At 73.5% G+C, this 56,008-nt stretch carries 53 protein-coding genes and 1 riboswitch (1 of these 54 only partly in view); of the genes, 22 read left to right on the top strand and 31 right to left on the bottom strand.

Going from position 1 to position 56,008, the window contains the following annotated elements; all coding sequences use genetic code 11:
- Positions 1-35: 35 nt before the first annotated feature.
- The 6 genes from ahcY to IF129_RS23650 all read right to left on the bottom strand — a co-directional run bounded on the left by ahcY (position 36) and on the right by IF129_RS23650 (position 6,371).
- Positions 36-1,493 (bottom strand): adenosylhomocysteinase, encoded by a 1,458-nt coding sequence (ahcY, locus tag IF129_RS23675; protein ID WP_191211838.1) that lies wholly within the window; start codon positions 1,491-1,493, stop codon positions 36-38.
- 291 nt (positions 1,494-1,784) lie between these two features.
- Positions 1,785-3,008 (bottom strand): mannose-6-phosphate isomerase, class I, encoded by a 1,224-nt coding sequence (gene manA / locus IF129_RS23670; RefSeq protein ID WP_191211837.1) that lies wholly within the window; start codon positions 3,006-3,008, stop codon positions 1,785-1,787.
- A 67-nt stretch (positions 3,009-3,075) separates the two neighbouring features.
- A complete protein-coding gene (locus IF129_RS23665; RefSeq protein ID WP_191211836.1) occupies positions 3,076-4,221 on the bottom strand; it encodes an SIS domain-containing protein in 1,146 nt (381 codons plus the stop codon).
- A 19-nt stretch (positions 4,222-4,240) separates the two neighbouring features.
- Complete coding sequence (locus IF129_RS23660) at positions 4,241-4,450, bottom strand: Trm112 family protein (protein WP_191211835.1); 210 nt, start codon at positions 4,448-4,450, stop codon at positions 4,241-4,243.
- Between the two features lie 83 nt (positions 4,451-4,533).
- Complete coding sequence (locus tag IF129_RS23655) at positions 4,534-5,892, bottom strand: phosphomannomutase/phosphoglucomutase (RefSeq protein WP_191211834.1); 1,359 nt, start codon at positions 5,890-5,892, stop codon at positions 4,534-4,536.
- Between the two features lie 92 nt (positions 5,893-5,984).
- Positions 5,985-6,371 (bottom strand): DUF3499 domain-containing protein, encoded by a 387-nt coding sequence (locus tag IF129_RS23650; RefSeq protein ID WP_318153913.1) that lies wholly within the window; start codon positions 6,369-6,371, stop codon positions 5,985-5,987.
- Between the two features lie 256 nt (positions 6,372-6,627).
- On the opposite strand from IF129_RS23650, the gene IF129_RS23645 reads away from it, so the two are divergent.
- Complete coding sequence (locus IF129_RS23645; protein ID WP_191211833.1) at positions 6,628-7,104, top strand: metallopeptidase family protein; 477 nt, start codon at positions 6,628-6,630, stop codon at positions 7,102-7,104.
- A gap of 108 nt (positions 7,105-7,212) precedes the next feature.
- Here IF129_RS23645 and IF129_RS23640 read toward each other — a convergent pair whose 3' ends face one another.
- The 3 genes from IF129_RS23640 to IF129_RS23630 form a co-directional block, all read right to left on the bottom strand.
- A complete protein-coding gene (locus IF129_RS23640) occupies positions 7,213-8,745 on the bottom strand; it encodes a DUF5719 family protein (RefSeq protein WP_191211832.1) in 1,533 nt (510 codons plus the stop codon).
- Positions 8,742-12,380: a glycosyltransferase family 2 protein gene (locus IF129_RS23635; protein ID WP_224755466.1), complete on the bottom strand. Its 3,639-nt coding sequence runs from the start codon at positions 12,378-12,380 to the stop codon at positions 8,742-8,744. The genes IF129_RS23640 and IF129_RS23635 overlap by 4 nt, the downstream gene beginning before the upstream one ends.
- 179 nt (positions 12,381-12,559) lie before the next feature.
- Complete coding sequence (locus IF129_RS23630; protein ID WP_191211831.1) at positions 12,560-12,823, bottom strand: WhiB family transcriptional regulator; 264 nt, start codon at positions 12,821-12,823, stop codon at positions 12,560-12,562.
- 731 nt (positions 12,824-13,554) lie between these two features.
- On the opposite strand from IF129_RS23630, the gene IF129_RS23625 reads away from it, so the two are divergent.
- From IF129_RS23625 to IF129_RS23615, 3 genes are read left to right on the top strand one after another with little or no spacing between them, the layout of a single operon-like run.
- Positions 13,555-14,049, top strand: a complete 495-nt coding sequence (locus IF129_RS23625; protein ID WP_191211830.1) for a cysteine dioxygenase — start codon at positions 13,555-13,557, stop codon at positions 14,047-14,049.
- Positions 14,050-14,062: 13 nt separating this feature from the next.
- Positions 14,063-15,019 (top strand): 2-phospho-L-lactate transferase, encoded by a 957-nt coding sequence (gene cofD / locus IF129_RS23620; RefSeq protein WP_191211829.1) that lies wholly within the window; start codon positions 14,063-14,065, stop codon positions 15,017-15,019.
- A complete protein-coding gene (locus IF129_RS23615; protein ID WP_318153912.1) occupies positions 15,016-16,380 on the top strand; it encodes a coenzyme F420-0:L-glutamate ligase in 1,365 nt (454 codons plus the stop codon). Before cofD ends, IF129_RS23615 begins: the two co-directional genes overlap by 4 nt.
- Before the next feature lie 21 nt (positions 16,381-16,401).
- Here the strand turns inward: IF129_RS23615 and IF129_RS23610 are convergent, their stop codons facing one another.
- The 3 genes from IF129_RS23610 to IF129_RS23600 form a co-directional block, all read right to left on the bottom strand.
- Positions 16,402-17,316, bottom strand: a complete 915-nt coding sequence (locus IF129_RS23610) for a DNA-3-methyladenine glycosylase family protein (RefSeq protein ID WP_191211828.1) — start codon at positions 17,314-17,316, stop codon at positions 16,402-16,404.
- 43 nt (positions 17,317-17,359) lie between these two features.
- The gene (locus IF129_RS23605) at positions 17,360-18,445 is read right to left on the bottom strand and encodes a mannose-1-phosphate guanylyltransferase (RefSeq protein ID WP_191211827.1); all 1,086 of its coding nucleotides are present in this window, start codon (positions 18,443-18,445) and stop codon (positions 17,360-17,362) included.
- A 208-nt stretch (positions 18,446-18,653) separates the two neighbouring features.
- The gene (locus IF129_RS23600; RefSeq protein WP_191211826.1) at positions 18,654-20,255 is read right to left on the bottom strand and encodes a peptidoglycan recognition protein family protein; all 1,602 of its coding nucleotides are present in this window, start codon (positions 20,253-20,255) and stop codon (positions 18,654-18,656) included.
- Between the two features lie 139 nt (positions 20,256-20,394).
- Here IF129_RS23600 and IF129_RS23595 point away from each other — a divergent pair, with 139 nt between their 5' ends.
- The 4 genes from IF129_RS23595 to IF129_RS23580 all read left to right on the top strand — a co-directional run bounded on the left by IF129_RS23595 (position 20,395) and on the right by IF129_RS23580 (position 26,261).
- The gene (locus IF129_RS23595) at positions 20,395-21,165 is read left to right on the top strand and encodes a TIGR03089 family protein (protein WP_191211825.1); all 771 of its coding nucleotides are present in this window, start codon (positions 20,395-20,397) and stop codon (positions 21,163-21,165) included.
- Between the two features lie 206 nt (positions 21,166-21,371).
- Positions 21,372-22,607, top strand: coding sequence for an LCP family protein (locus tag IF129_RS23590; protein WP_381480998.1), 1,236 nt, complete (start codon positions 21,372-21,374; stop codon positions 22,605-22,607).
- 188 nt (positions 22,608-22,795) lie between these two features.
- Positions 22,796-24,559 carry an LCP family protein gene (locus tag IF129_RS23585; RefSeq protein ID WP_191211823.1) on the top strand — a complete coding sequence of 588 codons (1,764 nt, stop codon included), beginning with the start codon at positions 22,796-22,798 and terminating at the stop codon, positions 24,557-24,559.
- A gap of 31 nt (positions 24,560-24,590) precedes the next feature.
- Entirely contained in the window at positions 24,591-26,261 is a 1,671-nt protein-coding gene (locus IF129_RS23580) for an LCP family protein (RefSeq protein ID WP_318153910.1), read from the top strand.
- Positions 26,262-26,339: 78 nt separating this feature from the next.
- On the opposite strand, the gene IF129_RS23575 is transcribed toward IF129_RS23580, so the two are convergent.
- Positions 26,340-27,086 carry an ABC transporter permease gene (locus IF129_RS23575; RefSeq protein ID WP_224755465.1) on the bottom strand — a complete coding sequence of 249 codons (747 nt, stop codon included), beginning with the start codon at positions 27,084-27,086 and terminating at the stop codon, positions 26,340-26,342.
- A gap of 242 nt (positions 27,087-27,328) precedes the next feature.
- Positions 27,329-27,459, top strand: a riboswitch (FMN riboswitch).
- A 295-nt stretch (positions 27,460-27,754) separates the two neighbouring features.
- Between IF129_RS23575 and IF129_RS23570 the strand changes: the two genes are divergently transcribed.
- Entirely contained in the window at positions 27,755-28,801 is a 1,047-nt protein-coding gene (locus IF129_RS23570; protein ID WP_191211822.1) for an ABC transporter substrate-binding protein, read from the top strand.
- Positions 28,802-28,935: 134 nt separating this feature from the next.
- On the opposite strand, the gene IF129_RS23565 is transcribed toward IF129_RS23570, so the two are convergent.
- Both IF129_RS23565 and IF129_RS23560 read right to left on the bottom strand, forming a co-directional pair.
- The gene (locus IF129_RS23565; protein WP_191211821.1) at positions 28,936-29,160 is read right to left on the bottom strand and encodes a DUF397 domain-containing protein; all 225 of its coding nucleotides are present in this window, start codon (positions 29,158-29,160) and stop codon (positions 28,936-28,938) included.
- The gene (locus IF129_RS23560; RefSeq protein WP_191211820.1) at positions 29,157-29,981 is read right to left on the bottom strand and encodes a helix-turn-helix domain-containing protein; all 825 of its coding nucleotides are present in this window, start codon (positions 29,979-29,981) and stop codon (positions 29,157-29,159) included. The genes IF129_RS23565 and IF129_RS23560 overlap by 4 nt, the downstream gene beginning before the upstream one ends.
- Positions 29,982-30,425: 444 nt before the next feature.
- Between IF129_RS23560 and IF129_RS23555 the strand changes: the two genes are divergently transcribed.
- The 5 genes from IF129_RS23555 (at position 30,426) to IF129_RS23535 (ending at position 33,750) form a co-directional block, all read left to right on the top strand.
- A complete protein-coding gene (locus IF129_RS23555) occupies positions 30,426-30,698 on the top strand; it encodes a DUF7848 domain-containing protein (protein WP_191211819.1) in 273 nt (90 codons plus the stop codon).
- The gene (locus tag IF129_RS23550) at positions 30,695-31,138 is read left to right on the top strand and encodes a hypothetical protein (protein ID WP_191211856.1); all 444 of its coding nucleotides are present in this window, start codon (positions 30,695-30,697) and stop codon (positions 31,136-31,138) included. The genes IF129_RS23555 and IF129_RS23550 overlap by 4 nt, the downstream gene beginning before the upstream one ends.
- Before the next feature lie 130 nt (positions 31,139-31,268).
- Positions 31,269-31,607, top strand: a complete 339-nt coding sequence (locus IF129_RS23545) for a hypothetical protein (protein ID WP_318153909.1) — start codon at positions 31,269-31,271, stop codon at positions 31,605-31,607.
- On the top strand, positions 31,607-32,575 hold the full coding sequence (gene tgmB, locus IF129_RS23540; protein WP_191211818.1) for an ATP-grasp ribosomal peptide maturase: 969 nt from the start codon (positions 31,607-31,609) through the stop codon (positions 32,573-32,575). Before IF129_RS23545 ends, tgmB begins: the two co-directional genes overlap by 1 nt.
- Positions 32,572-33,750: a methyltransferase domain-containing protein gene (locus IF129_RS23535; RefSeq protein WP_318153908.1), complete on the top strand. Its 1,179-nt coding sequence runs from the start codon at positions 32,572-32,574 to the stop codon at positions 33,748-33,750. Before tgmB ends, IF129_RS23535 begins: the two co-directional genes overlap by 4 nt.
- Positions 33,751-33,850: 100 nt before the next feature.
- Here the strand turns inward: IF129_RS23535 and IF129_RS23530 are convergent, their stop codons facing one another.
- Positions 33,851-35,032, bottom strand: a complete 1,182-nt coding sequence (locus IF129_RS23530) for an acyl-CoA dehydrogenase family protein (RefSeq protein WP_191211817.1) — start codon at positions 35,030-35,032, stop codon at positions 33,851-33,853.
- Between the two features lie 157 nt (positions 35,033-35,189).
- Here IF129_RS23530 and IF129_RS23525 point away from each other — a divergent pair, with 157 nt between their 5' ends.
- Both IF129_RS23525 and IF129_RS23520 read left to right on the top strand, forming a co-directional pair.
- Positions 35,190-36,530, top strand: a complete 1,341-nt coding sequence (locus IF129_RS23525; RefSeq protein ID WP_191211816.1) for a UDP-glucose dehydrogenase family protein — start codon at positions 35,190-35,192, stop codon at positions 36,528-36,530.
- A gap of 32 nt (positions 36,531-36,562) precedes the next feature.
- Positions 36,563-36,940, top strand: a complete 378-nt coding sequence (locus tag IF129_RS23520; RefSeq protein ID WP_191211815.1) for a VOC family protein — start codon at positions 36,563-36,565, stop codon at positions 36,938-36,940.
- 67 nt (positions 36,941-37,007) lie between these two features.
- Here the strand turns inward: IF129_RS23520 and IF129_RS23515 are convergent, their stop codons facing one another.
- Complete coding sequence (locus IF129_RS23515) at positions 37,008-38,261, bottom strand: LCP family protein (RefSeq protein ID WP_191211814.1); 1,254 nt, start codon at positions 38,259-38,261, stop codon at positions 37,008-37,010.
- Between the two features lie 169 nt (positions 38,262-38,430).
- Between IF129_RS23515 and IF129_RS23510 the strand changes: the two genes are divergently transcribed.
- Positions 38,431-38,985: an acyl-CoA thioesterase gene (locus IF129_RS23510; RefSeq protein WP_191211813.1), complete on the top strand. Its 555-nt coding sequence runs from the start codon at positions 38,431-38,433 to the stop codon at positions 38,983-38,985.
- A gap of 15 nt (positions 38,986-39,000) precedes the next feature.
- On the opposite strand, the gene IF129_RS23505 is transcribed toward IF129_RS23510, so the two are convergent.
- Positions 39,001-40,473: an LCP family protein gene (locus IF129_RS23505; protein ID WP_318153907.1), complete on the bottom strand. Its 1,473-nt coding sequence runs from the start codon at positions 40,471-40,473 to the stop codon at positions 39,001-39,003.
- Positions 40,474-40,599: 126 nt separating this feature from the next.
- Between IF129_RS23505 and IF129_RS23500 the strand changes: the two genes are divergently transcribed.
- A complete protein-coding gene (locus tag IF129_RS23500) occupies positions 40,600-41,640 on the top strand; it encodes a glycosyltransferase family 2 protein (RefSeq protein WP_318153906.1) in 1,041 nt (346 codons plus the stop codon).
- 27 nt (positions 41,641-41,667) lie between these two features.
- On the opposite strand, the gene IF129_RS23495 is transcribed toward IF129_RS23500, so the two are convergent.
- The 4 genes from IF129_RS23495 to IF129_RS23480 form a co-directional block, all read right to left on the bottom strand.
- Positions 41,668-42,270: a hypothetical protein gene (locus tag IF129_RS23495; RefSeq protein ID WP_191211812.1), complete on the bottom strand. Its 603-nt coding sequence runs from the start codon at positions 42,268-42,270 to the stop codon at positions 41,668-41,670.
- A gap of 102 nt (positions 42,271-42,372) precedes the next feature.
- Positions 42,373-43,569: a dipeptidase gene (locus tag IF129_RS23490; protein ID WP_191211811.1), complete on the bottom strand. Its 1,197-nt coding sequence runs from the start codon at positions 43,567-43,569 to the stop codon at positions 42,373-42,375.
- A gap of 11 nt (positions 43,570-43,580) precedes the next feature.
- The gene (gene purE / locus IF129_RS23485; RefSeq protein WP_191211810.1) at positions 43,581-44,117 is read right to left on the bottom strand and encodes a 5-(carboxyamino)imidazole ribonucleotide mutase; all 537 of its coding nucleotides are present in this window, start codon (positions 44,115-44,117) and stop codon (positions 43,581-43,583) included.
- Positions 44,114-45,253, bottom strand: a complete 1,140-nt coding sequence (locus IF129_RS23480; RefSeq protein WP_191211809.1) for a 5-(carboxyamino)imidazole ribonucleotide synthase — start codon at positions 45,251-45,253, stop codon at positions 44,114-44,116. The genes purE and IF129_RS23480 overlap by 4 nt, the downstream gene beginning before the upstream one ends.
- A 145-nt stretch (positions 45,254-45,398) precedes the next feature.
- Here IF129_RS23480 and IF129_RS23475 point away from each other — a divergent pair, with 145 nt between their 5' ends.
- A complete protein-coding gene (locus IF129_RS23475; protein WP_191211808.1) occupies positions 45,399-45,905 on the top strand; it encodes a GtrA family protein in 507 nt (168 codons plus the stop codon).
- Here the strand turns inward: IF129_RS23475 and IF129_RS23470 are convergent.
- The gene (locus IF129_RS23470) at positions 45,834-47,102 is read right to left on the bottom strand and encodes an ATP-binding protein (RefSeq protein ID WP_191211807.1); all 1,269 of its coding nucleotides are present in this window, start codon (positions 47,100-47,102) and stop codon (positions 45,834-45,836) included. The genes IF129_RS23475 and IF129_RS23470 overlap by 72 nt on opposite strands.
- A gap of 19 nt (positions 47,103-47,121) precedes the next feature.
- Positions 47,122-47,802, bottom strand: coding sequence for a response regulator transcription factor (locus IF129_RS23465; RefSeq protein ID WP_191211806.1), 681 nt, complete (start codon positions 47,800-47,802; stop codon positions 47,122-47,124).
- A 418-nt stretch (positions 47,803-48,220) separates the two neighbouring features.
- On the opposite strand from IF129_RS23465, the gene IF129_RS23460 reads away from it, so the two are divergent.
- On the top strand, positions 48,221-49,723 hold the full coding sequence (locus tag IF129_RS23460) for a peptide MFS transporter (RefSeq protein ID WP_191211805.1): 1,503 nt from the start codon (positions 48,221-48,223) through the stop codon (positions 49,721-49,723).
- Positions 49,724-49,747: 24 nt separating this feature from the next.
- Here IF129_RS23460 and IF129_RS23455 read toward each other — a convergent pair whose 3' ends face one another.
- The 5 genes from IF129_RS23455 to IF129_RS23435 form a co-directional block, all read right to left on the bottom strand.
- On the bottom strand, positions 49,748-50,005 hold the full coding sequence (locus tag IF129_RS23455; RefSeq protein WP_191211804.1) for an anti-sigma factor: 258 nt from the start codon (positions 50,003-50,005) through the stop codon (positions 49,748-49,750).
- A 120-nt stretch (positions 50,006-50,125) separates the two neighbouring features.
- On the bottom strand, positions 50,126-50,803 hold the full coding sequence (locus tag IF129_RS23450; RefSeq protein WP_191211803.1) for a class F sortase: 678 nt from the start codon (positions 50,801-50,803) through the stop codon (positions 50,126-50,128).
- A 17-nt stretch (positions 50,804-50,820) separates the two neighbouring features.
- Positions 50,821-51,663, bottom strand: coding sequence for a DUF4397 domain-containing protein (locus tag IF129_RS23445; RefSeq protein WP_191211802.1), 843 nt, complete (start codon positions 51,661-51,663; stop codon positions 50,821-50,823).
- A 115-nt stretch (positions 51,664-51,778) separates the two neighbouring features.
- A complete protein-coding gene (locus tag IF129_RS23440) occupies positions 51,779-52,396 on the bottom strand; it encodes a DUF4383 domain-containing protein (protein WP_191211801.1) in 618 nt (205 codons plus the stop codon).
- A complete protein-coding gene (locus IF129_RS23435) occupies positions 52,393-53,046 on the bottom strand; it encodes an RNA polymerase sigma factor (RefSeq protein WP_191211800.1) in 654 nt (217 codons plus the stop codon). Before IF129_RS23435 ends, IF129_RS23440 begins: the two co-directional genes overlap by 4 nt.
- A 153-nt stretch (positions 53,047-53,199) precedes the next feature.
- Between IF129_RS23435 and IF129_RS23430 the strand changes: the two genes are divergently transcribed.
- Complete coding sequence (locus IF129_RS23430; protein ID WP_224755464.1) at positions 53,200-54,231, top strand: MerR family transcriptional regulator; 1,032 nt, start codon at positions 53,200-53,202, stop codon at positions 54,229-54,231.
- 47 nt (positions 54,232-54,278) lie between these two features.
- Here IF129_RS23430 and IF129_RS23425 read toward each other — a convergent pair whose 3' ends face one another.
- Positions 54,279-54,782: an ATP-binding protein gene (locus IF129_RS23425; RefSeq protein ID WP_191211798.1), complete on the bottom strand. Its 504-nt coding sequence runs from the start codon at positions 54,780-54,782 to the stop codon at positions 54,279-54,281.
- 147 nt (positions 54,783-54,929) lie between these two features.
- Positions 54,930-55,313, bottom strand: coding sequence for an STAS domain-containing protein (locus IF129_RS23420; protein WP_191211797.1), 384 nt, complete (start codon positions 55,311-55,313; stop codon positions 54,930-54,932).
- A gap of 278 nt (positions 55,314-55,591) precedes the next feature.
- On the opposite strand from IF129_RS23420, the gene IF129_RS23415 reads away from it, so the two are divergent.
- A protein-coding gene (locus tag IF129_RS23415) for an RNA polymerase sigma factor SigF (RefSeq protein ID WP_191211796.1) crosses the window boundary here: on the top strand, positions 55,592-56,008 show its start. It continues 465 nt past the right edge of the window; 417 of the gene's 882 nt are visible here — the first part of the coding sequence; it begins with the start codon at positions 55,592-55,594; its stop codon lies off the right edge, out of view.

Raw genomic sequence — 56,008 nt, 5'->3', positions numbered from 1 at the left:
GGCCGACGTCCGGGCTACCGCTTGTCGACCGCCGGTCAGTACCGGTAGTGGTCGGACTTGTACGGGCCCTGGACGGGGACGCCGATGTAGGCGGCCTGCTCGGGGCGCAGCTCGGTGAGCCGGGCACCGAGGGCGTCCAGGTGGAGGCGGGCGACCTTCTCGTCGAGGAGCTTGGGCAGCACGTAGACGCCGATCGGGTACGCCTCGGTCCGCGTGAACAGCTCGATCTGGGCGATCGTCTGGTTGGCGAACGAGTTCGACATGACGAACGAGGGGTGGCCGGTGGCGTTGCCGAGGTTCAGCAGGCGGCCCTCGGACAGCACGATGATCTTCCTGCCGTCCTCGAAGGTCCAGGTGTGCACCTGCGGCTTGACCTCGTCCCGGACGACGCCGGGGATCTGGGCCAGTCCGGCCATGTCGATCTCGTTGTCGAAGTGGCCGATGTTGCCGACGATGGCCTGGTGCTTCATCCGCGCCATGTCGGAGGCGAGGATGATGTCCTTGTTTCCGGTGGTGGTGATGAAGATGTCCGCCGTCTCGACGAAGTCTTCAAGACGCGCCACCTGGTACCCGTCCATCGCCGCCTGCAGGGCGCAGATCGGGTCGATCTCGGTGATGACGACGCGGGCGCCCTGGCCGCGCAGCGACTCCGCGCAGCCCTTGCCGACGTCGCCGTAGCCGCAGACGACGGCGACCTTGCCGCCGATGAGCACGTCCGTCGCCCGGTTGATGCCGTCGATCAGGGAGTGGCGGCAGCCGTACTTGTTGTCGAACTTCGACTTCGTCACCGCGTCGTTCACGTTGATCGCGGGGAAGAGGAGGGTGCCTTCCTGCTGCATCTCGTACAGCCGGTGCACGCCGGTGGTGGTCTCCTCGGTCACACCGCGGATCTCGGAGGCGAGCTGCGTCCACTTCCGGGGGCTCTCCGCGAGCGTGCGGTGGAGCAGTTCCAGGATGACGCGGTGCTCGTCGCTCTCGGCGGTCTCGACGGCGGGGACCTCGCCGTCCTTCTCGTACTCGACGCCCTTGTGCAGCAGGAGGGTGGCGTCACCGCCGTCGTCGAGGATCATGTTCGGGCCGCCGGTCTCGGTGTCCGGCCAGGTCAGGGCCTGCTCGGTGCACCACCAGTACTCCTCCAGCGTCTCCCCCTTCCAGGCGAAGACGGGGACGCCGCCGGGGTTCTCCGGCGTGCCCTCGGGGCCCACGGCGACGGCCGCGGCGGCGTGGTCCTGCGTGGAGAAGATGTTGCAGGACGCCCAGCGGACCCGCGCCCCGAGGGCGACCAGGGTCTCGATCAGCACCGCCGTCTGCACGGTCATGTGCAGGGAGCCGGTGATCCGCGCGCCGGCCAGCGGCTGCTCGGCGGCGTACTCGTCGCGGATGGCCATCAGGCCGGGCATCTCGTGCTCGGCCAGCGCGATCTCCTTGCGGCCGAACGCGGCCAGCGAGAGGTCGGCGACCTTGAAGTCCTGCGCGGTGTCAGGCGTGGTCATCTGAGCTGCTCCTCGGTTGTCGGTCGAGGTACGTGCGGGCTGTCCGCGGCAGCGGCCGGGGTACGCGAGGGGTGCGGTACGGCCGGCGCCGTGCGCCCCGTCCCGTGCACCCTACGGACCCGTCCGGTCCCTGACCGCAGCGCAGTCCGTCGGAGGCCCTCTCTCCCTCGACCGCCCATGGGGGCGCCCGACCGCCATCAGCAGCGACGTCTGTGCCCTGACGAATCTACACGCTGCGCCCGCTCCGCCCCAATGGTGCGGGGGGCTCGGGGAGGGGCCCGGCGACGGACGTCACACCCGGCGCGGTGGCACGGCCGCGGCGGCGCGGAACAGCGTGCCCTCGCCCCGGAGCCGTACGGCCACGCCCGCCCGTACGTAGGCGGACTCACCCCGCCGGAGGGCGAGTTCCGGGCCGTCACCGCCGTCCCCGCCGTGCAGGGAGACGGTGCCGTGGGTGCAGAGCAGGATCTGCGCGACGTGCGAGGGCAGCGCGCGCGGGGCGGAGGCGGGCGGAAGGACGTGGCGGGAGAGCTGGAACTCGTCGGTGGGTGTGCTGTACACCTCGGCCTCGTCGTCGCCCGCCTCGGGCCGGAGCACGGCCGGGTCGCCGGACTCGAAGCGCACGATGCGCAGGAGCTCGGGCACGTCGACGTGTTTCGGGGTGAACCCGCAGCGCAGCACGTTGTCGGAGTTGGCCATCAGCTCGACGCCCAGGCCGCTGAGGTAGACGTGCGGGACACCCGCACCGAGGTACAGGGCCTCGCCGGGCTGGAGCCGGACGTGGTGCAGCAGCAGGACGGCGAGGAAGCCCGGGTCGCCGGGGTGGTGGTGGGCGGCGCGGGCGGCCGCCGCGTAGGCGGCGGCGTGCGGGCCGCCCTCCGCGCCGAGGCGCTCGGCGGCCGGCGCGGCGGCCGAGACGGTCGCGGTGATCTCCGCCCGGTCGGCGGTGAGCAGGGCCGTGAAGACCTCGCGCAGGGCGTCGGCCTCGGGGCGTGCGTGCAGGAGGTCGACGTAGGGCTTGAGCCCGTCGACGTCGAGCGCGGCGAGGATGTCGGCGGACTCCTCGGCCCGCCGGAAGCCGCAGAACCCCTCGAAGGCGCTGAGGGCGCAGAGGAGCTCGGGCTTGTGGTGGGGGTCCTTGTAGTTGCGGTGCGGGGCGTCGACGGGGATGCCCGCCGCCTCTTCGGCGGCGAACCCGGCCTCGGCCTGCCGCCGGTCGGGGTGCACCTGGAGGGAGAGCGGCACGGCCGCGGCCAGCACCTTGAAGAGGAAGGGCAGCCGGGGGCCGAACGCCTCGACGCAGGGCGCGCCCAGCTCACCGGACGGATCGGCCGCGATGACGTCGGCCAGTGAACGCGGACCGTCCCCCCGGTCGACGCGGGAGGGGGCGCCGGGATGGGCCCCCATCCACAGCTCGGCCTGCGGCTCGCCGGTCGGTTCCTCGCCGAGGAGCTCGGGGATGGCCGTGGTGGAGCCCCAGGCGTAGGGGCGCACGGTGTTGACGAGCCGGTCCATGGGGACTTCCTCCACGAGGTGTCGAACGGACCCCGGGTCCGCGTCGCGGCCGGAGCGACTGACAGACCTACGCGTCGGGGGTGAGCGCGAGGTAAACCGCCGCGAAATCGGTGGTGGCGATGAGGTCGGCCGCCGCCTCCAGGGGGCTGCTTCCGTCGGTCGGCTCCAGTTCGCTGATCCCGGCCTCGCGCGCGAAGGCCAGCTCCCGTGCGGCCGGGGCCGCCGACTCCGGGCCGGCCGCCGCGTCCCGCAGGAGCACGACGTGGGCCTGGAGGGGCCGGGGCTCCTCGACCCGGTCCCGGAAGAAGTCGTCCGGGTCGGCGGCGGTGAACACCCCGCCCAGCAGGGCACGGTGGACGGTGAGGGCCTCGGGGAGCTCCGCGGCGAGGGCGGGGCGGCCCGGCAGCGACGCGAGCACGGTGGTGCAGTGGCGTGCGGCGGCCGCGGCGACGGGGCCCTCGCTCCACAGCACCGGCAGTGCCTCGGAGAGTTCGGCGGCCAGGGTCTTCGCGGGGTTCGTGTAGGTCTCGGTGGCGGGGCCGCAGCGCTCGGCGACGGCGTCGAGCCGGTCGGCCAGGGCCTGCACCGCGTGCGGCGGGGCGTGGCCGAGGCCGAGTCGGTCGGTGAGCACGAGCAGGGGGGTGAGCAGCGTCCACAGGGTGCCGGGCGTGACGGGCGTGCCGGACGCGGCGGGACCGGTGTCCGCGCGGGCGTGGGGGTGCGGCAGCTCCACGGGGACGGTGAGCCCGTGGAGGTGACCGGCCGTCTCGGCGACGGTGCCCCCCGGTCGGGTGACGGTGACGACCGTGCAGCCCCGCCGGTACGCCTGCTCGGCCAGGGCGGCCAGGCCGGCCTCGGTGCCGTCGGGGGTGATGATGACCAGCAGGTCCAGCGGCCCGGCCCAGCCGGGCAGCGTCCAGCGCAGGGCGTCCGGTGTCGCGCCGGCCCCGCTGGGGCGCAGCAGGGACACGGGCAGCACGCCGTGGCTGAAGGCGGCCAGCAGGTCCGCGACGCAGCCCGCGGCGGGTGCCGGCCCGGCGACGAGCAGGCCGCGCGGCCGTCCGTCGGGGCGCAGTGCGGTGAGGCCGGCGTCGGACGCGTTGCGGGCGGCGGTGCGGACGCGGGCTCCGGCTTCCGCCGTGCCGCGCAGCAGCGCCGACCGGTCGGCTCCGGTCAGGGCCTCGGGGTCGTCCAGCAGCGACTCGTCGAGCATGGCGTTCGGCCCCGTTCCCTCACGCCGGCCGGCGTGCCTCGTCGACGAGGAGGACGGGGATGCCGTCCCGCACGGGGTAGGCGAGGCCGCAGGCGGTGTCGGTGCAGACGAGTTCGCCTTCGGCGGCCCCCGGCGGCGTCTCCTCACCGGCGGGTGCGGGCTCCTCGCGGAGGGGCGCGTGGCAGGCCGGGCAGGCGAGGATCTCCAGGAGGCCGGCTTCGAGCGGCATGACGTCCCTCCAGACGGTTGGGCGGCTGGCCTCAGCCTACCGCCGGTGATCAGGGCGTGCGCCGTGGCGCGGGGCGGGTGCGGTCAGGCGCGGACGATGGCCAGCACCTCGTCGCGGACGGTGGCGCAGGTGGCGGCGGACCGGGCCTCGACGTTGAGGCGCAGCAGCGGCTCGGTGTTGGAGGGGCGCAGGTTGAACCACCAGTCGGGTGCGGTGACCGTGAGGCCGTCGAGGTGGTCGAGGGTCACGTCGTCCCGCTCGGCGTAGGCGGCCTCCACGGCGGCGGCGCGGCCCGGCTGGTCGTCGACGAGGCTGTTGATCTCACCGGAGGCGGCGTACCGGTCGTAGGCGGCCACGAGCCGGGACAGCGGTCCGTCCTGCTCGCCCAGCGCGGCCAGGACGTGCAGGGCGGCCAGCATGCCGGTGTCGGCGTTCCAGAAGTCGCGGAAGTAGTAGTGCGCGGAGTGCTCGCCGCCGAAGATGGCACCGTGCTCGGCCATCTCCTCCTTGATGAACGAGTGCCCGACGCGGGTGCGCACGGGGGTGCCGCCGGCCTCCCTGACGACCTCGGGCACGGAGCGGGAGGTGATGCAGTTGTGGATGACGGTGCCGCCGCCGTGCTTGGCGAGCTCGCGGGAGGCGACGAGGGCCGTGATGGCGGACGGGGAGACGGGCTCCCCGCGCTCGTCGACGACGAAGCACCGGTCGGCGTCGCCGTCGAAGGCGAGCCCGAGGTCGGCGCCGGTCTCCCGGACGCGGTGCTGGAGGTCCACGAGGTTGGCGGGGTCGAGCGGGTTGGCCTCGTGGTTGGGGAAGGTGCCGTCCAGCTCGAAGTAGAGGGGGTCCAGGTCGACGGGGAGGCCGGCCAGCACGCTGGGCACGGTGTGGCCGCCCATGCCGTTCCCGGCGTCGACGACGAGCCTGAGCGGCCGGATGCCGGTGAGGTCGACCAGGGTCCGCAGGTGGGCGGCGTAGTCGGCGAGGACGTCCCGCGCGCCGACGGTGCCCGGGGCGGCGGCCGACGGCGGGAGGCCGTCACGCAGCCACCGCTCCACCAGGGCGCGGATCTCGCCGAGTCCGGTGTCCTGTCCGACGGGGGCCGCGCCGGCACGGCAGAGCTTGATCCCGTTGTACCGGGCGGGGTTGTGGCTCGCGGTGAACATGGCGCCGGGGCGGTCCAGGAGACCGCTGGCGAAGTACAGCTGGTCCGTGGAGCACAGTCCGATGAGCGTGACGTCCGCCCCGCGCGCGGCGGCACCACGGGCGAAGCTCGCGGCGAGGTCCGGGGAGGAGGGACGCATGTCGTGGCCGACGACGAGGGGACGGGCGTCGGTGATCTCGGCGAAGGCGGCGCCGAGCAGGGCGACCAGCTCCTCGTCGAGCTGGTCGGGCACCACTCCGCGCACGTCGTACGCCTTGATGATCTGCGACAGGTCAGGCACGGCCCACCCCTCCGAGAGTTCGTGTCGGAGGGTCAATCTACCCGTCGGTCATGAGCGGCCACGGCGTGGTTCCGGTTCGCCGTCCGGTCCGTTCAGGGGTCGGGGGAGCGCAGGACGCGCAGATGGCCCCGGCGTGCGACCTCCATCGGGTCGATCTCCCGCCCCCTGGGGGCCGGACGCTCCCGCTCGCGCGGGGCGCGGGGGGCGCGGGCCGCCTCCCGGACGGCGTCGGCGAGGGCCTCCAGGTCGTCACCGGCGGGCCGGGCGGGCCCGGCGGGGACCGCGAGCCGGACGACCTCCCAGCCTCGGGGCGCGGTGAGCCGCTCGGAGTGGTCGGAGCACAGGTCGTAGCAGTGCGGCTCGGCGTAGGTGGCGAGCGGCCCGAGGACGGCGGTGGAGTCCGCGTAGACGTACGTCAGCGTCGCGACGGCGGGGCGGCCGCACGCGGTGCGCGAACAGCGACGTACAGGGCTCACGATGTTGGACGGTACCGCACTCCTGAGCGGGCTGCGACGACTCGCCCGCGGGTCACTCGGCCGTGTCGTCCTGCTTTCGCCGGGAAAGTACGGAAGAGCGCGGCGGGGACCGTGCCGGACGCGTGGCCGCAGCGACACGGAGGGCGCGGAACCGACACGGGCGGCGCCCGTCCGTCCGTCCGCCCACAGCCGCCCCGCACTACGGCAGATGGACGCGGACCCGGGGCCGACGCCGTCCGGGCCGATACGCTCGGAGGTGATGACCAACGCCGTACCGCCGCCCCGGCCACCGGACCGGGCGCGCCACCGAGACCGCCACGGCAGGGGCATGCGCGGCCCGCTCGCGCCGCCGCAGGTGCCGCTCGCGGTCAGCCGGTCCGCGTCCTTCGACCACCTCGTGCAGGACTCGGCCGAACGGCTGGAGCGCCAGTGGCCGCAGCTCTCCTCCGTCGCCTTCGGGGTGCAGGAGGTGCCACTCCTCATCGGGGACACCGGGGACCCGGCCGACCTGCCGGACGTCTGGGACGGTCTCGGCTCCCCCGTGCCGCTCGGACGGCTCGTCCCCGCCCGGGGCGGCCGTCCGGCTCAGGTGGTCGTCTACCGACGGCCGGTGGAGCTGCGGAGCAAGAGCCGTGAGGAACGGGCCCTGTTGGTGCACGAGGTCGTCGTCGAGCAGGTCGCCGAGCTGCTCGGCCTGTCCCCGGAGACCGTCGACCCCCGGTACGGGCAGGACTGAGCCCCCGCGAGGGCGGGGGTGACGCGGCCTCCGGCCGGGGACGGGCGCGGCGCGCCACCGGATTCCGGAACCGGGATGTTCGGCGTCCCACGCTCTGCGGGCCCGCGCTCAGTCGTCCTCCGTGAGGATCGACAGGTCCTCGCGGGCGGGCGGCACGGCGACCGTCCCCCGGTCGTCGGAGAGCGCCTGGAGCGTGAACATCGGCACGCCGTCCTCCGGCTGCTCCAGCATCCGCGCCACGTGCACCGGCCCGCCGGAGACGCGTTCGACGGTGAGCGCGAAGCGCCCGTCGCCGCCCTCCGGCACCAGGTCGTCGACGGCCGTCGTGGTGCCCGGCTCCAGCTCGACGGTGCGGTCGGCCGGCGTGCCGCCCTCGGCCCCGGGCGACGCCGTGACCTTCACCTTCGCCGCCTCGCCGGGGGCCGTCAGGAAGAGCGTGCCGTCCTTCCGGCCGCTCCCGGCCGCCGTCGCGCGCTCCTGGACCGGGGCCGTGGAGGGGAGGAAGGCGATCTCCTGCCCCGCGTCGTCCTCGTCCTCGCCGCCACGGGTGACGCGGACGGCGGCGACGACCGGGACGTCGGCGGTCCCCTCCTCGGGAGTGAGGACCAGCGAGGCCGGTTCGCCGCGGGTGAGGTCCTTCAGCTCCACGGACGTCGTCATGCCGCTCTTGACCTGCAGGGCCTCCTGGCCCGCCGGGGTGAAGGAGCTGGAGGCCCCGGCGAGGGCGACGGAGAGCCGCACGTCCGAGTCGCCGGGGGTGAAGGCGGTCAGGCGCACCTCGGTGGCGTCCCCGGGGATGCCGGGGATCACGACGGTGCCGGTCGTACCGGCGGACGGGGTGATCCAGTCGGCGCCGCGCTCCTCGTCCAGCGCCTGGACCTGTGCGCCGATCCGGCCCGCACGGGCCGCGACGTGCAGGGTGACGTCCTCCAGCGGCTCGGGGGTGAGCGTGGAGAGCAGCACCGGGACGGTGGAGTGCGCGGGGACGGTGATGCCGGTGCCGCTCTCCGTCTCGACCAGGCCGTCGGGGCCGTAGAGCTGGAGGTCGACGGTGGCGGGGGCCTCGTCGGGGTTGGTGAGGTGGACGTAGTCGAGCCGCTCCTCGGCGGTGCTGACGGCGGCGAACCAGAACCGGGTGTCGGGTGCCGAGCACGCCAGCCCCAGCAGGCCGCGCCCGCCCCCGCCGGGGATGACGGTCGTCTGCTGCACGGTCCAGCCGGGCGCGAGGGCACCGGTGGCGGTGCCGCTGAGGGCGGGCACCTCGGTGCTGTCGGCGGAGTGGACGACGGGCGTGCCCGGCTCGGTGAGCGGCACCAGGGGCTCGGCGTCCTCGCCCCGCCGGTCGGTCCCGCCGTTGTCGAGCGTCGAGACGGCGGGCAGCAGACCCGCCTCGGCCTCGCCCCCGTCCGAGCCGCCGCCGGAGCCACCGGCGGGGGTGAAGGCGGTGAGGTGCGTCTCCCCCAGCTCCGACGTGGACGGCTGCGGGCACACGAGCGTCGAGCGCTGCACGGGGCGCCGTTCTGCGACGGACGCCGACGGGGTTTTGCCGTCGGCTGACGTGGTCACGGCGGCCACCGCGCTGACGGCGGCCAGCGCGGTGACGGCACCGACGAGGGCGAGGACGGGGCGGTTGAGGCTCACTGCTGGCTCCGGTGGTCGTACGTCGTGCCGTCGTGTCCGCCGGGGTGGCCGCCCTGGTGGCCGGGGTGGCCTCCGCCGTAGCCGGAGGTGCCGTCATAGGGGGCGTGGGGGGCGCCGTCGTGGGGGGCGCCGTACGGGGCTCCGTAGGAGGGCTCCCCTCCGTCGTACGGCCCCGTGTCCGGGTACGGCTGCTGCTCGGGCACGTAGGGCCGGTCCTGCGCCTGCCACGGCGGCCCGTCGTCCCACCGGGGGGCCTCGGCGGGCGGGTGGGCCGCCGGGCCGGGGGCCGGGGCCGGGGGCTGCGGGGAGGCCGCGCCCGCCTGTGCGGCGGCGCGCAGCCGACGGGCCCGGCGGCCCTCTCCCTCGACGGGCTGGGCCGGGACGGTGGCGCGCGCCCCGTCGGCGGGGGCACCGGGGCCGGCGGGGTCGTCGCCGTCGGCCCGGTCGTCGTCGTGGTGCTGCTTGCGGCCGGGCAGCGCCAACACCACGACGGCCAGCAGCCCGAGCACCTGGCCCCACACCCACAGCGTGCGGCTCAGCGGCGTCTCGTGGGTGACGACGACGCGGCCCGCGTCGGGGAGCAGCGAGAAGCCCTGGGCCCAGCCGTCGACGGTGACGGGGTCCAGCGCGCGGCCGTTCTGTGTGGCCCGCCAGCCGTCGGACGCGGTGTCCGCGAGGCGCAGCACGCGGCCCTCGGGGCCCGCCGGTACCTGGCTGTCCACCTCGACGGGCCCGGACGCGACGGCGACCGGCTCCTCCCCCTCGGTCACGACGGTGACGCGGGCGATGTCCGCACCGGTGCCGTCGTCGACCCGCCACAGCTCGCCGCCCCGCTGCTTGCTGAGCCGCTCCAGGCCGGGGGTGCCGTTGAGGGCGCGGACCATGGTGTCGGGCGCGCCGCCGCGGACGAACACGTACCGCACGCCGTAGCCGCCGAGCCGCTCGCGTTGGTCGGCGCCGGACCCGGCGACGAGGTGGGCGACGACCTCCGCGAGCCGGTCGTGGTGCTCGGCGCCGGGGGTGACGTCGCCGTCGCCCAGGCGGACGCCGGACCCGCGCACGAGGGTGTAGCGCACCTCCTCGCCCTCGCCGCCGTCCAGGACGAGGGTGCGCGGACGGTCGGCGGTGTCGGCCTCCTCGGCGACGAAGGCCGGCACCTGGACGGGGTGCCGCCGTTCCAGCGGCCCGTCGGCGCCGCCCACCATCCAGCCGACGGCCGAGACGACGGGGGCCAGCGCGGCCAGGGCCGCGACGAGCACGGCGACGGGCTGCCGCCATCCGAAGGACTGGGTGGCGACGCGGGTGCGGGCGCCGTCCGCGCCGAGCAGGGCGGCGGCGAGCAGGGCCAGGCCCTGGACGAGGGTGGCCGGTCCGGCCCATCCGGATCCGGCCGACAGGGCGGCGAAGAGGAGCCCGGCCAGCGCGACGCCCCAGGCGCCGCGTACGGCGGTCTGCCGGTCCTGCCGCAGGAGGGCGGCGAGGGCGGCCAGGACGATGCCGCCGAGGAGGAGCCCGCCGTGGGTTCCCGGGCCGCCCGGGTCGAGGGTGAGCAGGCCGAGCGGGGAGGCCGCACCGGAGTCGTGGGGCAGTCCGGCTTCGGCGAGGAAGGCCGAGGGGCTGGTCAGCAGCGTCAGCGACCAGGGGGCGAGCAGCAGCAACGGCGTGCCGAGGAGCAGCAGGGCGCGGACGCCGTGGGTGCCGGCGCTCCCCCCGGCGCGCAGCCGCAGGGCGAGGACGGCGAGGGTCAGGACGGCGGCGATCGGCCAGACGACGGGTGTGAAGGCGGTGGTGACCGTCAGCAGCAGGGCGCACGCCCACAGGGGACGCCAGCCGGGCCGGCCGGTGCGGCGGTCGACGCCGGTGGCCGCGACGGCGGTCCGGGCCAGCAGCGGCAGCAGGACGGCCAGCACGGCCGTGCCGATCCGACCGGTGGCGAGCGCGCCGGTGGCGGCGGGCAGGAAGGCGTAGGCGACGGCGCCCCAGGCGCGCAGCAGCCGCGAGGTGACCAGCGGCCGGGAGGCGAAGTAGGCCGAGAAGCCGGCCAGCGGCACCGAGCACACCAGCAGCAGCGTCATCGTCAGCCCGGTGCTGCCGAGGAGCAGCGTGGCCAGGCCGGCGAGGAGGGCGAGGTAGGGGGGCGCCGAGGCGGTGCCCCCGACGCCCACGGCGTGCCAGGCGTCGGCGTAGCGGGACCACAGGTCCGAGGCGTCGGCCGGGGCGGGCAGCAGCGCGCCCCCGGCGAGGGCGCCCCCGCCGAGGAGGGCGCGGCAGGCGACGAGGGAGACGAGCAGGAGCGCCGCGAAGAGCACCGGGCCGGGCCGACGGGCCACGCGCTTGAGCCGGGCGAACTGCTCGACCTCCAGGAAGTCGGCGTCCTCCCCGCCCGGCCCGGACTCGACGGCGCCGTGCCGCCCCGGGGCGGACGTCTCGGCGTCGGTGCGGCGGGAGAGGCCGGCGGCGGCCTGTTCGAGGGTGGCGCGGACGGTCGCACCCGGCGGCGGGAAGAGGGGTCTGAGGTCCTTCGCCGGGACGGGCGCCCCCGAGCGCCGGCGCCGCGCGGCGAGGATCAGCTCCGGGCGGAGCAGCGTCCGGGAGAGGCCGGTGATCTCGTCGAGCGCCTGACCGGGCACCTTGCCGACGACGTAGGCGAGGGTCCGCAGGAGTGTGCCGAGGACGAGCCGCAGGAGGACCCAGGGCAGCGTGCGGGCGGGGGTGTTGGCCAGGAGGGTGTGGACGGCTCCGGCCTTGTCGACGCGGTGCGGGCCGGCGACGGAGCGCCCGGCGCAGTCGATGGGGCGGCGTTCGCGGGAGGCGGCCTCCGCGTGCCGCAGGACGGCCTGGGGCGCGACGAGGACGGTGTGGCCCGCCGCGTTGGCCCGCCAGCACAGGTCGACGTCGTCGCGCATGAGGGGCAGCCGCCGGTCGAAGCCGCCGAGCTGTTCGAACACGTCCCGCCGGATGAGCATGCCCGCCGTGGAGACGGCGAGCACCTGGCGTACCTGGTCGTGCTGGCCCTGGTCCTGTTCGCGGCGGTCCAGCCCGGTCCAGCGGCGTCCGCTGTGGGCGATCGAGACGCCCGCCTCCAGGAGTTGGCGGCGGTTGTACCAGCTGCGCAGCTTGGGGCCGACGACGCCCGCCGAGGGGCTGGAGTCCGCGATGCGCAACAGCTCCTGGAGCGCCTCGGGTTCGGGTGCGGCGTCGTCGTGCAGGAGCCACAGCCAGTGCACGGGTTCCCCGTGGGGGAGTTCCGGCATGTCGTAGGCGTCCATGCGCCAGCTGCGGGTGGCCGGGTCCCAGGCGCTGGGCCGCCGGAGGTAGGAGAGGTCGTCCGTGCCGAGCACCGGCGCGGTGCGGACGGCCTCGGCGACGGCGGTGCCGAAACCGGTGCGTCGGGCGAGGTGCAGGACGCGGTCGGGACCGAAGGCGTCCGCGAGCAGCCGGGCGGAGGCGTCGGCGCTGCCGGTGTCGGCGGCGATCACGTCCTGCGGGGGGCGGGTCTGGGCGGTGAGCCCGGCCAGCGCGTCGGGGAGCCAGCGCTCGCCGTCGTGCGCGACGAGCACGGCCGTGACGACGTGCTGGGGGAACTCGGGCGCGGCCTGCTCGTACTGGGCCGCCGACTGGCTGTGCACGGACATCGAGCTGTGGGCCCCGGTCGGTGGGTGCGGTCGACGCGACTGCGTCGTGGACGGTGGCCCACACTAGCGCTGCGCCGGCCCGTGGCGGAGCGTCCGGGGGCGGGCTGTCCGCCCTTGCCCGCATACGCGTCGCGCGACCGGACGTGGTCCGGCCGCGCGACCTCACGACCTCGCCGACGTCAGACGGCGGCCTTCTTCAGGCGGCGGCGCTCGCGCTCGGACAGGCCGCCCCAGATCCCGAAGCGTTCGTCGTTGGCGAGGGCGTACTCCAGGCATTCGGAACGGACTTCACACGCAAGGCACACCTTTTTCGCCTCACGTGTGGAACCGCCCTTCTCCGGGAAGAAGGATTCCGGGTCCGTCTGCGCGCACAAGGCGCGCTCCTGCCAGCCGAGCTCCTCGTCCGCCTCTTGCACCAGCAGCTGCTGGAACGGCTCGGTCATGTGCGCGCCCCTTGTCGTCTTTACATCCCCGTGATGTCGTCGTGATCTCCCGCGAACGACACGAGTGAAATTACAGGTGCGCCGCTCAGGGGCAGTCAAGCCGGGTTCTGCTATTGAGCCCGTTATTCACTCTGCGGAACCAAGGCTCCGCAGTAAGTGTTGAAATCGCTACAAACGATGACAACGAACCCCACTGCGGGTGACCCGCCTCCACCGCCGGGGAAGACCACGGAGGGCGCGGGCCGCGTTGCGGCGCCGCCGCCGAAGCGACCAAGATCACAAAGCGATCACAGATCGACAACGGCGGACGTGCGCCCGACGGTTGTCGCCCAGCACACGAGTGATCGCCATGTATCCCCCAGCGAAGGGCACAAACCTTTCCGCACTCTCCGTCACCGGATGGAGTGACAGCTGCCACGAAATCCCCGCATCCGGTTGACAGCTCGACGGGCCGCGCGCTGTTCTTGGTCCCATGGCACAGCCCTCGACGTCCGCCGCGCACCGTCCGTCCCGTTCGCACGGGGCCCTTCGCGCTGCCCGGGCCGTCCTCCGCTGTCGCTGTTCCTGTTGTCGCTGAGCCCTCCGCTCCGCCGACCCCTCCGCCACGCCGTCTCCGCCGGTCGGCCCGGTCCGCCGGGCTCCCGGCTCGCGTCGAGTCCGCTCGCCGACGCGCCCGCGTGTCCGCGCCCCCTCCCCGCCCCGCAGCACCGCACCCACAGGAACGCCAGAACGTGAACAGCGACGTCGAAATCGCCGGTGACCTCCTCGCCGTACCGCACCTCCCGCCGCCCGCCCCCGAACACCCGGACACCGTCGCGGCCTTCGCCGGACTGGCGCGCCGCATCGCCGCCGACCGCGCGGGTTGGACGCGCCTCGTCCGCTACGACGCCACCACCCGCTGGTACCACCGGCTGCGCACCGGTCCCGGCTACGAGGTGTGGCTGCTCAGCTGGGTGCCCGGGCAGGGCAGCGGCCGCCACGACCACGGACCGTCCAGCGGCGTGCTGACCGTGCTGGAGGGCGAACTCACCGAGCACACCGGGACACTGACGCGGACACTGACCGCCGGGACGCAGCGCGTCCTGGCCCCCGGCGGCGTGCACGAGGTCGTCAACGACGCGCTGGAGCCGGCCGTCAGCCTGCACGTGTACTTCCCCGGGCTGACCGCGATGCCGATGCACGCGCCGCGCTGCTCGCCCACCGCCCGGGACCTGCCCGTCGGCTGACACACTGTGCCGCATGCGCATTGTGGTTCTGGCCGGAGGCATCGGCGGCGCCCGGTTCCTGCGCGGCCTCAAACAGGCCGCGCCCGACGCGGACATCACCGTCATCGGCAACACCGGGGACGACATCCACCTCTTCGGGCTGAAGGTCTGCCCGGACCTGGACACCGTCATGTACACCCTGGGCGGCGGCATCCACGAGGAGCAGGGCTGGGGCCGGGCCGGTGAGACGTTCGCGGTCAAGGAGGAGCTGGCCGCCTACGGCGTCGGGCCGGAGTGGTTCGGTCTGGGCGACCGGGACGTCGCCACCCACATCGTGCGCACCCAGATGCTGGGCGCGGGCTACCCGCTGAGCGCCGTCACCGAGGCCCTGTGCAAACGGTGGGAACCCGGGGTGCGGCTGCTGCCGATGACGGACGACCGGGTGGAGACGCACGTCGTCGTCGACACCGGGGAGGGCCGCAAGGCGGTCCACTTCCAGGAGTACTGGGTCGGCCTGCGGGCCGAGCCCACCGCGCACGCGGTGGTGCCCGTCGGCGCCGAGCAGGCCGCGCCCGCGCCGGGCGTCCTGGAGGCCGTGGCCGCGGCCGACGTCGTGCTGTTCCCGCCGTCGAACCCGGTGGTCAGCATCGGCACGATCCTCGCCGTCCCCGGGGTGCGGGAGGCCATCGCGGACGCCGGGGTACCCGTCGTCGGGCTGTCCCCCCTCATCGGCGGCGCGCCGGTGCGCGGGATGGCCGACAAGGTGCTCGCGGCGATCGGCGTGGAGTCCACCGCCGCCGCCGTGGCCGCGCACTACGGCTCCGGGCTGCTCGACGGCTGGCTGGTGGACGCCTCGGACGCCGAGGCCGTTCCGGAGGTGGAGCGCGTGGGCATCCGCTGCCGGGCCGTTCCGCTGCTGATGTCGGACACCGCCGCCACGGCCGCCATGGCCCGGGCGGCGCTGGAGCTGGCCGAGGAGGTCCGGGCGTGACGGGGCCCGCCGCCGTCTCCGGGCCGCCGGTACCGGAGTTCCGCGTCTGGGCCCTGCCCGGCATGCCCGAGGTGCGGCCCGGGGACGACCTGGTCGGGCTCATCGCCGACGCGGCGACCGGGGACGGCCTGCCCGGTCTGGCCCACGGGGACGTCCTCGTCGTCACCTCCAAGATCGTCAGCAAGGCGGAGGGACGGATCGTCGAGGCCGACGACCGCGAGGCGGCCGTCGACGCGGAGACCGTCCGTGTGGTGGCCCGGCGCGGGCCGGCCCGCATCGTGGAGAGCCGGCTCGGCTTCGTCATGGCCGCCGCCGGGGTGGACGCCTCCAACACCCCGCCCGGCACCGTGCTGCTGCTGCCGAAGGATCCGGACGCCTCGGCGCGGCGCATCCGCGACGGGGTGCGGGACCTGCTCGGCGTCGACGTCGGCGTGGTCGTCACGGACACCTTCGGCCGGCCCTGGCGGGAGGGTCAGACGGACGTCGCCGTCGGCGCGGCGGGCGTGCGGGTCCTGGCCGACCTGCGCGGCGGCACCGACACCCACGGCAACCCCCTCGGCGTCACCGTCACCGCCGTCGCCGACGAACTCGCGGGCGCCGGCGAGCTGGTGAAGGGCAAGGCGGACGGACTGCCGGTCGCCGTCGTCCGGGGCCTGCCGCAGCACGTGCGCGGCCCGGTCATGGGCGAGGGGGAGGACGCGGACGCGGGCGCCGCCGCGCTCGTGCGTCCGCCGGAGAACGACATGTTCCGGCTCGGCACCTCCGAGGCGGTGCGGGAGGCCGTGGCGCAGCGGCGCACGGTCCGGGCGTTCGACGGGGCCCCCGTGGACGGCGCGGCCGTGCGACGCGCGGTGGACCTCGCCGTCACCGCCCCTGCGCCGCACCACACGACCCCCTGGCGTTTCGTGCTGCTGGAGAGCGCGGAGAGCCGGCTGCGGCTGCTGGACGCGATGCGGGACGCCTGGATCGCCGACCTGCGGGCCGACGGGCGCGGCGAGGAGGCCGTGGCGCGCCGCGTGCGGCGCGGGGACGTGCTGCGCCACGCGCCGTACCTGGTCGTGCCCTGCCTGGTGGCCGAGGGCGCGCACCGCTACCCCGACGCCCGGCGGGCGGCCGCCGAGCGGGAGATGTTCGTCGTCGCGGCGGGCGCGGGGGTGCAGAACCTGCTGGTGGCGCTGGCGGGAGAGGGGCTGGGCTCGGCCTGGGTGTCGTCCACGATGTTCTGCCGGGACGTCGTGCGGGCGGTGCTGGACCTGCCGCCCGCGTGGGAGCCGATGGGCGCCGTCGCCGTCGGACGGCCCGCCGCGCCGCCCCCGCCGCGTGCGCCGCGGTCCGGCGCGGACTTCACCGTCGTGCGCTGAACGTCCCGCGCGCGGGCGGCGTCAGAGCCGGGCGATGTCGCGCACGTACATCCGGGGCGCGCGGCGGGGCATGCGGGGCCCGGCGGCGAGGATCAGCCGCGCCGCCCGGTGCCGCTGGCCCGCGTAGGGCTCCAGGAGGGCGAGCATCCGGGCGTCGTCCGCGTCCCGGCGCCCGGTGAGCGCGTAGCCGACCTGGCGCGGCAGGTGCAGGTCGCCGACGGTGACGGCGTCCGGCTCGCCGCCGGAACGCTGGACCGTCTCCGCCGCCGTCCACGGGCCGATACCGGGCACCCGCTGGAGCCGGGCCAGCGCGTCCGGCAGCGCCATCGCGGCGGCCTCCTCCAGGCGCGGGGCGACGCGGGCGGCACGGACGACGGTGGCCGAGCGCTTGCCGTCGACGCCCGCCCGGTGCCACTCCCACGACGGGACGAGCGCCCAGCCGCGCGCGTCCGGCATGACGTGCAGCCCCTCGGGGCGCCCCTCGGCCGGGCCCGGCGCCGGCTCCCCGAACCGGCGGACGAGCAGCCGCCAGGCGCGGTACGCCTCGTCCGAGGTCACCTTCTGCTCCAGCACGGCCGGAATCAGGGATTCCAGCACCAGGCCGGTGCGGACCAGGCGCAGCCCGGGCAGGCGGCGGTGCGCCTCCCGGGTGAGGCGGTGGTGGGCGACGAACGCCTCCGGGCGGTCCTCCGCCCCCAGGAGCGCGGGCAGCCGGTCGAGCGCCCAGTCCGCGCCCGGCCCCCAGGCGGTGGCGGTCACGTCCGTGCGGCTCTGCGCGAGGTGGAGCGTCACCGGGCCCTGCGGGGTGCGGCTGGCCCGCCACACCGCGCCGGGCGTGGCGCGGCACGTCGGGTCGTACGGGCCGCGCCGCAGCACGCCGAGGCTGCGGTGCAGGTCGTACGGGCCGGGCAGCGGCCAGCGGCGGGTGAGGGACACGGGACCAGGCTAGTCGGCGGGCGACCCGACCGGCGCGGGGCCTTCAGGAGCAGTCGGCGGAGAAGCGCACCGATCCGTCGGCGACGCGGGCGCCGCACCAGACGCGGATGCCCTCGCGCAGCTCGTTGTCGGCGCCGATGACCGCGCCGTCGCCGATCACCGCGCCGTCCAGCACGGTGCGGGCGCCGATCCGGGCACCGGCGCCGACCAGGGAGTCCCGTACGACGGCGCCGGGCTCGACGACCGCGTCCCGCAGGACGGTGCTGCCCTCCACCAGCGCGCCGGCGTGCACCTCGGCCCCCGGGCCGACCGCCGTCCCGCCGGCCAGTTTGGCGTCGGGCGCCACCCGGGCGCCGTCCATGACGAGCCACTCGCCGCGCCGCCCCGGCACGGCGGGCGAGGGGGCCCGGCCCAGCACCAGGTCCGCCGACCCGCGCACGAACGCCTGCGGGGTGCCGAGGTCGAGCCAGTACGTGGAGTCGACCAGGCCCTGGAGGTGGGCGCCCTCGGCGAGCAGCCCGGGGAACGTCTCGCGTTCGACGGAGACGGGCCGGTCGCCGGGGATGGTGTCGATGACCGAGCGGGTGAACACGTAGGCCCCGGCGTTGATCTGGTCGGTGACGATCTCCTCGGGCGTCTGCGGCTTCTCCAGGAAGGCGGTGACGCGGCCGGTGTCGTCGGTGGGCACCAGGCCGAACGCGCGCGGGTCCGGGACGCGGGTGAGGTGCAGGGTGACGTCGGCGCCGCGGGTGCGGTGGGTCCGGACGAGGCCGGCGATGTCGAGGCCGGTGAGGATGTCCCCGTTGAAGACGAGGACCGGGTCGCCGGGGGCGGAGCGCAGCTTCGCGGCGACGTTGCGTATCGCGCCGCCGGTGCCGAGCGGTTCCTCCTCGGTGACGTACTCCAGGTGCAGGCCGAGCGCGGAGCCGTCCCCGAAGTGCGGCTCGAAGACCTCGGCCAGGTAGGAGGTGGCCAGCACGATGTGGTCGATGCCCGCCGCCCTGGCCCGGGCCAGCTGGTGGGTGAGGAACGGTACTCCGGCCGCCGGCACCATCGGCTTCGGCGTGTTGACCGTGAGCGGACGCAACCGGGTGCCCTTGCCTCCGACGAGGAGGATCGCTTCTGTCACGTTTTGTCCTGCTTCCTGCCGAGGTGTTTGCCGAAGGTTACTGCCCGGTTCGACGGTCGGCCAGTCTAGGTAGTGACAACCTCGGGCCCGCTGTGGTTGCCCGGATGGGGTGCCCGGACGGGAATGCCCGGGAGAGCTTCGCGCCACGCGCACCGGAATGACGAAAGGGCCTCCCGGCCGCCACCGGGAGGCCCCTCCACGCGGTCCGCTAGCGCCCCTGGAGCTTGGCGGCGAGGGCGCGGATCGAGCCGAGCTCGGCGTACAGGCGGGCGCCGGGGCACTCGGTGGCGAAGCCGTCCCGGTGGCCCGAGATCGTCCGCATCGTGACGCGGGCGCCCTTGCGGTACTTGCCGCCCCCGGAGACGAGCGTCGTGCTGCTGTTGGGGTCGACGCCGTAGAGGCCGAGCTTCCAGGCCGTCAGCTTCGCGATGCCGTCCGTGGCCGCCTTGGACGGGTCCGTCCCCCCGTACGAGCCGAGGACGGCGATGCCCATGGTGTTGCTGTTGAAGCCGTAGGTGTGCGCGCCCATCACGGGCTTGGTGACGCCGCCCGCGCGGCCCTCGTAGATCTGCCCGCACTTGTCGACGAAGAAGTTGTAGCCGACGTCGCGCCAGCCCAGGCTGACCGTGTGGTACCGGTAGATGCCCCGGATCACCGACTCCGCCTCCGAGCACGCGTAGCCGTTGCTGCCGCCGGTGTGGTGGACGAACGCGGCCTTCACGGTGTCCGTGTAGAGGAAGCCGCCCTCGCGCAGGCTCTCGTCGGCACCCCAGCCGTTCCGGGTGACGATGCCGGGGCGCGGCCCGACGTAGGGGTCCTGCTGACCCTCGGCGATGCCTTCGGCGGTGACCGGGAAGACCCCGTCGTGGGCGGCGACGACGTCGGCGACGGCCTGCTTCCGGGTGCGCGGGGGGATCAGCTCGGCCCCGAGGTCGGCCAGCTGGGAGTTGACGGCGCTGGCCGCCGCGGCGGCGGCGGACAGCTCCGGCGGGGCGGCCAGGGCGGACGGTCGGACGCCCGTGGCACCCGTGTCCGTGCGGTACTCGGCGGACGTGCGGTACGCGGCGGGCGTGCCGTGCGCGGCGGATCCGCCGAGGGCCCGCACGGCCGCGGGGCCCGGGCCGCTGCCGGTGTCCGGCCCGGCGGCGGCGCCGGGCACGTCGGCCGGGGCGCCGGCCGGGGCGTCCGGCTCCGGGGGCAGGTAGCCGCCGGGCCGACCGTCGGCGTCCTGCGGCTCGGAGCCGGGGTCGACCATCTCCAGCCGCAGGCCGTCCGGCAGCACGGGCGTCCGCGTACCGGGCTCCGGCAGCACCCGGACCGCGACGCCGTCCGAGGCGCCGACCCACAGCGGCGCGGTGCTGCCGCGCACCGTCTCGGCGCGCGCCTCGGCGGTCGCCGGGTCGGGGGCCTCGTCGGTGTGGGCGGCCAGCTCCCGCCAGTCGGACCACGTGCCGGTCCGGGCGTCGCGGGTCCGCACCCGGACCCGGCCGTGCAGTTCCTGCCCGGCGTCCTCCCAGGCGACGCCGAGCAGGGAGAAGGGCTCGACCTCGCGGGGGGTGAGCTCGGCGAGGGCGCCGGGCGCCCGCTCCGAGGAGGTCGGAGGAACGCGGTCCAGCGGCAGGGAGCGGTTCCCGGCCGGCCGGGCGGCGGACTCGTGCGGCGCCGGTCCGTCCGCCGGGGGTGCGGACACAGCGGCATCGGCGGGCGCGGGCGGCGGCGCGGTCGCCGCCGCGACGTGGGACGGGGCGAGCGGGACGAGGAGTGCGGCCGAGCAGACCACTCCGATCGAGGAAGTCACATGTGCACGCATGGTCATGATGCTGTTCATAACCTGTTACGTCTGTCTATTCGACATTTGATGACTGTTTGCCCTGATATGCCGTCAACATCCCCCGCACGGCTGACCCGCTGACGACACGCCAGAACGGGCGGGCCGTACCCTGGCGCGCATGAACGCCACCGACCGAACCCCCGCCGACCTGCTGAGATCCGCGCTCGCCGGGGACGCGGCCCGCCCCCTGGTGACCTTCTACGACGACGCGACCGGTGAGCGCGTCGAACTCTCCGTGGCCACCTTCGCCAATTGGGTGGCCAAAACGGCCAATCTCCTCCAGGACGAGCTGTCCGTGGAGCCCGGCGACCGGGTCGCCCTCCTGCTGCCCGCCCACTGGCAGACGGCCGTGTGGGTGCTGGCCTGCTCCTCGGTCGGCGCCGTCGCCGCCCCGCAGGGCGACCCGGCGGCGGCGGACGTGGTCGTCGCCGGGCCGGACGCCCTGGAGCCGGCGCGCGCCTGCACCGGCCCCCGGATCGCGATGGGCCTGCGCCCGCTCGGCGCCCGCTTCCCGCAGCCGCCCGAGGGCTTCGCCGACTACGCCGTCGAGGTGCCCGGCCAGGGCGACCACTTCTCCCCCTACCTGCCCCCCGGCCCCGACGACGTCGCCCTCGCGCTCGGCGGGCGGAACGGGGCGGACGCGGAGGAGCTGACGGGCGCACAGGTCGTCGAGCGGGCCCGCAGGGACGCCGGCGCCCTCGGGCTCGCGCCCGGGGCCCGCGTGCTGTCGGGTCTGGGCTACGACGACTGGCGCGGCCTCTCCCACGGCCTGCTCGCCCCGCTGGCCGCCGGGGCCTCCGTCGTCCTGTGCCGGCACCTCGACCGGCTGGACGCGTCGGGCCTGGCCGCCCGCGAGGTCAGCGAACGGGTCACCCACACGGAGGCATAGCCGCCGAGCCCGGGTCGCGAAGCCACGGCCCGGGCTTCACGATGGGTGGAGGAACTGTCCGCGACCGCCCGGACCAGGCGGCAGACGCCACGCACCGTCCCGTACGGCCGGGGCCACGCGTACAACCTCGCGGGGTTGCCGGGTGTCTGCTTGGGCAGCCGGTTCCGTACACACGTGCGGGACGGGCAAGCCGCCACAAGCGAGGGATGGACGCCGTGACCAACGCCGATGCCGAAGGCACCCCGGGGCCGGACCCCAAGGGGGGAGCGGACCCCGCCGGGGAGCGGGCGGAGGGGACGTCCGAGCCTTCCGGCGCGCGGTCCGACCGGCGCTGGCTGCGCTGGGCCGCCGTCGGCGCCGCGATCCTCGTCCTGGCCGCCACCGGCGTCGGCGCCTCGCTCTACCTCCGGTTCGACAACAACATCACCACCGACACCGGCACGGCCGAGATCCTGGAGCGCTACGAGGAGGAGCGGCCGGAGCCGGAGTCGCACGAGGCGAAGAACATCCTCATCATCGGCTCCGACAGCCGCAGCGGCGGCAACGGGAAGTACGGGGAGGACAGCGGCACGGCCCGCTCGGACACCGCGATCCTGCTCCACCTGGCCGCCGACCGGGAGAGCGCGACGGCCGTCTCCCTGCCGCGCGACCTCATGGTGACGATCCCCGGCTGCGTCAGCCGGCAGGGCGAGGTCGAGGAGGAGCAGTTCGCCCAGTTCAACTGGGCCTACCAGTTCGGCGGCGCCTCCTGCACGATCCGCACCGTCGAGGAGCTGACGGACATCCGCGTCGACCACCACATGGTCATCGACTTCAAGGGCTTCAAGGAGATCGTGAACGCGGTCGGCGGCGTGGAGGTCTGCCTGGCCGAGCCCGTCGTCGACCGGGACGCGAAGCTGGACCTCCCGGCCGGGCGGCAGACCCTCAAGGGGGAGGACGCCCTCGGCTACGTGCGCGCCCGGTACGCGCTGGGCAACGGCAGCGACACCCAGCGCATGACCCGGCAGCAGGAGTTCCTGGCCTCGCTGTTCCAGGAGGTGCGCAGCAACGGCGTCCTGATGAACCCGGCGAAGCTGGTCCCCGTGCTGGACTCGGCCACCTCCTCGATCACCGCCGACGAGGGCCTGAACTCGCTGACCGAGCTGTACGACCTCGTCCGCAGCGTGCGGGACCTGCCGGAGGAGGGGGTCGCCTTCCTCACCGTCCCGCGTCAGCCCTACAGCCAGAACCCCAACCGCGACGAACTCGTCCAGCCCGACGCCGACCGCCTCTTCGCCATGCTGCGCGAGGACCGCCCGGTCGACGTGTCCAACGACCCGAAGCCGGCCGAGGCCCGACCGGACGAACCGATCCAGGACGGCACGGGCGAGGACGTGCGCGGCGAGCCGTCCCCGTCCCCCACGTACGAGGGCTCCACCGCCGAGGAGGACAGCTGTGGCTGACGCCACGGAACCCACTGATCCCCTTGACCGTCTTTGCCCCGGGGTGCCGGATTCACCCCCCGCACATTTCGCCACCGGCATAGCTGGCCGCTGAACTGGGCGGATAGTGTGAGCGCTCAACTGACCGCCCGACACCGGAGCGCTCCGAGGGGAGAAGCGCGACCCGGGCAACGGAGGACTCACGCGACGTGGACGCGCAAGGCCGTGGGCACGCGGAGGACATCGACCCCGCGGACCAGTGGGTGTTCAACCCCCGGACGAACAGTTACGAGCTGCGCCTGACGTCGGGCGACGCCGCTCCCCACGCGGGCCGGGCGGCGACCCCGCCGTCCCCCCGCTCCGCCGAGGGGTCCGGAGCAGCGTCCGCCCCGGCCTCCGACCGCTCCACGCGCAGCCCGGCGGCGAGGCCGGGCGGGCCCGCGGGCCCCGGCGAGGACGACCGGCGGGTGCCGGGCCAGCGCTCGCGCCGCGCCCCCGGAGGGCCGGCCGAGGCCGGGCCGCGCAGCCGCCGCAAGCCCCGGCCCAAGAAGTCCGCCAGGAAGCGGGTGGTGCGCTGGGGCGGCGGCCTCGCGGCGCTGCTGGTGCTCTCCGGCTGCACCACGGCCTACCTGATCTACCAGGACTGGAACAACAACATCGACAAGGTGGACGTCGGCATCGACAACCCGGCCACCACCGACGGCCCGGTGAACATCCTGATCCTGGGAACCGACTCCCGCGCCGGTGAGGGCAACGGTTCCTACGGCGACGAGGACAGCGTCGGGCACGCGGACACCACACTCCTGCTGCACGTCTCCGAGGACCGCTCGAACGCGACGGCCCTGAGCATCCCCCGCGACATGCTCACCGACATCCCGGACTGCCCGACCAAGCAGCCGGACGGCACCGAGAAGACGATCCCGGGCGAGACGAACGTCCGGTTCAACGAGAGCCTCGGCCAGCACGGCCGCGACCCGGGCTGCACGTGGCGGACCGTCCAGCAACTGACCGGCGTGGAGATCAACCACTTCATGATGGCCGACTTCAACGCCGTCAAGGAGCTGTCCACCGCGGTCGGCGGCGTCGAGGTGTGCGTCGCCAAGGACATCGACGACCCCAAGTCGCACCTCAAGCTGAGCGCGGGCACCCACCGGGTGGCGGGCGAGCAGGCCCTGGCCTTCGTCCGCACCCGCAACAGCGTCGGCTTCGGCAGCGACCTCAGCCGCATCGAGCTCCAGCAGCAGTTCCTCGGCTCGATGTTCCGGCAGATGAAGTCGCGCGACACCCTGACCGACCCGGGCAAGGTCCTCGACCTCGCCGACGCCGCCACCAACGCGCTCACCGTGGACGAGGGCATCGGCTCGGTGAAGAAGCTCGCCGACCTGGCCCGCGACCTGTCCCGGGTCAACCCCGAGAACATCACCTTCACCACCGTGCCGGTGATCGACAACCCGGCCGAGAAGGTCAAGGCGACCGTCGTGCTCGACGAGGCCAAGGCCCGTCCGCTCTTCCGGATGATCAAGGAAGACAAGTCGCTGACCGAGACGAAGAAGAAGGACGACGACAAGCCCAAGGGGGAGCCGGTCGAGAAGGTCCCCGCCGCGCAGGTCCGGGTGGACGTGCTCAACGGCGGCGGACCGATCGGCGCCGCGCAGCAGACCGTGACGTGGTTGCAGAACCAGCAGGCCGTCCCGCTGTCCACGAACGCGGGCAACGCGGACGCCGAGCAGCCGGCGACGACGCTGACCTACGGCTCCGACCAGGCCGGGCAGGCCGCCACGCTGGCCGAGATGATGGGCCTGCCGAAGTCCGCCCTGAAGAAGCAGTCCGAGCCGGCCGGGGAGGGCGTCCCGATGCGGCTGGTCCTCGGCCCGGACTACGTCGCGGCCGGCACGCCGCTGGAGGCGCCCGACAAGGCGCCGGAGGGCGTGCAGAAGATCAACGGCGCGGACGAGGACGTCTGCGCGAAGTGAGCTGTGCCCGGACCGACGAGGGGGAGATCCGGTGCCACCGATCGAGAACGACGCCACGCCGCGCACGCGGCCGGCCGCAGCCGGCGGCGCGGGGGCGTCCGCGCTGCCCCGGCAGCGCGGCCCGGCCGGCGACGGCGGGGACGGCTCCGGCGGTCCACCCGGTGACGCCGGGCCCAGAGGCGTCGTCGGGCGCGTCCTGCGCTGGTCGGCGGGCGTGCTGTCGGTGCTCGTCCTCGTCACGGCCGGGGCGGGCTACCTCTGGTACGACGGGCTGAACGACAACCTCCGCAAGGAGGCGCTGCACCTGGGCGAGAACAAGCTCGACAGCAGCAAGCCGAACGCCGCGGGCCAGACGCCGCTGAACATCCTGCTGCTCGGCTCCGACAGCCGGAACTCCGACGAGAACGTCCGGCTCGGCGGGGCCCGTGCCGACCGGGGCCGACCGCCGCTGGCCGACGTGCAGATGCTGGTGCACCTGTCCGCCGACCGCAGCAACATGTCGGTGCTGTCCATACCGCGCGACACCCGGGTGGAGATCCCCCGGTGCACCGACCCGGACGACGGCGCCGTGTACCGGCAGCGCGTCGACAAGATCAACGCCAGTCTTCAGAACGGCGGCCCCGGCTGCACGGTCGCCACCTGGGAGAACCTGACCGGCATCCCCGTGGACCACTTCATGATGGTGGACTTCGCCGGGGTGGTGTCCATCGCGGACGCCGTGGGCGGGGTCCCGGTGTGCGTCGACGCGAACGTCCACGACCGTCGCTCGGGGCTGCGCCTGGAGAAGGGCGAGACGACCGTACGCGGCGAGCAGGCCCTCCAGTGGCTGCGCACCCGGCACGGCTTCGAGGACGGCAGCGACATCGGCCGCGCGAAGGCGCAGCACCTGTACATGTCCTCGATGGTCCGGCAGTTGAAGGCGGGCACCAAGCTCACCGACGTCGGGAAGCTGCGCAGGCTGGCGGAGGAGGCCACCGACGCGCTCACCGTCGACCACGGCCTGGACACCGTCGACAAGCTGTACGGCCTGGCCGAGGAGCTGAAGGAGGTCCCGGCCCGACGCATCACACTCGCCACGATGCCCTGGGTGTACTCCCCCGGCGGCAGCTACGTCCTGCCGCAGGAGGGGGACGCCGAACGGGTCTTCTCGATGATCCGCCGCGACATCGCCCTGGACGGCGAGGACGAGGGGAAGCCCGCCGCCGAGCCCTCCACCGAACCGGGCACCGCCGCCCCGGTGGACCCGGCCACCGTCACCGTCCGGGTCCTGAACGGGACCGGCACCGCGGGGCAGCCACCGGTGGGCGGACGGGCCGGGACCGTCGCGGCGGCACTCCAGACGGCCGGCTTCACCGGGGCCGTGGCCGAGGGCACGCCGCGCTCGCAGTGGGACACCGTCGTCAGCTACCCGCAGGACGTCCAGCGCACCGAGGCCCTCGCCGTGGCGAAGGCGCTCGGACTGCCCGACCACGCCGTGCGGCAGTCGTCGGGCGACCCCGGCGTCACCCTGACCGTGGGGGCCGACTGGCGGACGGGGTCGACGTACCCGTCCGCGTCCGACGCCGCGACGGCCGACGGGGGGACCGACGGAACCGACGACCCCGGCGGGGCGGGGGGCGACGAGCCGCCGGAGAACCTGGACGGCCTCAACGGCGAGGACGCGAGCGCCTGCATGCAGGTCAACCCGGGCGCCACCTGGTGACGCGCGGGGCCCTCACCGCGGCGGCCGACCCCCGATGACCCCGCGCCCGCCGAGCCGCCCCGGAAGGAGCACCCGCGCTCACCCCTCCAGCCGCGCGGCCACGTACACCTCCACCAGCCGGGTGAGGCCGTACATCGTGATCGCCAGGGCGGACAGGATCAGCAGCGTCGCGAACATGCCGACCGTGTCCGCGCCGCTGCGCTGGACCGCGAGCAGCTGCCCGAGCCCCTCGCCGCCCATGACGAACTCGCCGACGACCGCGCCGGTGGCCGAGAGCGTCACCCCGGTCCGGATGCCCGCGAGGACGCTCGGCAGCGCGAGGGGGAACTCGATGTGCCGCATCATCCGCCACGCCCCGACCCCGTCCACGCGCGCGGCGGCCAGCACCTCGCGGTCCACGCCGTGGATGCCCAGCATGGTGTTCACCATGATCGGGAAGAACACCATCAGCGCGCACAGCACGACGACCGGAAACACCCCGTACCCCATCCACAGCGCCAGCAACGGCGCGAGCGCCACGGCGGGTACGGCCTGCGTCGCCGCGACGTAGGGCTGGAAGGCGCGGGCCGCCAGCCGGCTCCGCGCCATCAGGTACCCCAGCGGGACGGCCACGGACGCGCCCAGCAGAACGCCGAGGAGGCTCTCCCTGAGCGTGGTGGCCGTGGCGTCCAGCAGGGTGCCGCGCGTGACGCCGGCCAGGAACTCACGGGCGATGTCCGAGGGCAGCGGAAGGAAGAACGGGGACACCGCGCCACCGCGGACCAGGGCCACCCACAGGGCCAGGATCAGCAGCCCCGGCACCAGCGGCGGGGCCAGCCTCAGCAACCCGCGTGACCGGGACGCCCGTCCCGCCGACCCACCCCTCGTCAACGCCCCTGCTCCCCTCGTCCCCGACCGTGCTCGGCGGGCGTCTCCACCCGGTCCGGTCCGGTGGCGCCCGGCACTTCGGCGTGATCCTGCCACACGGGCGCGGACCCCCTGGGCGCGGTGTTCCTGACCTCCCGTCGGTTATGGCACAGGTCACTTCGGCACGACGTCGGCGTGTGCCACACTCGCGCTCAGAGTGTTCGCGCGCTCCGGGGTCGGTGCAATTCCGAACCGGCGGTTACAGTCCGCGACCCGGCTGACTCCATCAGCCGGTTGACCTGGTGGAACTCCAGGACCGACGGTGAGAGTCCGGATGGTAGGCAGTGCGCGGCGACAAGGGACCGCTCCGGCGGCGAGGTCCGACGAGTTCGGCGACGCCCCGGAGCGGAACGTTGCTCGCTTCCCCCGGAACGGTGTCGACGCGCGGGGAGCGGGCCCTTTCGCCGTCCTCTCCCCCGGCGTCGTGCACCGTCCACCGAGGCAGACCGGACCAGGTCTGTCACGTGGCCGCGTTCTCGCACCTCCGCATCGGCTCCCACCCGATGCGGGTCGATTCCGACGGCAGGAGAGTGCATGGCAACGGCACAGATCAACTCGGTTCCGTGGCACGGCGAGGACGGCGAGGCATGAGGACGACGTCAGCCGACCGGCACCGCCCGCGCAGGCGCACCCGCACGCTCCTTCTCACGCTCGCGCTCCTCGGCACGGCCGCACTCGCCGGTTGCGGAGACCCTGACGGGACCTCGGGCGACAAGGGCGGGCAGGGCCCCTTGACGGTCGGGCTCACCTACGTGCCCAACATCCAGTTCGCCCCGTTCTACGTCGCCGAGTCCCTCGGCTACTACGAGGACGCCGGGCTGGAGGTGAAGCTGAAGCACCACAGCTTCAGCGAGCCCCAGTTCGGTGCCCTCAGCGCGGGCGAGGAGGACGTGGTGTACGCGGGCGGCGACGAAATGCTCCAGGCTCGTTCGAAGGGCGTCTCCGTCGTCGATGTGGCCACCCTTTACCACGAGTACCCGGTGGCCGTGATGGTCCCGAAGGACTCCCCGGTGAAGGAGGCCGCCGACCTGGAGGGCCGCACCATCGGCACGCCCGGCCCCTTCGGCGAGACCTACTTCGGTCTGCTGGCCGTGCTCAAGAGCGCCGGGCTGTCCGAGTCCGACGTGAAGGTGCAGCACATCGGCTTCACCCAGCAGGCCGCACTCGCGGGCGGCAAGGTGGACGCGGTGACCGGCTACCTCAACAACGACGCCGTGCAGTTCGCCCGTTCCGGCGTCGACGTCCGCACCATCGCGCCGGCCGGGGAGGACGCATCCCTGCCGCTGGTGGCCGCCGGCCTCGGCGCGTCGGAGGACGTCACGAGCGACCGCCCGCAGGACCTCAAGGCGCTCGTCGCCGCGACGCTCAAGGGCGTCCAGTACACGATCGACCATCCGGAGAAGGCGGTCGAACTGAGCGCCGAGTTCGTGCCCGGCCTGGAGGACCCGAAGAAGCGGAAGGACGCCCTGGCGGTGCTGGAGGCCACCGTTCCGCTCATGGAGAACCACGACGGCTCACCGGGCCGCAACGACCCGGCCGCATGGGAACGCATGGCTGACTTCATGCACTCCCACGACCTGCTGTCCGAACCGGTACCGGCCGAGGAGGCGTTCGACAACTCCTTCCTGCCCTGACGGGCGGTCGCCCCGGCACGTCCGGGACGCGACGGCTCGCGGGCACCGTCATGCGACGCGAGGGGAGGCCTCCCCGTCCTTCAGAGGCTTCCCCTCTTCGTCGCCTCCGTGCCGAGCACCGTCGGAGGGACGGTTCAGGCAGTGCCCAGGTCACCGTCCCTGACCGCCGCCACGAACCCGGCCCAGCCTGCGGGCGAGACCCGGAGAGCCGTCCGCCGGGGCTCCTTGCTGTCCCGGACGGCCACCACACCCAGCGCCGCAGCGTGCGCAGGCGCCCACTCGACGCAGTTCCCGCCGTCCGATGTGCTGTAGGAGGACTTCACCCACTCGACGGCGCTGAGATTCCGGTCAGTCCTCATGGCATGTACTCCCTGCACACAGTCTCGATGAAGGCCAGCGATTCGTCCGGAGGCAGCGCGTGCGCCCGCAGCCGATCGTAGTGTTGCAGGTTAATCGCAACGGTTGACCCGTTGCGGTACAACCTGCCGCCCTGCGGATCGCCCGCGTACAGCACCGCAGGCTCGTCCTCGAAGGTCAGCAGAACGAACGGACCGCTATGGGCAGCCGCCGCGCCCGCCGCGTACGGGATCACCTGAATGTCCGTCCCCGGCATGGCCGCTGACCGCACAAGGTGCTCAAGCTGAGCCGCCATCACCGAGCGTCCACCCACTTCCGTGCGCAGGCAAGCCTCATGGAGGACAACCCAAAGCTTCGGTGGGAGGGTGCGGTTCAACACTTCCCGCCGCCGAAGCCTGGCGGTCACCTTGCCGTGAATCACCTCGTCGGACTCATGTGGGTGACCGGCACGGAAGATGGCCCGTGCGTACTCCTCGGTCTGGAGCAGCCCCATGATCGCCGTGGCCGAGAAGTCCAGGACCTGAAGTGCCTTCTGTTCCAACTGGACGTAGGGCACGAACTGGGCCGGATGGTCGCCCTCTTCAAGATGATGGAGCATGCCGCTGAAGAGGCCGTTGGTCCCGAAGGCTCGGTCGCACCCGCTGGCGAACTTCTTGCTGGGCAGCAGCTTCCCCGACTCGACCTGACTCACGTACGACTCGGAGTAGCCGGTGGCCTTGCCGAGTTGCTTCTGCGTGAGCTTGCGTCCGAGACGTACGCGTCTCACATCCGCCCCGAAGCGTTCAAGTGGACTCAGAGGTCCGCTGAAGTTCTCCGAGGACATCGACTGATTCAACGCCGTGGCCTCCAGGTTTGACGTCGCAACCCCATGCCGGGGCACCCATGGACTTCAACAATCACGCTGAAGTGTCCACATCCTACGCAGCGTTGCGTTGTCATGGTGACGAACTCAGCACGGACCGTGCCTGGCAGGCGCAGCCGCCGGGCCAGACCATCGGAGCGACCATGACTGTTCGGCAGGCAACAGGCGCCCTCGGGGTAACTGGTACGCCGTCCCGACGTCTCCCCGCTCCCCCGGTGGCCCGTCTTGAAGCAGGCAGGGCGGAGCGTTGAAGGACGAGGCACAGAAACCTGCTGCCGAGCAGGACCGTGACGAGCCCGCCGAAGACGGCCTCGTCAGGGTCCCCACCCTGGCGGAACTGAACGAGCGGCGCGAAGCCCTGAACGCGCGGGTCACGGATCACTTCAACCTGTTGAAGGGGCGGCGATGCGAGAGGTGCACGGGGTGCGCCGGTTCACCGTGGAAGCGGACGTGGAGCCCGACGCGGAGCCGTCCACGGTGGTGATGCAGTGCGTGGTGTGCGGGAAGTCCGGCCCGGCCGTGGAACTGTCTCGGCCGTGCGCGCCCGCTTCGCGGGAGGCCGCACGGCCCTCGGCGGCGGGGTGGGTGCGGGAGCACCGGAAGACGAACCGGGAGCACTTCACCTACCGCCTGGTGGAGACCCACCCTTACCGGCTGGTTCCCGGGGGTTGGCTGTGACGACGGTCCACGACGGCTACTGGTGCGAGACGATGGCCCGGAGCCCGGGGGCCGAGGGGGAATGGATACTCGGCGGCTACCGGGCCGGCACGCCACGTCTGGCGCTGCGGTGGCTCCGGAACCAGGCCCGCCGCCTGTCCGACGCCCTGGACCCGCTTCCCGACCGTGGCCCGTTCCCGCCGGGTGCTGTGCGGCCGGCCGATCCCCGCGCACCGAATCCGGGGCGGATCTTCCGGGAGTGGCTGGCCGATCTGCGCTTTCACGAAGTGCAGTTGGCAGCCCTGGCGAACGGTCGGCATATCAGCGTCAACGCCGGGGGCCCGGATCGCGTATGGGGGTGGTGTGACGCGGATGTCTTCTACTCGCTGTCCTGTCGACCGATCACACTCGACGTCCTGACCGACCGAACAGAGGCGGACCCCCAGCACGCGCACCCCTGACAGACTCCCGCCCCCACTGGGAATGAACCACGCACCTCCCAAGCCACGCCCCCGGTAGGGACGGGTCAAGCTTCCCGCTCCGCGAGAGCGGGAAGAAAAGCACTCCCAGCACCGAAAAGAAGGGCAAGAAGTGGACACAGCAACGCTCGAAGACCAGGCCGGACCAGGTCTGGCTCTGGATCGCCCGGAAAGCCGGTTCGCGCTCGACCGGGGGACCGCAGCGGCGCTTCCCGATCTGACTGATCACACGGGCCCTGCCCCGCTGGCCTTCCGGTTCCTCACGACGGTCACGGAGTCGGGCGGCGTCCTACCGTGCGATATCGAGTACGACGAGGAGACGCAGACCGGCACGTACGAGGGACTTCCGCCGGGTGTCTTCATGACGAAGAACCCACCGAAGACCTACGGGCCGACCCAGCCGTCAGGACAGATGGACGCACCCGACGACCCGGGACCGAGTGACGACTGATGACCGGAGCCGGAACAGTCCTCGTACTGGCAGGCCGTTTTGACCCGACGGCGGACCTGGTGATCGAGGAGCTGAACCGGCGTGCCGTGCCCCTGTTCCGGGTCGACATGGCAGAGTTCCCGCTGAGGCTGGCGCTGTCCGCCGGCCTCAGCCGGGACGGCTGGCACGGCACGCTCAGTACAAGCCGCCGGACGCTGGACTTGGCGGCGGTTCGCTCCGTCTACTACCGCAGGCCGACCCGCCCGCGCTTCCCAGAGGGCATGTCGTCAGCAGCCCGCAAGGTGGCCGAGCGGGAGGCGCGCCTGGGCTTCGGAGGCCTACTCGCTGCCCTCCCGTGCCGGTGGCTCCCTCCGCCCGGCAAGGCCGCAGACGCCGAGTACAAACCTCTTCAGCTTCGCATCGCCGCCGAATCGGGACTGAGCGTGCCGCGAACGCTCATCACCAACCAGCCCAGCGCGGCAGAACGCTTCTCGGGAGCAGTGGCGGGCGCCGTGATCTACAAGCCCTTCTCACACGTCCGGGGCGTCGTCAACGATCACTCCGCGGCCGTCTACACCAGCATCGTCGACCCCGAGGACCTCTGTCGTAGTGATATCGCCACAACGGCCCATCTCTTTCAAGAGTGGGTTCCCAAAGCATACGAAGTGAGGCTGACAGCAGTTGCGGGCAGAATCTTCGCAGCTGAGATTCATGCTGACTCCGACGCGGGTCACGTTGACTGGAGAAGTGACTACGAGAGTCACAGCTATGCGGTATGCGATCCCCCGGCGTCGGTAGCGGCTGGTGTTCTGCGGATGCTGCAACGGCTGGAGTTGCCTTACGGGGCTTTCGACTTCGTCGTCACACCCGATGGCGACTGGCATTTTCTGGAAGTGAACCCCAGCGGCCAGTTCGGGTTCGTGGAACAAGCAACCGGATTGCCCATTACGGCCGCCATCGCTGACTACCTGGAAGGAAAAGGGTGGTGACTCACCCCGTCGAGGACAACGCTCAGCACATCGAAGCACGCGTACGTCTGGTGCGGAGCATGGATCAAGGGGGTGTCGTTCTCTCCTCCCGCTTGGCGGAAGCCTTCCTCAACACGCCCCGCCATCCCTTCGTTCCCGTCTTCTACCGCAGGGAGGCCGACACGTTCGTTGCGTGGCGCAGCACGGACGGCGATGCCTCCGCGTGGCTGTCCCAGGTGTACGCGGATGACTCGCTCATCACCGAAGTGGACGGCCTGCATGCCGAAGACGCGGGCTCGGGCGCTGTCACGGGTGCCCCCACGTCGTCTTCGACGGCACCCGGCCTCATGGCCGACATGCTCGACGCCCTCGACGTGCGAGAGGGCACGCGTGTCCTGGAAGTGGGGACCGGTACCGGATACAACGCAGCGTTGCTCTGCCACCTGGCAGGGGCGGAGAACGTCACCACGGTGGACCACTCCGCTGCTCTGGCGAGCATGGCTCGGGGCCGGCTGGACGCCCTGGGGCTGCGACCGGACGTTGTCTGCGAGGACGGGGAGAAGGGCCTTCCCTCCCGTGCTCCCTTCGACAGAATCATCGCCACCTGTTCCGTGCGCCGCGTTCCACCTGCCTGGTTCGACCAGTGCGCCACGGGCGGAATCATGGTCGTACCCCTCAAGGGGACCCTGGCGGGGGGCATGCTGGCCCGGCTCAAGAAGTTGCCCGACGGCACCGCAGCCGGTCACATCCTGCACACACCTGCGGCCTTCATGCCGCTTCTCTCCGGGGCGCAGTCGCCCCCGGGCATTCCGGAGCCGACGGGCGGGGAGAGACGGGAGTCGATTCTTTCCGGCAGCGTGCTGGACGACTGGACCTTCTCCTTCTTCGCCCAGCTTCACATGGGCCCGAGCACCGTCCGAGAGTTCTCCCGAGAGCAGGACGGCACGCACGTCACGACGTTGTTCGACGGCCGGGACAGATCCCTTGCCCGGGTGACCGACACACCGGACGGACCCGGCGCACAGGTCCAGGTGTCAGGCCCCCGAGACCTCTGGGCACCTGTCGAGCGAGCCCACGCGACGTGGCTGGCCCTCAACCGCCCCCGGCGTGAATGGTTCACCATCACCGCCGGCCCGCAAGGTCAGACCGTCGCGTACATCGATCCCAGCTCCACGGTGCACCACTGGACGCTGTGACCACAGCCGAACGGCCCCCGGCGCGGCGCCGGGGGCCGTTCGGCTGAGGCACGTCACGGGGTGGACGCCCCGAGCCGGTGCCGGCCTGGGAGAACCCGCCCTACGGCAGGTTGCGGGCCATGACGATGCGCTGGACCTGGTTGGTGCCCTCGTAGATCTGGGTGATCTTCGCGTCGCGCATCATGCGCTCCAGCGGGTAGTCACGGGTGTAGCCGTAGCCGCCGAGGAGCTGGACGGCGTCGGTGGTGATCTCCATGGCGGCGTCCGAGGCGTAGCACTTGGCCGCCGCGCCGTAGAAGGTGAGGTCCTCGCCCTTGCCGTCGGCGCCGAGCGCGACGCGCTCGGAGCGGGCGGCGGCGGCGTAGGTGAGCTGCCGCGCGGCCTCCAGCTTCATGGCCATGTCGGCCAGCATGAACTGGACGCCCTGGAAGTCGCCGATGGGCTTGCCGAACTGCTTGCGCTCCCGCACGTAGCCCTTGGCGTAGTCCAGGGCGCCCTGGGCGACGCCGAGGGCCTGGGCGGCGATGGTGATGCGGGTGTGGTCGAGCGTCGCCATCGCGGTGGCGAAGCCGGTGCCCTCGGCGCCGATCATGCGGTCGGCGGGGATGCGGACGTTGTCGAGGTAGACCTCGCGCGTCGGGGAGCCCTTGATGCCGAGCTTCTTCTCGGGGGCGCCGAAGGACACGCCCTCGTCGCCCTTCTCCACGACGAAGGCGGAGACGCCGCCGCGCGTCTTCTTCTCCGGGTCGGTGACGGCCATCACCGTGTAGTAGTCGGAGACGCCGGCGTTGGTGATCCAGCGCTTGACGCCGTTGAGGACGTAGGCGTCGCCGTCCCGCACGGCGCGGGTCTTCATGCCGCCGGCGTCGGAGCCCGCGTCGGGCTCGCTGAGGCAGTAGGAGAACATCGCGTCGCCCTTGGCGAGCGGGCCGAGGTACTTCGCCTTCAGGTCCTCGGAGCCGGAGAGGATCACCGGCAGGGAGCCCAGCTTGTTGACGGCCGGGATGAGGGAGGAGGAGCAGCACACGCGGGCCACTTCCTCGATGACGATGCAGGTCGCCAGGGCGTCGGCGCCGGCGCCGCCGTAGGACTCGGGGACGTGCACGGCGTGCAGGTCGTTCGCGACGAGGGCGTCGAGCGCTTCCTGCGGGAAGCGGGCCTCCTCGTCCACCGCCGTGGCGAAGGGGGCGATCTTCGCCTCGGCGAGCGAGCGCACCGAGTCGCGGAGCATGTCGTGCTCTTCGGACGGCCGGTACAGGTCGAAATCAGCGGCTCCCGCCACGGTGGCTCACTCCCCTGGAGATGCGTTGCTAACTACCGTTAAGTAACCCAATTCTAAGGGGCCCGGGGCTCGGAGGTACAGGTGAGCTTGCCGACAGTCACACAACCGGCCCGGCTATGCTCGGGCGGGTTCCGTCCACACCCTCAGGAGTACCCGCATGGCCCCCAGGATCACCGTGATCGGCACCGGATACCTCGGTGCCACGCACGCCGCCGCCATGGCCGACCTCGGGTTCGAGGTGCTGGGCCTGGACGTGGTGCCGGAGAAGATCGAGATGCTGTCCCGGGGCCGGGCGTCGATCTACGAGCCCGGGCTGGAGGAGCTGCTGGCGCGCCACGTGCAGGGCGTCGAGGGGTCCTCCGGGCGACTGCGCTTCACCACCTCCTACGCGGAGGTGGCGGAGTTCGGCGACATCCACTTCGTCTGCGTGCACACACCGCAGCGGCACGGCGAGTACGCCTGCGACATGAGCTACGTCGACGCGGTGATCGAGACGCTGGCGCCGCTGCTGACGCGGCCGGCGCTCGTCGTCGGCAAGTCGACGGTGCCGGTGGGCAGCGCCGACCGGCTGGCCGCGCGCCTCGCCGAGCTGGCGCCCGTGGGGGCGGAGGCCGAGCTCGCCTGGAACCCGGAGTTCCTGCGGGAGGGGTTCGCCGTCCAGGACACGCTGCACCCCGACCGGATCGTCGCGGGGCTGCGCTCGGAGCGGGCGGAGCAGCTGCTGCGGACGGTCTACGCGCAGCCGATCGGCGAGGGCTCGCCCTTCGTCGTGACCGACTTCGCGACCGCCGAACTGGTCAAGACGGCGGCGAACTCCTTCCTGGCGACCAAGATCTCCTTCATCAACGCCATGGCCGAGGTGTGCGAGGCGGCCGACGGCGACGTGGTGAAGCTGGCGGAGGCCATCGGGCACGACGAACGCATCGGCTCGAAGTTCCTGCGGGCGGGGATCGGCTTCGGCGGCGGCTGCCTGCCCAAGGACATCCGCGCCTTCATGGCCCGCGCGGGCGAGCTGGGTGCCTCGCAGGCGCTGACGTTCCTGCGTGAGGTCGACTCCATCAACATGCGTCGGCGCGGCCACATGGTGGAGCTGACGCGGGACGCCGTCGGGGGGACGCTGCTGGGCCGGCGCGTCGCGGTGCTGGGTGCGACGTTCAAGCCGGACTCCGACGACGTCCGGGACTCCCCCGCGCTCAACGTGGCCGGGCAGTTGCATCTCCAGGGCGCACAGGTCACCGTCTACGACCCGAAGGGCATGGACAACGCCCGGGCCATCTTCCCCACGCTCCGGTACGCGTCGGGCGCGCTGGAGGCCGTGCGCGGGGCGGACGTGGTGCTGCACCTGACGGAGTGGCGGGAGTTCCGCGAGCTGGACCCGGAGCGGCTGGCCGAGGAGGTCGCCGTGCGGCACATCCTGGACGGCAGAAACGCGCTGGACCCGGCGGTGTGGCGCAAGGCAGGCTGGACGTTCCGGGCGCTGGGACGTCCCACCGCCTGAGACCGGACCCCTGACGACGGGAGCACGCCCCCATGGCCATCGCCGCCTTCGGAGTGACCGCGCTGGACTGTCCCGATCCGCGCGCCCTGGCCGCCTTCTACGGCGCGGTGCTGGACTGGGAGATCGCCGAGGACAGCGAGGAGGAGTGGGTCGAGCTCGTCGACGCCGAGGGGCAGCGGCGGCTGGCCTTCCAGCGGTCGGAGGGGTACCGGCCGCCGCGGTGGCCGTCCACCGAGCACCCCCAGCAGCTGCACCTGGACTTCGACGTGCCCCGCGAGCGGCTGGACGAGGCCGAACGGGCGGTGCTGGAGCTGGGGGCGACGCTGCTGGAGGGGGACGGCGGCGGGCAGCGGGACTGGCGGGTCTACGCCGACCCGGTCGGGCACCCCTTCTGCCTCTGCGCCTGCTGAGGCGGAGGCCGGACCGCGCCGGGAGGGTCGGACCGCGCCGACGGTCCGACCCTCCCGGCGCCCGGCGTCAGCCGTCGCCCTTGACCGTCACCTTCTCGTCGTTCCGCAGCTGCCGCATGAGCGGCTTCACGCGCTCCATGTCCCACTTGAGCGCGGAGGCGCCGTTCGGGGCCGTGAAGGGCCCTTCGATCGGCATGTTCATCTGGGTGCCCTCGCCGCCGCTCAGTCCCTTCATGGCCCAGAACATCGAGGCCAGGTCGAAGAGGCTCATGTCCTTGTCGACGATCAGCGAGTCCATGCCGGCGCCGATGGTCGGGTAGAGCCGGAAGGGGTTGAGGACGGTGGCCGGGGTGGCGCTCTCCTTGGCGAGGGCGGCCAGGAACTTCTGCTGGTTCTGGGTACGGCCGAGGTCGCCGCCCGCGACGTTGTAGCGGTTGCGGACGAAGGCGAGGGACTCGGCGCCGTCCAGGTCGTGGCAGCCCTTGGCGAAGTCGGCCCCGGAGTTCTTGTCCTTGACGGGCTCCTCGAAGCACATCTCGACGCCGCCGAGGGCGTCGACGAGGTTGGCGAAGCCGCCCAGGCCGATCTCCGCGTAGTGGTCGATGCGCAGCCCGGTGTTGTACTCCACGGTCCTGACCAGCAGCTCCGGGCCTTCGATGGAGAACGAGGCGTTGAGTTTCTGGGCCTGCGCCGGTATGCGGTTGCCGGACTCCGAGCCGGTGAACTCGGGGATCGTGACCCAGGAGTCGCGCGGGAGGCTGATGAGGCTGTTCCCGTTGTCGCCGACGTGCAGGATCATCATCGAGTCGGTGCGCTTGCCCTCGGCGGAGCCGGTGCGCAGGCGGTCCCGGTCCTCCTCGCTCAGACCGGCGCGGCTGTCGGAGCCGACGATCAGGTAGTTCGTGCCCTCGCCGGGCTCCGGCCGGTCCTCGACGGCGGACAGGTCGACCTCGCGCCGCATCTTGGAGTCGGCCCAGAGGTACGTGCCCACGCTGATCACCAGCAGGGCGACGAGGAGGGTGATCAGCCCCACCTTGACGCGGCGGCCCCGGTTCGGCCGGGGGCGCGGCGCTCCGGCCGGGCCCGCGCCGTAGCCACCGGAGCCGGCGCCGTGGGAGCGGTCCGGTTCCCGGCCGTGGCCGGCGTCGTAGGTGGACGGCGCCCCGTAGGCGGGCCCGGCGTCGTGTCCGCCGGCCGCCTGGGACGGGACGGGAGCGCCCCGCACCGTCCGCATGACGCGGGCGCTCTCGGGTTCGGCACTGCCTGCGCCGCGGCCGTAGCGGTCGCGGTCTCCGGTCCATCCCTGGGGCCAGTCGCTCATGCGAGTGAGTGTGCCCTGTGGGCCGCCCGGGCGACACACCCGGGCACAGAACAGGGCCACGGCTGTAGCGGTTTCGATGCATTCGCGGACGAGCCGCCGTCCCGCGGTGGCCCGCGGTCGCCCACGGTGGCCCACGGTCCGCCCGGGGGACGGACCGTAGGGTGGCGGTATGACCGATCCAGAGCAGGCCGCCGCCGAGAGCGAGCTCGCGGCGAAGCCGACCTCGGCCTCACGCACCACGCTGAGCCACATCATGACGCACAACGACACCAACCTCCTCGGCACCGTGCACGGTGGCGTGATCATGAAGCTGGTGGACGACGCCGCCGGGGCGGTGGCGGGGCGTCACTCGGAGGGCCCGGCGGTGACCGCGTCGATGGACGAGATGGTCTTCCTGGAGCCGGTCCGCGTCGGCGACCTCGTGCACGTGAAGGCGCAGGTCAACTGGACCGGTCGGACCTCGATGGAGGTCGGCGTGCGGGTGCTCGCCGAGCGCTGGAACGAGTCCTCCGCCGCGACGCAGGTCGGTACGGCCTACCTCGTCTTCGCGGCGGTCGACACGGAGGGCAAGCCCCGGCCCGTGCCGCCGGTCATGCCCCAGACCGAGCGGGACCGGCGGCGCTACCAGGAGGCGCACATCCGCCGCACCCACCGTCTCGCGCGCCGCCGCGCCATCCGCGAGCTGCGCCGGCGGCGGGAGTCGGAGGGCCTGCGCGACGAGTGACGCGGGCGGCGGGGGTCAGCCGTCCGGGCAGACGACCTCGTCGCCCCGGACGGCGCTGTGGCCGGTGCGCCGATCGGCGCCCCCGTCCCCCTGCGGCGCGGCGGCACGCACCGGGGTGACGCCGTCGAACTCCGCGCCGAGGGTGACGCGCATCAGGGGCCCCCGACCCTCGACGGCGCGCAGTTCCGCGCCGGGGAGGGCGGCGGCCAGGGCCCGTGCCGAGCGGTCCCAGCGGGGGTCGTAGGCGATCTCGGTGCGCTTCGCGTCCTGCTTCTCGGCGTTGCCGGGGACGCCGGTCGTGGCGAACCCGGTGTCGGCCAGCTCCTGGTCCACCCGGTGGCCGAGGCCCGCCTCGCGCGTGCCGTTGTCGACCTGGACGCGGATGTTGCGGGGCGCCACCTCCACGGGGACGGCCCGCTGCGCGGGTTTCCGCGCGGGTTCCCCCGCGGGCCGCGGGCCGGCCAGCGGACGGTCCTCGCGCAGGTCCGTGAAGAGCTTCCGTGCGGGGGCGGCGTCCCACAGGACCGTTTCTCCCAGCCCCGGCACCCGGTGGCGGGCGTTCTTGATCGGCACCGTCGTGAACTCGGAGGACGCCGGGCCGAAGCCACGCATCGCCTTCCCGAGGGCCAGCATCTCCTCGGTGCCGAAGCCCCGGTCGGCACGCACCGAGCCGAGTGCGGCACCGGTCACCGCGCGGAAGCGGGCCGGGTTCACCAGCACGCCGCTGCGGGTGGCCCGGTCGATGACGGAGGCGACGAACCGCTGCTGGCGCTCCATGCGGCCGAGGTCGGCGGCGCCGTCGACGTACCGCGCGCGGACGTAGCTCAGGGCCTCGCCGCCGTTCAGGACGCTCGTCCCGGCGGGCAGGTCCAGTCCGGAGTGGCTGTCCTTGAGCGGCCGGGCCGTGCAGACCGGGACGCCGTCGAGGGCGTCCACCGTCTTCATGAAACTGGTGAAGTCCACTTCCAGGTAGTGGTGGACGTGGACGCCGGTCAGGCGTTCCACGGTCCGTACGGTCAGCTGCGGCCCGCCGTGGGTGTAGGCGGCGTTGAGCTTGACCCGCTCGGTGCCGTGCCGCGCCCCGGACGCCGGGTCGGTGTGCGGGGGGAGCGTGGTGTAGGTGTCCCGGGGGAGGCTCACCACGGAGGCCCGCTCCCGGTCCTCGGAGAGGTGCACGAGCATCATCGTGTCGGTGCAGCGGCAGGCCTCGCCCCCGAGGCGGTGGTCCCGGCGCTGTTCCTCGGAGACCTCGTCGCGGTCGTCGACCCCGACGACGAGGAAGTTCAGCCCCCGGCCCCGGTCGGGCCGCTGGTCGAGGTCGCTGAAGGGGTCCACCCGGCCGATGCCGTCGGCCACGCCCGTCACGACGACGTGGCCGAAGCCGCTGACGGCGAGGACGACGCCGGCCGTGCAGGCGCTGATCCGCAGCCCCCACCGGGGTGGGCGGCGGGCGGGTCGGCGCCGGTGGGGGCGCGGCGTAGCGGGCACGGAAGCACCTTCGCGCAGGGGTGGGGCTGTGACACGCCCCGGCGACGCTAGTGCGCCGGGAGTGTCGCGGGCGTCAGGCGCGGCGGCCGTGCGGAGGTGTTCCCCCGTTCGCGGTAACGTGACCGGGTGAATTCCGCAGCACCCGGCGGGGCGGCGCCCGCCCCCGCCGTCTCCGTGATCATGCCCGTGCTCAACGAGGAGCGGCACCTGAGGGAGTCGGTGCGGGCCATCCTCGCGCAGGACCACCCCGGTGAGCTGGAGGTGGTGATCGCGCTCGGGCCCTCCACGGACCGCACCGACGAGATCGCCGCCGCGCTGGCGGCCGAGGACGCCCGGGTGCGGACCGTGCCGAACCCGACGGGCCGGACCCCGGCGGGCCTGAACGCGGCGATCAGGGCCTCCCGCCATCCCGTCGTGGTCCGGGTGGACGGGCACGGCATGCTCTCCCCCGGCTACATCGCGACGGCCGTCCGGCTGCTGGCGGAGCAGGACGCGGCGAACGTCGGCGGCATCATGCACGCCGAGGGCGAGACGGCGTGGGAGCAGGCCGTCGCCGCCGCGATGACGTCCCGGGTCGGCGTGGGGAACGCGGCCTTCCACACCGGCGGCCGGGCCGGTGAGGCCGAGACCGTCTACCTGGGGGTCTTCCGCCGCGAGGTGCTGGAGCAGCAGGGCGGCTACAACGAGGAGTTCGTCCGGGCGCAGGACTGGGAGCTGAACTACCGCATCCGGGCGGCGGGCGGGCGGATCTGGTTCTCGCCCGAGCTGCTGGTGTCCTACCGGCCGCGGCCGTCGGTGCGGGCGCTGGCGAAGCAGTACCGCAACTACGGGCGCTGGCGGCACGTCGTCGCCCGGTACCACCCCGGCTCGATCAACCCGCGCTACCTGGCGCCGCCGACGGCCCTGCTCGCCGTCGCCGCCGGCACCGTGCTCGGTGCGGCCGTCAGCCCGTGGGCGCTCCTGGTGCCCGGCGGCTACCTGGCGGCGATCACGGCGGGCTCGCTCCCGGCGGGCCGGGGCCTGCCGTGGAGGGCCCGCGTCCGGATCCCGGTGGCCCTCGCGACGATGCACATGTCCTGGGGCTGGGGCTACCTGACGAGCCCCCGGTCGCTGGCCCGGAAGGTGATCGCCTCCCGCCGCGAGCCGGTGACCGTCACGGGCTCCTGACGCCGACGCGCCCGAGCGGCCCCGACGTCAGCCGCTGACGCCCGGCGGGTCCTGGGGAGCGCCGTCGCCGTGCTCGGGCAGGTCACCGCGTTCCACGGGGGCGGGGGCGTCGGACAGCGGCGGCAGGATCTCGTCCAGCTCCGCGCCCTGCGCGCGGTGCGCCGCGTCGGCGGCCTGCCGCAGGGTCTCGCGGGTGGCCTCGTCCCGCGCGGAGCCGACCCGGACGACGTGTCCGTCCTCGGCGCGGGCGTACTCGTGGCCGTCCGGGGTGGAGCGGTAGAGCAGGCCGCCGTCCTCCTCGCACGTCACCTCGGCGCCGGAGGAGCCGTCCACCAGGGCGGGATCCGCGCAGTCGAGGTCGCCGTGGTCCACGGTCAGCTGGAACACGGCGCCGGACTCCTGGGCGACGTAGGAGGCGCTGAAGCCCTCGGCGCCGTAGACCCCGACGGACTGCCGGGCGAGGGTGTAGCCCTCGGCCTCGGTGAGGTAGACGAGGTCGGGCGCGGAGCCCATGATCTCGATCCGCCGGTCCAGTTCGCCCTGGTCCGGGACGTCCGCGGGCTCGGATCCGCAGGCGACCAGCACGAGGGGTGCGAGGAGCAGCGGCAGGCGCCGCCTGAGAAGGGTCATGCGTTTCATCATGCAGCAAGGTCGGGCGCGCTCCCCGGCCGTGGGCCGGGGACCCCGGGCGTTCCGGCCACGGGTCACCGGAAATTGGCGCGGAGGCCGCCGTCAGGTGTCGAGTTGGTCCAGGGTGGCGTTGGACGGCGGCGTGCTGGCGGTGAGTTCGCGGGCCACGGCCTCCGCGTCGCGCAGGACGCGGACGGCGTTGTGCCAGGTGAGCTTGGCCAGATCGGCCTCGGACCAGCGGCGGTCGAGGAGTTCGGCGATCAGGTTCGGGTAGCCGGCCACGCTGTCGAGCCCGGCGGGCAGGAACGCGGTGCCGTCGAAGTCCCCGCCGATGCCGATGTGGTCGACGCCGGCGACCTCCCGCATGTGGTCGAGGTGGTCGGCGACGGTGGCGGCGGTCGCGACCGGGCGCGGGTGGGCGTCCTCGTGGGCGCGGTGGAGCGCCATCGCCTCGGGTGAGGTGTCCAGGTGGTGCAGGCCGTGGGCACGGAGGTTCTCGTCGGCCCGCCGGGTCCACTCCACGGCCTCGGGGAGGATGAACTTCGGAACGAAGGTGGCCATCGCCACGCCGCCGTTGGCGGGCAGTTGGGCCAGGACGTCGTCCGGGACGTTGCGCGGGTGGTCGCAGACCGCGCGGGCCGAGGAGTGCGAGAACACCACCGGCGCCCGGGTGACGCGCAGCGCGTCGCGCATGGTGGTGGCGGCGACGTGCGAGAGGTCGACCAGCATGCCGACGCGGTTCATCTCGCGGACGACCTGCTCGCCGAAGGCCGTCAGGCCGTCGTGCCGGGGCGCGTCCGTCGCGGAGTCGGCCCAGTCGATGGTGTCGTTGTGGGTGAGCGTCATGTAGCGGACGCCGAGCCGGTGGAACTGGCGCAGGGTGCCCAGGGAGTTGGCGATGCTGTGCCCGCCCTCGGCGCCCATCAGGGAGGCGATGCGGCCCCGGCTCCGGGCGGCCTCCATCGCGTCGGCGGTGAGGGCCGCTTCGAGGTCGTCCGGGTAGCGCTCGATCAGCTGCCGCACGGCGTCGATCTGCTCCAGGCAGGCGGTGACGGCGGCCTCCCCGGCGAGGTCGGAGCGGACGTAGACCGACCAGAACTGGGCGCCCACGCCTCCGGCGCGCAGCCGGGGCAGGTCGGTGTGCAGGAACGCCGACTGGTCACGGGCGATGTCGCGGGCGTCCAGGTCGTAGCGGACCTGCTCCCGCAGGGCCCAGGGCAGGTCGTTGTGCCCGTCGACGACGGGGTGTTCGGCCAGCAGCCGCCGGGCGCGGGCCAGGGCGGGGTGCGCGTCGCTCACGTGCGGGTCCTTCAGTTGCCGAAGCCGAAACCGGCGCCGCCGGCGGTCTTGTTGCGGAGCCTGCGGCCCTTCTCGGTGGCCTGCTCGTTCAGTTCCCGCTGGAAGGCCGCCATGCGCTCGCGCAGCCCGTCGTCGTGGGCGGCGAGCATCCGGACGGCGAGCAGCCCGGCGTTGCGGGCCCCGGCCACGGAGACGGTCGCGACCGGCACCCCGGCGGGCATCTGGACGATGGACAGCAGCGAGTCCATGCCGTCGAGGTACTTGAGCGGCACGGGCACGCCGATCACGGGCAGCGTGGTGACGGACGCGAGCATGCCGGGCAGGTGCGCGGCGCCCCCGGCGCCCGCGATGACGGCCTTCAGCCCGCGGTCGGCGGCGTGCTCGCCGTAGTCGACCATCTCGCGCGGCATGCGGTGGGCGGAGACGACGTCGACCTCGTAGGGGACCTCGAAGTCGGCGAGGGCCTCCGCGGCGGCCTCCATGACGGGCCAGTCGGAGTCGGAGCCCATGACGATGCCGACGACGGGGGCGGGGCGGGCGTCGCTCATTGCGTGATCGTTCCTCGCAGGTAGTCGGCGGCGTGCCGGGCGCGCTCGCGCACGTCGGCGAGGTCGGCGCCGTAGGTGTTGACGTGCCCGACCTTGCGGCCCGGCTTCACGTCCTTGCCGTACATGTGGATCTTGAGCTGCGGGTCGCGGGCCATGCAGTGCAGGTAGCCGCTGTACATGTCCGGGTAGTCGCCGCCGAGGACGTTGCACATGACCGTCCAGGGGGCGCGGGGACGCGGGTCGCCGAGCGGCAGGTCCAGGACGGCGCGCACGTGGTTGGCGAACTGCGAGGTGACGGCGCCGTCCATCGTCCAGTGGCCGGAGTTGTGCGGGCGCATGGCCAGCTCGTTGACGAGGGTGCGGCCGTCCCGGGTCTCGAACAGTTCGACGGCGAGGTGCCCGACGACGTCGAGCTCCGCCGCGATGCGCAGGGCGAGTTCCTGGGCCCCGGCGGAGCTCTGGTCGCTCAGCCCCGGCGCCGGGGCGATGACCGTGTCGCACACGCCGTCGACCTGGATCGACTCCACGACGGGGTAGGCCACGGCCTGGCCGTGCGGGGAGCGGACGACGTTCGCGGCCAGCTCGCGCACGAACTCGACCTTCTCCTCCGCGAGCACCGGCACCCCGGCGCGGAACGGCTCGGCGGCCTGCTCCGCGTTCCGCACGACCCACACGCCCTTGCCGTCGTAGCCGCCGCGCACGGTCTTGAGGACGACGGGGAAGCCCCCGCCCTCGGCGGCGAAGGCGACCACGTCGGCCGGGTCGGCGACGATGCGGTGCCGGGGGCAGGGGATGCCCAGGGCGTCGAGCCGGGCGCGCATGACGCCCTTGTCCTGGGCGTGCACGAGTGCGTCGGGGCCGGGGCGGACGGGGACGCCGTCCGCCTCCAGGGCCCGCAGGTGCTCGGTCGGCACGTGCTCGTGGTCGAAGGTGACCACGTCGCAGCCGCGCGCGAAGTCACGCAGCGTGTCCAGGTCGCGGTAGTCGCCGATGACGACGTCACCGGCCACCAGGGCCGCCGAGTCCTGGGGGGTGTCACTGAGGAGCTTGAAACGGATGCCGAGCGGGATGCCCGCCTCGTGGGTCATACGAGCGAGCTGGCCACCGCCGACCATGCCGACTACCGGGAACGTCACGGTCCCAGGGTAAGCGGAACCGGGCCCGGGACCGTACCCGCGTCGGGCGGGAGCCGCCCCCGCCGCGCCCCGGCCGGTTCGCGGGGAAGGCTCTAGCATGAGGGGCAGGGGCCGGAGCCGAACCGAACGGGGCATGAGGATCACGATGGGTGAACGACTGCCGCTCGCCGTCCGCCTGAAGCGCCTCCTGCGGGAGCTGGCGAAGTTCGGGACGGTGGGAGCCTTCGGCTTCCTGGTCAACGTCGCCGTGTTCAACCTGTGCATCCACTCCTTCGGACTGGCACCGGTGCGCTCCGGCGTGATCGCCACGGCCGTCGCCATCGCCACGAACTACGTCGGCAACCGCTACTGGACCTACCAGCACACCGACAAGCGGCGGATACGGCGCGAGGTCTCGCTGTTCCTGGTGTTCAGCGGCGTGGGGCTGGTGATCGAGAACGGCACGCTGGCCCTGTCGCACTACGGCTTCGGCTTCACCTCGCCGCTGGCGGACAACCTCGCCAAGAACGTGGTGGGGCTCGGGCTGGCCACGGCGTTCCGGTTCTGGTCCTACCGCACCTGGGTGTTCCGGGGGCGTTCGTCAGCCGTCGACGGGGTCGTCGACGGCCTCTCGGCTGAGGAAGAGCGCGAACACCGGCGGATGCTGCTGTAGCAGCTCCAGCCGCCCGCCGTCGGCCTCGGCGAGGTCGCGGGCGACGGCCAGGCCGAGCCCGGTGGAGTTGTGGCCGCTCACGGTGCGTTCGAAGACGCGGGAGCCCAGCCCGGGGTCGACGCCCGGCCCCTCGTCGGTCACCTCGACGACCACCTGGTTCCCGGCGACGCGGGTGCGCAGCGCCACGGTGCCGCCGCCGTGCATGAGCGCGTTCTCCACGAGCGTCGCCAGGACGGTCGCGACGGCGCCGGGCGTGCCCACCGCGCGCAGCCCGGCCTTGCCGGAGTGCACGATGGCCCGGCCGGCGCCGCGGTAGGCGGGCCGCCACTCCTCGACCTGCTGGAGCACCACCTCGTCCAGGTCGAAGCCGACGGCCGAGGTGGAGCGGGGGTCGCGGCTGTTGGTGAGCAGCCGCTCGACGACGTCGGTGAGCCGCTCCACCTGGGCGAGGGCGATGGCGGCCTCCTCGCGGACGACGTCGGAGTGGTCGCCCTCCGTCTCGGCGGTGTGGACGATCTCCTCCAGACGCATGGACAGGGCGGTGAGCGGGGTGCGGAGCTGGTGGGAGGCGTCGGCCGCCAGTCGGCGTTCGGCGGTGAGCATGCGGCCGATGCGTTCCGCGCTGGAGTCCAGCACGTCGGCGACCCGGTCCAGTTCCGGCACGCCGTAGCGCCGGTGCCGGGGGCGCGGGTCGCCGGAGCCGAGGCGTTCGGCGGTCTCGGCCAGGTCGGTCAGGGGCGCGGCGACCCGGCGGGCCTGGCGGACGGCGAGGAGGGCGGCGGCCACGATCGTCACCAGCGCCACAGCGATGATGATCATGAGGATGCGGCCCACCTCGTCCGTGACGACGCTGCGCGGCTGCCGGACGACGACGACCTCGCCGTTGCGGCCCGTCGCCCGGCCCTCGATGACGCCGCCCTGCGGCCGTTCTCCGAGGGAGATGGGCCCCTGGCCGGGCAGCTCGATGCGCACGTACCGGTCGGCCGGCACGGCACTGCGCATGGTCTCGGCCGTCACCCGCTCGCCGGCCGCGATCCGGGCCTCCACGACGGCCACCAGCCGGGCGGCCTCGGAGCGGGTCGTCTCGTGGGCGCTCTTCTCGATGGCCTGGGTCTCGACGGTGATCAGCGAGATGCCGAACACGGCGATGACGACGACGACCACGGCGAGCATGGAGTTGATCAGTCGGCGGCGCATGGCGGGTGGGGTCTTCCGGTCAGTTCTTCTCGAACCGGAAGCCGACGCCGCGCACGGTGGTGATGAAGCGGGGGTTGCCCGCGTCGTCCCCCAGCTTCTTGCGCAGCCAGGAGATGTGCATGTCGAGCGTCTTGGTGGAGGACCACCAGGTGGTGTCCCACACCTCCCGCATCAGCTGGTCGCGCGTCACGACGCGGCCCGCGTCGCGCACGAGGACGCGCAGCAGGTCGAACTCCTTGGCGGTGAGCTGGAGCTCGTCCTCGCCGATCCAGGCGCGGTGGGAGTCGACGTCGATGCGGACGCCGTGGGCCGGGGGCGGCTGGTGCGCCGGGTCGGCGGTGCCCCTGCGGAGCAGGGCCCGCACCCGCGCCAGCAGTTCGGCCAGCCGGAAGGGCTTGGTGACGTAGTCGTCCGCGCCCGCGTCCAGGCCGACGACGGTGTCGACCTCGTCGGCGCGGGCCGTCAGGACGAGGACGGGGAAGGTGAAGCCCTCGGTGCGCATCCGGCGGCAGACCTCCAGCCCGTCCATGCCGGGCAGCCCGAGGTCCAGCACGACGAGGTCGATCTCCCCGTGGAGGCCGGTGTCGAGGGCGCTCGGCCCGTCCTGCCTCACCTCCACCTCGTAGCCCTCCCGGCGCAGGGCCCGGGCGAGCGGCTCGGAGATGGAGGCGTCGTCCTCGGCGAGCAGTACGCGGGTCATGGCCCGATGGTAGTCCGGCGCGGGTGGCGCGTTGACCGGGCGACGGGGGCCGGCCGTGGCCGACGGCGGGGCGAGGCGGGGCACCTGTGGTCTACTCCGCGATCCATTGATCAACGAGGAGTTCTACCTTTGAAAAGATTAGGTAAATACTGTATCTACCTGTGTTCCGTGCCTCACCGGTCGACGAGTGGCGGCTGAACCTCGCGTAAGGTGTTCGCGCCTCCCCTGCGGGGGCCAGGGCCGACGACGGGTGACGCGGCCGGCGGTGAGCGCCGGACCCGCCCGCCGCGCCCTGCAGTGACCGGGCGGACCACCCGGCCCTTCTCCCGCGCGGACCGGCGCCATCGGCCCGCGGCACCGTCCGGGCGCACGTCCCCCACCCCTGCGGCGCGCGTCCCGAACCCACAAGGAACCCCCCATGGCGTCCAGCACGACGAAGGGCGAGGCCGCCCCCGGCGGCACGACCTTCTTCGGCCACCCCCGCGGGATGGCCACCCTGTTCATGACGGAGATGTGGGAGCGCTTCTCCTGGTACGGGATGCGGGCCATCCTCGTCCTCTACCTGATCGCCGGAGTCCTCGACGGGCCCCTGGAGGACCGGGAGGCCCTCGCCGCCGCCATCTACGGCGTCTACAACGCCGTCGTCTACATGACGTCCATGCCCGGCGGCTGGGTCGCCGACCGGCTGTGGGGCGCCCGCCGGGCCGTCCTCGTCGGCGGCATCGTGATCGCCTCCGGGCACTACGTCCTGGCGATCCCGCACGACGCGACGTTCTTCCTCGGCCTGGCGCTGATCGCCGTCGGCACCGGGCTGCTGAAGCCGAACATCTCCGCGATGGTCGGCGGCCTCTACGAGGGGCGGTCCGGGGCCCGCAGGGACGCCGGGTTCACGCTCTTCTACATGGCCATCAACATCGGCGCCCTGGCCGCGCCGCTGGTGGTCGGCACCCTCGGCCAGAAGGTCGACTGGCACCTGGGCTTCGGCGTCGCCGGGGTCGGCATGACCCTGGCCGTCGTCCAGTACGTGTTCGGCGCCCGGCACCTGGGCACCGTGGGGCTGCACCCGGCCAACCCCGCCTCCCCCGAGGAGAAGCGGCGCGTCCTGCGCCGGGTCCTGCTGTGGAGCGGCGTCGCGGTGGGCGCGCTCGTCGCGGACGTGGCGCTGGGGACGTTCACGGTCGAGCACGTCGTCAACGTGCTGGCCGTGCTGGGCATCGTCCTCCCGGTCGGCTACTTCTGGACGATCTTCCGCAGCCCTCGGCTGGCCACGGCGGACCGGCCGAAGATCGTCGCGTTCGTCTGGTTCTTCGTCACGGCCGTGCTCTTCTGGATGATCTACGACCAGTCCGGCTCCCTGCTGACGATCTTCGCCGACCAGAAGACGGACCGCACGATCGCGGGCGGCTGGGAGTTCCCCGCCTCCTGGTTCCAGTCGGTGAACCCGGTGTACGTGATCATCCTCGCGCCCGTCTTCGCCGCCCTGTGGGTGCGGCTGGCGCAGCGCGAACGCGAACCGAGCGCACCGGTGAAGTTCGGCCTGGCGATGCTGCTCATCGGCGGCTCCTTCGGCCTGATGGGCCTCGCGGGCGCGGCGGCGGCCGGCTCGGAGACCGGCCGGGTGACCGTCTTCTGGCTGCTGGGCGTCTATCTGGTGCAGACGCTCGGCGAGATGTGCCTGTCGCCGGTCGGCCTGTCGCTGTCGACGAAGCTGGCGCCCAGGGAGTTCGTCAGCCAGATCATGGGCCTGTGGTTCCTGGCGACGGCCACGGGCAACGCGCTGAACGGCTGGGTCACCCGGCTCAACGAGCCGCTGGGCGACACGCTGTACTACACGATGTGGGCCGTGGTCGCCGTGGCGGCGGGGCTGGCGTTCATGGCGGGCGCGCGGCGCCTGCGCACGCTGATGGGCGGCGTCGACTGATCTCGGCGCGGGCGGCCGTGCGCCCTAGGGTGGCGGGCCGTCCCCGCCGGACGCGTCGTCCTCGATCCCGGCCAGGACGGCGTCCCAGACCGAGGGCGGCGGGGGCGTCGGCACGTCGGCGGCCTCCGCCGTGCGACCCGCCTGCACCACCCTGCGGTAGGACGCCAACTCCCGGGCGCAGGACGGGCAGTCGCGCAGGTGCGCCGCTTCCCGGGCCGGAAGGCGGGCCGCGTCCCCGTCCAGTGCGCGGACGGCGAGGTCCGCCGAGTCGATGTGCCGCATGCGGACCCCTCTCGTGCGGCGGTTCCGAAGGCCGGACCCGCCGGATGCCGAACGGTATCGCGGCGGGACGGCCGGGCGGGCGTCCCGCCGTCCCGGCCCCGGGCCCCGCCTCCGGCGGCCTCAGCCCTCGGCGGGCTCGGCCGTGACGACGAGGTTGTTGCGGTAGCCGTCCTCCTCGTCGTAGGGCGGCGCGCAGGTGATGAGCGTGAGGACGTGCGGGCCGTCGCGCCGGAAGAGCTCCCGGGGCAGCTCGTCCTGGTCCACGACCGCACGGGCCGTCACCTCGTAGCGGGCGGCGGGAGCGTCGCCCCGGTCCACGCGGACGGTGTCGCCGCGCCGGACGTCGTACAGGGCGGCGAACTCACCCAGTTCGCCGGTCTCGAAGTCCACATGCCCCACCAGCACCGCCGAGCCGTCGGACGCGCCGGGCGCGGTACCGAAGCGGTACCACCCGGCGGCCTGCGGCGCCTCGGGGATCTCGACGGTCCCGTCCGCCTGGACGCCGACCGGCTCCACGGTGGCGTCCAGCCCGATCCGGGGGACGGTCACCGCCGTCGGGGCCGCCGGCGACCGCTCCGGCGCGGGAGTGCCGGGACTGCCGTCCGGACCGGCCGCCTCCGCGTCCTCGGCGGCCCGGGGCCGGTCCTCGGGCCCGGGGGCGGCCGGGGGCGCGGTGGGCCGGGCCCCGAAGTCGTCCGGGGCGGAACCCGGGGCGAGCAGCACGACGAGCAGGGCTGCCGCGGCGCAGAGCACCGCGGCAGCCAGGACGGCGCGGGCCGGCAGCGGCCGGTTGCGCATCACTGCCCGCAGCCGCGTCAGTCGCGGGTGACCGTGGCGGCACGGCGACGGTTGCCGAGGGCGAGCGCTCCGGCGACCAGGGCCGCCGCACCCGCCGAGCCCGCGAGCCAGGCCGCGGCGGAGTTGCCGCCCGCCTGGGTGTCGCCGGCGCCGGCCTCCACACCGCTGGGAGCCGAGTGCATGCCGCTCAGGGTCTGGACCTTGAGGGCGAGGTTCTCCTCCTCGGCACTGCCCCAGGCGTAGACGACGTTGCTGGTGCCCTCCTCCAGGGTCAGGTCGGCCGGGCCGATCACGACGTCGTCGGTGCCCGCGAGCGTCACGTCGGCGGAGACGGTGCCGGCGTCCACCTCGGCGGTGTCCTCGTTCGGGTTCGTCAGGCCCTCGAAGACCGGCTGCCCACCGGCCCGGACGTCGACGGCCGGGGCGGCGGCCACGTGCCGCACGGTCAGCCGGGACTGGCCGGCCGGAACGTCGGACGTGTCGTTGGCGTAGGCGGTGAGCTCGGGCTCGCCGTCCTCGCTGAGGTGCGCGGCGATGGTGGCGTTGTCCCCGGCGGCGACCTCGACCGTCTTCTCGATGGCCGGGTCGTCGGACGCGGGGTCGGCGCCGTCGGGGAAGACCTTGATGTCGTAGCTGCCCGCGGGCAGCGGCATGGGATCGGTGAGCGTGCCCGGCTCGAAGTCGGGGATCAGCTCCTCGTCACCGGCGTAGACGTCGACCGTCAGGCCGGGGACTCCGTGAAAGACCGACACCATCGCGTCGTCGCCCTCCGCCGCACCGGCGGGTGCGGCCACACCCAGGCCGAGGACGCAGGTGCCGAGGGTCGCGGCGAGCGCGGTGCTCTTGCGTATGTGTGACATGGGGACTCCCTTGAGGTCGGGGCCAGGGGAACTGTGGACCTTCACCCACCACTTCCGGCTGCGCACCCGTCGCGGATGCACCGTGCGGGAGAGAATCTCCGCCGAGCCGGACCGGTCAGGTACCGCTCTCCTCCCTTCTCGCCGACCGCTCCCGCCGCGCGCCCTTGGTTGCGGGCGGCAGGGCGTCGGAGGGGGCCGCTTCGGTGGCGGCGCGCGACGGGCCGCCCGCGGTGAGCGCCCCGGCCGTGGGCCGGGAGGGCCGGGCGTCGGCCCGTTCGGGATGGCGCCGCTTCCAGTAGGGGTTGTCGTGTGGAAGTCCGCCACTTACCCGCCCGTACATCCCGAACGTGAGGATCAGCAGCCCCATCACGAAGCTGAAGATCACGTTGGGCATCCGGAAGGCCAGGATGTTGACCGACCGTTCCAGGATGGCCAGGTGGACGAAGCCGCTGAGCAGGAAGAGCGCCCCGACGGTCATGTTGAGCGTCGAGGCGAAGTTGCCGCCCACGACGGCCCCCACGATGAGCAGCACCCCGAAGACGACCGAGATGAGGCTGAGCAGGCCGTTGCTGGACAGCCCGGCGACGCGCGTCCCGTCGGTGTCGAAGAAGGCCAGCCGGTCGGCGAAGCCGAGGATGCCGAAGACCAGGAGGATCAGGCCGCTCAGGGCGGCGCCGTAGCGGTAGACGACGGCCAGGCGGTGGTCGACGGGGAGTTCGTCCTGCAGTCTCATGGTGCACTCCTCCGAACGGGTGATACGGGCGCGGTCGGGGGGCCGGCCTGTTCGGTCAGCCGGGTACGCAGCCGGTGCAGGCCGCGCCGGGCGTGGCTCTTCACGGTGCCCAGCGCGAGCCCGGTGCGCTCGGCTATCTGCGCCTGGGTGAGGTCCTCGTAGAAGGCCAGGCGCAGCACGCGCCGCTGCGCGGTCGGGAGCGCGGCGAGTTCGTGGGCCAGCAGGACCCGGTCAAGGGCAGCCTCCGCCTCCCGCTGTTCCGGCGCCACCGGGCCGCCCCGCGCCGCGGCCCGCGCGGCCAGGTCGCCGCGGCGGGAGCGGGCCGCCAGGGCGTCGGCGATCCGGCGCCGCGTGATGCCGACCAGCCATCCGCCGAGCGGGCCCTGCTCCGGCCGGTAGCCGTGCCGGCCGCGCCAGGCCGCGAGGAACACCTGCTGGGTGACGTCCTCCGCCTCGGAGGCGTCGCCGAGGGCCCGCACGGCGAGGGTGTGGACGAGCGCGGACCAGCGTCCGTAGACGGCGGCGAGCTCGCGTTCACCTCCCCGGGCGAAGCGTGCGGCCAGCTCCTCGTCGCCGAGCAGCTCCTCCACCGGAGCGCGCAGCGCCCGCTCGGTCCCGGGAGGGGCGGTGCGTGTGGGACTGACCTGCATGGAGGGCTCCTCCCGCCGACGGCCGGACCCGGGGTGCGGGTTCCGGGGCCGGTCCGACGCACTGCCGGTCCGGCCGGTCTCGTTGTCTGCGAGCATCGTGAATCGACGCAACGGGAGCAACTTGCATTGATTGTGCGTCGTATCATGGCAGGCATGGACACTCCACAGGCCACGGCGGGGCTGACCACGGGAGCCGTCTCCCGGCGGCTCGGCGTCTCCCCGACGACGTTGCGCTCCTGGGACCGGCGGTACGGCGTCGGCCCCACGGCGCGTGCCGAGGGACGGCACCGGCGCTGGACGCCGGACGACGTCCGGATGCTGGAGGAGATGTGTCGGCTGACGGCCACGGGCCTGGCCCCCGCCGAGGCGGCCGCGGCCGCGCTGCGGGGCGCGCGGCCGCCCGACGTCCCGGCGGTCGCCGCTCCGGACGCGGCCGGGGCCGAGGGGGCCGGTGCCGACGGGTCGCGGGCCGGTGCGGCCCGCCCGGGGGCCGGGGGCGGCCTGCCGCTGGGCGGCGGGGTCCGGCCGGAGTGCCGTGGCCTGGCACGGGCCGCGATGCGGCTCGACGCGCGGGCGGTCGAACAGGCGCTGAGCGCCGCCATCGCCGCCTACGGCCTGGTGGAGGCGTGGGACGAGGTGATGATGCCCGCGCTGCGGGCCGTGGGGCGCAAGTGGGCGTCCGAGGGCGACCGGTACGTGGAGGTCGAGCACCTGCTGTCCTGGCACGTCTCCGCGACGCTGCGGGCCGCCTCCGTCACCGGGGTCCCGGCCGGTCACGCGGGCCAGCACGACGGGGGCCGCGCCGACGCGCCCCCCGTCGTGCTGGCCTGCATGCCCGGCGAGCTGCACGCGCTGCCGCTGGAGGCGCTCGCCGCCGCCTGCGCTCCGCTCGGCGTCCCGCTGCTGATGCTCGGGGCGGCCGTCCCCGCGCCCGCCGTGGAGGAGACCGTCCGGCGGACCGGGCCCACGGCGGTCGTCCTGTGGTCCCAGTCACGCTCGACGTCGAGCCGGGCGTTCGCGGAGCACCTGGCCCGGACGGCCTGGGGCGTGCGGGGGGCGCGCGTGCGGCCGGCGGTCCTCACCGCCGGTCCCGGTTGGGCGGGGGCTCCGGCGGCTCACGCACACCGGCCGCGCGGCCTGGCGGAGGCCCTCGCCCTGCTGAAGAGTCTGGTTCCGGCGACGTGACCCGGGACAGGGGCTCGCCCGCCGGGGCCGGCCCCGAAGGGGAGGGCTCAGGGCTGGGCCAGCTCGGCCCAGACCGTCTTCCCGAGGCCGTCGGAGGCGTGGGCGACACCCCAGTCCGCGCACAGGCGCTGCACGATGAACATGCCGTGCCCGCCGGGCCGGCCGGCCCGGTGCGGGGTGCGCGGCGCCGGCTGCCCGTCGCCGCCGTCCAGCACCTCCAGGCGTACCGACTTCTGGCCGCGGGTGATGCGGACCTCCTGCGGGCCACCCGCGTGCAGACAGGCGTTGGTGACCAGCTCCGAGACGACCAGCAGCACGTCCTCGGCCGCGGCCTGGTCGTCCTGCCCGTTGGCCGGCAGCCACTCCCAGTCGTGCAGGGCCTCGCGGCAGAAGTCACGGGCACGCTGGACGGCGCCGCTCACACCGAGGAGGCGGAGCCTGCGGACCTGGCGCAGCTCGCGCACTTGTCCGGCCGACGCGAGGTGGGGCCCCGCAGCACTTTCGGGCTCCGGGCCGACGTCGCCCGCCGGAGAGGGCCGGGTGGTGCTCATGAGTCCTTCACCTCACCGGTTCCCGTGTTGGACTTTGCCGCCAGCAGATACAGAGGGTCTCCTGCCCGGCCACTCCGAGGGAACACCCACGGATTCGGCCAGGCTCGTGTGACGCGGATTACGCGGCACACGGCGCGCCGCGCTTGATCATGTGTCGGGCAGCTCCCGCAGGGCGTCGGCGAGCGTCTCGTGCACGGTGAAGACGGCGCCCGCACCGGTGATCTCGAAGACGCGGGCGACGACGGGGCGCATCGCCGCGAGGTGGACGGTCCCGCCGACGGCCTCGGCCTCCAGCCGGGCGGCCAGCAGCACGTTGAGCCCGGTGGAGTCCAGGAACTCCAGCCGGGAACAGTCCACGAGGAGACGGGTGCAGCCCTCCTCCACCGAGGAACGGAGTGGCGCACGCAACACATCGGCCGTGTGGTGGTCAAGCTCACCTTCGGGCGCGATGACCGCGGTCTCACCCTCCCGGCGCACCTCAACCGTGAGCCGTCCCCTGTTGCTCGTACTCCCGGGCATTCCCCGGTCCATGCACACCTCACCTGCTCTTCACGGCCGGTCCCGCCCGTTGCCGCGCTCTCCTCGACCCCCGTGTTCGCACGTTCGAACCTTACGCCTTGACGCCCGCGACCGGTACCCGAGCAAAAGCGACATAAAACCCTCACTCGGCATACCGCACTTGCCATGCCTCCGCACCACCCGATACCCCTAAGAGGAACGAGCCCACACGTCAGCCATGGAGGCGCCGCACCTCGCAGTGCACGTCACGGCCCCGGCAGCCTGATGCCGGTCAATGAGGAGGACACGTCATGTCACCCCAGCTCGACGAGGTAGACGCCGAGCGCACCCTTCGCGAGGGCTCCGACGGCGCCGACCCCGACGCCGCCTTCACCCGCCTTCCCGCGATGCCCCCGTTCGACGAGGTCGCCCCGCACGACGCGCGGGCCCTGTCCAAGACGCTCTTCGAGCGTCTGGCGGCGGCGGAGGAGGGAACGCACGAGCACGCCTACGTCCGCAACACCCTGGTCGAGCTGAACCTGGCCCTGGTCAAGTTCGCCGCCTCCCGCTTCCGCTCCCGCAGCGAGCCGATGGAGGACATCGTCCAGGTGGGGACGATCGGCCTCATCAAGGCCATCGACCGGTTCGAGAGCAACCGGGGCGTGGAGTTCCCCACCTTCGCGATGCCGACGATCATCGGCGAGATCAAGCGCTTCTTCCGTGACACC

The sequence above is a fragment of the Streptomyces chumphonensis genome, assembly GCF_014779715.1.
Lineage (GTDB): Bacteria > Actinomycetota > Actinomycetes > Streptomycetales > Streptomycetaceae > Streptomyces > Streptomyces chumphonensis.
The sequence above is the reverse complement of the archived record's forward strand: the minus strand, read 5'-3'. Positions and strand labels throughout refer to the sequence as shown.

Excerpts from the sequence above, each read along its gene's own strand:
- IF129_RS23660 (WP_191211835.1), bottom strand. The coding sequence starts at position 4,450 with ATGCCGCTCGAAGCCGGCCTCCTGGAGATCCTCGCCTGCCCGGCCTGC.
- ahcY (WP_191211838.1), bottom strand. The coding sequence starts at position 1,493 with ATGACCACGCCTGACACCGCGCAGGACTTCAAGGTCGCCGACCTCTCG.
- IF129_RS23450 (WP_191211803.1), bottom strand. The coding sequence starts at position 50,803 with ATGCGCAACCGGCCGCTGCCGGCCCGCGCCGTCCTGGCTGCCGCGGTG.
- IF129_RS23440 (WP_191211801.1), bottom strand. The coding sequence starts at position 52,396 with ATGAGACTGCAGGACGAACTCCCCGTCGACCACCGCCTGGCCGTCGTC.
- IF129_RS23595 (WP_191211825.1), top strand. The coding sequence starts at position 20,395 with ATGAACGCCACCGACCGAACCCCCGCCGACCTGCTGAGATCCGCGCTC.
- tgmB (WP_191211818.1), top strand. The coding sequence starts at position 31,607 with ATGACCGGAGCCGGAACAGTCCTCGTACTGGCAGGCCGTTTTGACCCG.
- IF129_RS23665 (WP_191211836.1), bottom strand. The coding sequence starts at position 4,221 with ATGCTCGACGAGTCGCTGCTGGACGACCCCGAGGCCCTGACCGGAGCC.
- IF129_RS23570 (WP_191211822.1), top strand. The coding sequence starts at position 27,755 with ATGAGGACGACGTCAGCCGACCGGCACCGCCCGCGCAGGCGCACCCGC.
- IF129_RS23445 (WP_191211802.1), bottom strand. The coding sequence starts at position 51,663 with ATGTCACACATACGCAAGAGCACCGCGCTCGCCGCGACCCTCGGCACC.
- IF129_RS23515 (WP_191211814.1), bottom strand. The coding sequence starts at position 38,261 with ATGAGCGACTGGCCCCAGGGATGGACCGGAGACCGCGACCGCTACGGC.
- IF129_RS23555 (WP_191211819.1), top strand. The coding sequence starts at position 30,426 with ATGCGAGAGGTGCACGGGGTGCGCCGGTTCACCGTGGAAGCGGACGTG.
- IF129_RS23590 (WP_381480998.1), top strand. The coding sequence starts at position 21,372 with ATGGACGCCGTGACCAACGCCGATGCCGAAGGCACCCCGGGGCCGGAC.
- purE (WP_191211810.1), bottom strand. The coding sequence starts at position 44,117 with ATGAGCGACGCCCGCCCCGCCCCCGTCGTCGGCATCGTCATGGGCTCC.
- IF129_RS23560 (WP_191211820.1), bottom strand. The coding sequence starts at position 29,981 with ATGTCCTCGGAGAACTTCAGCGGACCTCTGAGTCCACTTGAACGCTTC.
- IF129_RS23460 (WP_191211805.1), top strand. The coding sequence starts at position 48,221 with ATGGCGTCCAGCACGACGAAGGGCGAGGCCGCCCCCGGCGGCACGACC.
- IF129_RS23465 (WP_191211806.1), bottom strand. The coding sequence starts at position 47,802 with ATGACCCGCGTACTGCTCGCCGAGGACGACGCCTCCATCTCCGAGCCG.
- IF129_RS23525 (WP_191211816.1), top strand. The coding sequence starts at position 35,190 with ATGGCCCCCAGGATCACCGTGATCGGCACCGGATACCTCGGTGCCACG.
- IF129_RS23520 (WP_191211815.1), top strand. The coding sequence starts at position 36,563 with ATGGCCATCGCCGCCTTCGGAGTGACCGCGCTGGACTGTCCCGATCCG.
- IF129_RS23455 (WP_191211804.1), bottom strand. The coding sequence starts at position 50,005 with ATGCGGCACATCGACTCGGCGGACCTCGCCGTCCGCGCACTGGACGGG.
- IF129_RS23475 (WP_191211808.1), top strand. The coding sequence starts at position 45,399 with ATGGGTGAACGACTGCCGCTCGCCGTCCGCCTGAAGCGCCTCCTGCGG.
- IF129_RS23635 (WP_224755466.1), bottom strand. The coding sequence starts at position 12,380 with ATGTCCGTGCACAGCCAGTCGGCGGCCCAGTACGAGCAGGCCGCGCCC.
- IF129_RS23565 (WP_191211821.1), bottom strand. The coding sequence starts at position 29,160 with ATGAGGACTGACCGGAATCTCAGCGCCGTCGAGTGGGTGAAGTCCTCC.
- IF129_RS23645 (WP_191211833.1), top strand. The coding sequence starts at position 6,628 with ATGACCAACGCCGTACCGCCGCCCCGGCCACCGGACCGGGCGCGCCAC.
- IF129_RS23430 (WP_224755464.1), top strand. The coding sequence starts at position 53,200 with ATGGACACTCCACAGGCCACGGCGGGGCTGACCACGGGAGCCGTCTCC.
- cofD (WP_191211829.1), top strand. The coding sequence starts at position 14,063 with ATGCGCATTGTGGTTCTGGCCGGAGGCATCGGCGGCGCCCGGTTCCTG.
- IF129_RS23470 (WP_191211807.1), bottom strand. The coding sequence starts at position 47,102 with ATGCGCCGCCGACTGATCAACTCCATGCTCGCCGTGGTCGTCGTCGTC.
- IF129_RS23495 (WP_191211812.1), bottom strand. The coding sequence starts at position 42,270 with ATGACCCTTCTCAGGCGGCGCCTGCCGCTGCTCCTCGCACCCCTCGTG.
- IF129_RS23435 (WP_191211800.1), bottom strand. The coding sequence starts at position 53,046 with ATGCAGGTCAGTCCCACACGCACCGCCCCTCCCGGGACCGAGCGGGCG.
- manA (WP_191211837.1), bottom strand. The coding sequence starts at position 3,008 with ATGGACCGGCTCGTCAACACCGTGCGCCCCTACGCCTGGGGCTCCACC.
- IF129_RS23600 (WP_191211826.1), bottom strand. The coding sequence starts at position 20,255 with ATGCGTGCACATGTGACTTCCTCGATCGGAGTGGTCTGCTCGGCCGCA.
- IF129_RS23425 (WP_191211798.1), bottom strand. The coding sequence starts at position 54,782 with ATGAGCACCACCCGGCCCTCTCCGGCGGGCGACGTCGGCCCGGAGCCC.
- IF129_RS23630 (WP_191211831.1), bottom strand. The coding sequence starts at position 12,823 with ATGACCGAGCCGTTCCAGCAGCTGCTGGTGCAAGAGGCGGACGAGGAG.
- IF129_RS23510 (WP_191211813.1), top strand. The coding sequence starts at position 38,431 with ATGACCGATCCAGAGCAGGCCGCCGCCGAGAGCGAGCTCGCGGCGAAG.
- IF129_RS23420 (WP_191211797.1), bottom strand. The coding sequence starts at position 55,313 with ATGGACCGGGGAATGCCCGGGAGTACGAGCAACAGGGGACGGCTCACG.